The organism is Anaerococcus sp. Marseille-Q7828, from assembly GCF_949769285.1.
GTDB lineage: Bacteria > Bacillota > Clostridia > Tissierellales > Peptoniphilaceae > Anaerococcus.
In genome coordinates, this window is the sequence record NZ_OX458331.1 from 230,685 (window position 1) to 288,355 (window position 57,671).

The following is a 57,671-nucleotide window of genomic DNA, read 5'->3' on the forward strand; positions in this document are numbered from 1 at the left end:
ACCTGATACTGGTGATACCCAGCTGTCTGGCAATTTATCAAATGGTGTTCCAGGTTCGATACCTTGTGTTGGATCGCCAACTTCTGGGTCATATTCATAACCTGAACCTAAGTCAACATAAACATCTTCTTTTGGAGCCATCTTACGTGGTTTGCTTCTTTTTACTTTCTTCATTGGTGGAGCTGGTTTCTTTTCTTCACCATTGTCAAGTTCTGCTATTAGTAGTGGTAATACTTCTTTGAAGTCTCCTACTATACCGTAGTCAGCGTTTGCAAAGATTGGAGCGTTTTTGCTGTTGTTGATTGCAACTATTGTAGATGCATCACGGATTCCTTTTAAGTGTTGGCCAGCTCCAGATACTCCAACTCCGATGTAGAGGTTGTTTTTGAAGTTTTGTCCACTCATACCTACGTATCTATCAAGTGGAACGTATTTTAATGTTTCTGCTACTGGTCTAGAAGATGATATAGCTGCTCCTGCTTGGTAAGCTAAATCTTCTATTAGTTTCATATTTTCTTTTTCGCCAATACCACGGCCAGCTACTACTATTCTTTCAGCTTCTGTTACTGGTGTCCATGGATCGATTCCTACTGTGAAGTCATATCCGTCTTTTTTAAGGGCTGCTACTAGATTTTTAACCGCCTCTTTAGGATCTCCCTCAAAGATTTCGCCCTTTCTAACTCCTGCGATTGGACCTTGTTTAGATTTTCTTCCAACTGCTTGGACTCTGGGAGCACGACCTACTGTGCTTGCTCCAACTACTACTCTCATGATTTCGTTAGTACCTTCATAGATTTGAGTGATTTTTGCGTCTCTGAAGAATCTTTCAACGTCAACACCCTTGATAAATCCTGAACCACCGTAAAGTTGGATAGCTTCAGTTGTTATTTGCATTGCAAGATCTGATGCAACTTGTTTTGCCATAGCAGCTTCAGCAGAATATCTTTCGTGGTGAGTCTTAAGGTCTGCTGCATGATAAATCATAAGTCTAGCGCCGTGTAGATATGTTGCCATATCAGCAAGTTTAAATGTATTTCTTTGTAGGTGAGCTATAGGAATACCAAATTGTTCACGTTCTTTTGCATAAGCTAGAGCTGATTCATAAGCACCTTGTCCAATACCTAGAGCTTGAGATGCTATACCAATTCTACCTCCGTCAAGTGTAGCCATGGCAATCTTAAATCCTTGACCTTCTTTTCCAAGTAAGTTTTCTTTTGGAACTTTAACATTGTCAAAGTGAAGCTCTGCTGTAGATGAAGATCTGATACCTAGTTTGTCATAGTGATCAGAGAAGGTAAATCCTTCAAATTCTTTTTCTACTATGAAAGCTGAAATACCATGTGTTCCAATACCTGGTGTTGTTACTGCAAATACAACATATGTGTCAGCTTTTGGAGCATTTGTTATAAATATTTTTTTACCGTTTAATATGTAATGATCTCCGTCAAGTTCTGCTGTGGTTTCTGTACCGCCTGCATCTGAACCGGCGTTTTCTTCTGTAAGACCAAATCCACCTAGTTTTTCTCCCTTAGCAAGTGGAACTAAGTATTTTTGTTTTTGTTCTTCTGTACCAAAGGCAAATATTGGCCAGCTTCCTAGTGAGGTATGTGCTGAACAAATTACACCAACACCGCCGTCAACTCTTGATAATTCTTCTACTGTTATAGCATAAGAAATTGCATCAAGGCCTTGGCCACCGTATTCTTTTGGATATGGGATTCCCATAAATCCTAGTTCGCCCATTTCTTTTACAATGTCATCAGGAAATTCGTTGTTTTGATCTAGATCAAAGGCAATTGGTTTTACTTTTTCTTCAGCAAAAGCTCTGACTTTTTTACGTAAAGCTTCATGCTCGTCTGTTGTTCTAAATAGCATTGAGACCTCCTTTATTTATCACTACTATTTTACTATAGTATAAACCGTAGAAAACGTTTTGTCAATAGATGTTTGTATTTTATTTTTATCTTGATAATATTACTTAAATTATATTATTAAAGAAAAAAAAGACTGACAAAAATAAATCTATTTTCATCAGTCATTAATCTTATAATTTTTCTATTTCGATTTTAATCTTCTTATCATTTAGGTCTATTTCCTCTGCTGATAAGTCTTTGTTACTTAGACTATCTGCTAGGGTTTCTTTCTTGATTTCATCGGCAAATTTTTCCAATGATTTGCTTAGCTCTTCTTCTGCTCCATAAGAGATATTGATCCTATCAGTCACTTCGAAGCCAGAGTCTTTTCTCAAGTTTTGAATTTTTGAGATAAACTCACGAGCATAACCTTCATCTTTGAGATCTTCTGTGATTTCAGTGTCTAAAACAACAAATACATTGCCGTTCATTTCCACATCAAAACCTTCTTTGGCAGAGATTCTTACATCTAAGTAGTCGCTTGTAACTTGGTATTTGTCACCGTCAAGATCAATCTCAACAGGTCCCTCGTTAGTTTGATTTACAAAGTCCTTGGCATCAACACTTGCCAAATATTTTGCAAAATCATTTACCTTTGATTGGAATATGCGACCTACCACTCTAAAGTCTGGTTTTAGTGAAAAATTCATAAATTCAGAAAGGTCATTTGCAAATTCTACTTCTTTTATATTTAGCTCTTCTTTGATTAGAGGAATTAGGTCAGAAATCCTATCTTGGTAGGAACCATCAACTATAATTTTGGCTAATGGTTGGCGCACTTTGATCGATTCTTTCTCACGGCTTGCACGGCCAAGGTTTACAATTTTTCTTACTAAGTCCATATCAGCCTCTAGGCTCTCATCTATGAGATTATTATTTGCTTCTGGCATGATTTGAGTATGAACTGTCTTTTCATCTGTTAGATTTCTATAAACCTCTTCTGCTATATGAGGTGTTATTGGCGCAATTAGTTTTGCAATAGTTATTAGGGCATCATAAGTTGTTTTATAGACTGCCTTTTTGGAATCTGTAAGTTCACTCATCCAAAATCTCTTTCTATTGCGGCGGATGTACCAATTTGATAAGTCTTCTACTACAAAGTCTGAAATCAAGTGAACAACCTTGTTGTAATCAAATACTTCCATTTGTTCACTGTATTCTTTTATAAGTGTGTTTAGTCTAGAGTATAACCACTTGTCAATTTTTTCTAATTTTACTTCCCCAATATTTTTAAGGTCTTCTATACCGAGATTGTCAGTATTTGCATATAGGCTAAAGAAGTTGTAGACATTTTCGTAGGTTCTAAAGAAGTTGTTTCTTACTTCAACCAAACCAGCTTCATCAAATTTTGTTTGCATCCATGGTGGTGATACATATAGGGAATAGAATCTAACTGCATCTGCCCCGTACTTGTCAAATAGAGCAAATGGATCTAGGGTATTGCCCTTTGACTTAGACATTTTTTGGCCGTTTTTGTCAACTACTAGATCATTTACCAATACATTTTTGTATGGTGCCTTGCCTGTTGTTATAGTTGATATAGCCATAAGTGAGTAGAACCATCCACGAGTTTGGTCTATACCCTCACAGATAAAGTCTGCTGGATAATAATTTTCAAATAGGTCTTTATTTTCAAATGGGTAGTGTAATTGGGCAAATGGCATTGCTCCTGAGTCAAACCAAACGTCAATTACATCTGGCACACGGTGCATAGTTCCATGGCAGTGGTCACACTTGATAGAAACTTCGTCTACATATGGTCTGTGAAGTTCTATATTTTCATCTATATCTTCTATGGCAAGCTCTGCCAGTTCTTTTCTTGATCCTACTGTTCTTGTATGGCCACAATCATCACAGCGCCAGATATTAAGTGGTGTACCCCAATAACGGCTTCTAGATATAGCCCAGTCTTTTACATTTTCTATCCAGTTTCCAAAACGCTTTTCACCTATAGTTGGTGGATACCAATTTACAGACTTGTTGTTTTCAACTAATTTATCTGAAAACTTGCTCATCTCTATATACCAAGATGGTGTTGCATAGTAAACTAGTGGTGTGTGGCATCTCCAGCAGTGTGGATAGTTATGTTCTACAGTTTGTTTTTTAAATACTTTGCCTTCATTTACAAGGTGGTGCCAGATATCTTCATTGGTATCAAAGATGAATTGGCTCTTCCAAGGAGTATCTGTAAACTTACCTTCTTTATCAACAGGTTGAACGAAATCTAGGCCATACTTTCTACCAATTTGATAGTCGTCCTCACCAAAGGCAGGTGCAGAGTGAACTATACCTGTACCATCTTCTGCAGAAACATAGTCTGCAAGTGTTACTATAAAGGCCTTTTCTTCATTGACATCTACATATGGAAGTAGTTGCTCATATTTCATATATTCCATATCAGAACCCTTGAGAGTTTCTACCACTTCGTATTCATGGTCAGTCATCAGACTTTCACACAAGGATTTTGCCATATAATAATAAGCATTGTCAGTTTTATCAAATACTTTTACATAGTCAAGGTCTGGATTTACTGATAGGGCAACGTTAGATGGAAGTGTCCATGGTGTTGTTGTCCACGCTAGGAAATATTCATTTTCTGTGTCTTTTTTCTTAAACTTGACTGTAAGGGTGATGGTTTTATCCATTTGGTAACCTTGAGCTACCTCGTGGCTTGCAAGACCTGTACCACATCTTGGGCAGTATGGCATAACTTTTGCCCCTTCGTAGATGTAGCCATTTTTGAAGGCCTTATCTAATAGATACCATTCTGTTTCTATATAGTCGTTGTCCATGGTTACATAAGGGTGATCCATATCATATAGAAATCCCATGCGATCAGACATATCACGCCACATATCAGAATAGGTCCATACTGATTCTTTACAAAGCTTGTTGAACTTTTCTATACCATAGCCTTCGATGTCGTTTTTGTCGTGGAAACCTAGTTTTTTCTCAACTTCGATTTCTACTGGCAGACCGTGGGTATCCCAGCCTGCTTTTTTTAGGACCTTGTAGCCTTTCATATTCTTGTAACGGCTAGTCATATCTTTTAGTGTTCTTGCTATAACGTGGTGGATACCTGGCTTACCATTTGCTGTTGGTGGTCCATCATAGATTATGTATTCTTCTGCATCCTCACGTGTTTTGAAAGTTTCTTCTAATAGGTCGATTTCTCTCCAATATTCTTCTATACTTGCTTCACGATTTTTTGTATCGCCTGTATTTAGAGATTTGAATTTACTCATTTTTACCTCCTTAATAAAAAAGAACCGTCCATACAGACGGTCCACTTATTGATAGTTTTGCTCTTAACGATTGGCTTTCGTGCAAGGCTAATAATTTCACCTTGCAAACTAAAAGATGATATTCGCTTATCCTTCCCTTAGCGCTTTTCACCAGCCAGCGCCTCTCTATAAGTTATTGATAAGTTACTGTTCTCTATAACGTTGATATTCTACATAGATAATACTAATCTCGCCCTACTTGTCAAGGGCAAAAGCTTTAGATATGTTTTACTACCTTGAATTTATATAAGGAAAATACATCTTGACTATCTACATTTGCCTTATCTAGGGCATCTTCAAACATTTGATAGTCAGACTCATAGTCATTTCTAAACACCATAGTGTCTTCGTTGTTGTATTTGACAACTAGGCCATGGTACATACCAAATTCTTCCATATATTGGATTTGTTGGACCTTAACTACTTCATAAACCATGATGTACAAATCATCTATGCCATAGTTTACCAAATCAATGGCATTGTTAAATATAGTAGCGTTGACAGATTCATAGATCACATCAAGGCCTATATCAGAACGAGTTGGGTAGATAGAACCACTTGTTTCAATCCTATCTTCCTGGCTAACAACAATGATTGCTCCATTGTTGTTTTTCTTAAATTCCTCGTCGTAATCCTTTAAATAGGTCTTGTTTTCCTCGTAGTATTTAATTGAATCTTTTGCTAATTGTACTAGTTTGTCCATATCATTCTTCCAATAATTTTTCTATATCTTTAGCGATATTTTCTGGCTTTTTTTGAGAAGCGTAGCGATTTACTACATTTCCATTTTTATCTACAAGAAATTTGGTAAAGTTCCACTTGATTTTATCTCCGAAAATACCTCCTTGGGCATTTTTTAGGAACTTATAAAGCTCTGCTTCATTTTCTCCATTTACATCAATTTTGGCAAATCTATCAAAAGTTGTTCCAAAGTTTGATGTGCAAAAATTAGCTATCTCTTGGTCAGTTCCTGGAGCTTGTCCACCAAATTGATTGCATGGGAAGTCTAATATTTCAAATCCTCGGTCTTTGTATTTTTCATATAAGTTTTGAAGAGCATCGTATTGAGGAGTAAATCCACATTCTGTTGCAGTATTTACTATCAATAGCACCTTGCCCCTATATTTTTCAAGGGATATATCATTGTCCTCATTATCTTTGACAATTATGTCATAAATCTCTGTCATAGTAACTCCTTAAGTTTACGATGCTATTACTATACGTGATTTTTATAACATTTAAAGATTTTACCAAACTGGGATTGATGAGCCCTTTGTTGTTTCATCAACTATTTTCTTGGTTTCATCTGTGTGATAGTAGTTGTCAATCAAGTCTTTTAGGGTTGGACTGTCCTTTTTATCTTGTGTTGTTGCTATGATGTTTACATAAATATCTTTACCTGGTTCATTGTGGTCTTCTAGGTAAATGGCATCTTCTGTTGGTATGAAACCTGCATCTACTGCCATTCCAGAGTTTACACAAGCTATGTCCACATCGTCAAGAGATCTTGCTGTTTGGGAAGCTGATAGCTCTACTATTTCAAAGTTTCTTGGATTTGATGTGATTTCATTAAGAGTGATGGAATCTCCATCCTCGCCTTCTACTTCTATAAGTCCTGCTGATTGAAGTAAAAATAGTGATCTTGATCCATTAGTTGGGTCATCTGGTATTGCAATTCTTGCCCCATCTTCTAGGTCAGCTAAGTCCTTTATTTTTGATGAGTATATACCAAGTGGAGCAATTGATGTATCTGCGATTGATACTATATCTGATCCACTAACTTCGTTAAAGTCTTGGAGGAACTTTTTGTGTTGGAAGGCATTGATATCAATATCTCCTGATAAAAGTGCCTCATTTGGTTCCCTATATTCGCTAAATGTGACTATTTCTATAGTTTTGCCTGTACCTTCTTTGTATCTTTTTGCTACATCTTCCCAAGCTTCGTTGTTTTCTCCAACTACACCAAGTTTTATAACATCTTTATCTTTTAATGGATCTGTATCGCTTTTAGCTTCTGTTGTTGTTTCTGCTTCTGGTTCTTTTGCACTTTCGTTATTTTTTGCCCCACAAGCACTAAGTCCTAAGATTAGTGCAAGGCCTAGGCCGATTTTACTGATATTTTTCATTATTATTCTCCTTAAAATTTTCTTACCAAGATGCTATCCAAGCACCATTTGTATATGTGTCGTAGTCTTTCTTTGTTTCGTCTGTTTGATAGTATTTTACAAGTTCTTTGTAGGCTTCATTGTCCTTATCTTCTGCCCTTGCTGCTATTACATTTACATATATTTTAGCGTCTGGATTTTCTGGGTCTTCTAGAAATATTGCATCTTCGTTTGGACTTAGTCCAGAGTCTAGGGCATAGTTGTCATTTACTGCAGCCACTTTTACATCATCTAGTGCCCTTGCAGTTTGAGCTGCATCCATTTCTATAAATTCGAGATTTTTTGGATTTTCTGTTACATCATCTATGGTGATAGCTTGGCCAGGATCACCATTTACTTTTATAAGTCCAGCTGCTTGAAGTAAGAATAAGGCTCTTGGTCCATTTGATGGGTCATTTGGTATAGCAACCTTATCTCCATCTTCTAGCTCATCTAGGCTTTTTATTTGATTTGAATAATAACCTAATGGGGCAAGCATGGTGTCAGCTATGGCTACAAGTTTTTCTTCTCCTTGGGCATCGTTATATTCATCTAAAAACTTGTAGTGTTGGAAGCTATTTACATCTATATCCCCACTAGCCAAGGCTTCATTTGGTTGGGTATAGTCAGAAAACTTTACTAGCTCAGCTTTTTTGCCTGTGCCTTCTTCGTATCTTTTGATAACTTCTTCCCATACTTCGTTTTTCTCACCTACAACACCAATTTTGATTGTATCTGCTACTTCTGTTGGAGCTTTTTCTCCAGTGTTTGCTTCTTTGTTCTCTCCATTTGATCCACATGAGCTAAGGCCTAAAACTAGGGCCAATCCTAAAGTTAATTTTCCTAAATTTTTCATATTAAAGTCCTCCTTAATGACTTGTTTTTCTTATTAAATGATTTGCTATAGCCTGGATTAAAAATACGACTATTAGTATCAAAACAACACTTACTATTACTACATCATCTTTGTAGCGTTGGTAGCCGACTGCTATGGCCAAGTCTCCTATACCGCCTCCACCTACAAGTCCAGCCATGGCTGTTAGGCCAAGTAGGGATATTAGAGTTATTGAGCCTGCACGCAAGAGTGATGGTAGGCCTTCTCTAAGATAGACCCTTGTTATTATTTCAAAAGGTGACGCTCCCATGGCTTCTGCCGCTTCAATCTTTCCTGGTTCAACACTTGCTAGGGCTTGTTCTACTTGTCTAGCAAAAAATGGCACACAAGAAAATACTAGAGGAACTATAGCTGCATTGGGGCCTATTCTTGTTTTTACAATCTCTTTTGTAATTGGCGCTATAAGGGCAACCAAGATTACAAAAGGTATGGACCTAAATATATTTGTTAACTTATCCAAAATACTATAAATAACCTTGTTTTCTAAAATCCTTCCGTGGTCTGTGACAACCATTATTATGCCAATTATAAGTCCAAATATTCCAGCAAATATTGCTGAGATAAACAACATATACAAGGTCGTCTTAAAGTCTTCGATTATCCTATCTCTTATGGACCATGAGTACTCAAAAAATCCCATCTTTACCTCCCAATACTTCTGCACTAACTTCTCTTTCTTCTAGGTAATTTCCAAGTTTACTTAGTGAATCCGGATCACCAGAAATACTTACAATTAGATTGCCGACAGGAACCCCTGTGATAAACTCAATATTTCCTGCAAGTATATTTGTTTTAATGCCAAACTTTTGGTAAATATCATTTATAAGTGGTTCTGTTGTAGATTCTCCTACATAGTTTAGCTTAACCAAGAGTTCATTTTCCTTTAAGATTCCTATATTTTGTTTAACTTCTTCTATGGTATCTGAAATATTTGTTGAAGTTTCAACGAATTCTTTGGTTAGCTTATCTCTTGGATTAGCAAATATAGAAAGAGTTGAACCAGATTCTACGATTTTACCATCTTGCATAACTGCACACTTGTTGCAAAGGTCCTTTACCACCTCCATTTGATGGGTGATAATTACAATTGTAAGTCCCAAAGATTCATTAAGCTCCTTAAGTAGTTTTAATATTTGCTTGGTTGTCTTTGGGTCTAGGGCACTTGTAGCCTCATCGCAAAGAAGTATCTCTGGATCTGATGCTAGGGCTCTAGCTATAGCACATCTTTGTTGCTGACCACCAGAAAGTTCCCTAGGGTAATTGCTAGCCTTATCAGCAATACCAACTAATTCTAGTAACTTTCTTGCCTTTGCTTCTTTCTCTTCTTTCGGTATTTTTAGTTTCCTTATAGGAAATATTACATTGTCCAATATGGTGATGTTATTGAGCAAATTAAAATGTTGGAAGATCATTCCGATATTTTTTCTCTTTGCTCTCAAATCCTTGTTGGAAAGGTCTAAAAGATTTTCGCCATTTATCAAAACCTGTCCACTTGTAGGTCTTTGGAGAAGATTTATGGTCCTTACCAAGGTCGATTTACCAGCTCCAGAAAATCCGACAATTCCATATATATCATTTTTTTCCACCCTAAGGTTTACATTATCGACAGCCTTAAATCCGTCAAAGTCAACTGTTATATTTTTTAAATCAATCATCAAAAACTCCATTTAAGAAATCACTGGCAAATTTTACTTGTAGGCCAACTGCATATTTGATACCTTCTGGGTCTAGGTCAAATTCTGGCGTGTGAGCACCTGCACTGATTCCTTTTTCTTTATTTCCAACACCAAATCTAGTATAGACTGAAGGGCAAAGTCTAGAATATCCAAAAAATGATTCTGAACCATAGCTTGTTTCTGCTTCTTTTAAGGCATTTGGATAAATATCTTTTAGAGATTTTCTAACATCTTCTGCTAGGTCTGGATCGTTTATGGTTGGATAGGCTACTATTCTAGTATAGTCTGTAAATTCTATATCGCACTTATGGGCCTTGGCAGTTTGCCTTGTTACTTCTTTTAATACTTCTAGGGCATCTTCTCCAGTCTTATCATCAAAAAATCTCAAGGTCCCTTTTACATTGCATATGTCAGGTATTACATTTGAGGCTGATCCACCGTTTATAGCTCCCAGACCAAATGTTACAGTTTTACTTATGTCAAGCTGGTTGACCCATGCTGTTGTAAGGGCTGTAACTATATTAGCTGTTGCTGTAAGGGGATTTATGCACTTATCGGGGCGAGATCCATGACCACCCTTACCTATAACATTAAATTCTACACCAGCACATCCTGCATGAGATGGGCCCTTGATTACAGAAATCTTTCCAATTTCCATAAATGGCGATTGGTGGTTGCCATAACAAGCATCTAGATTTTTGTCTCTAAGGTGGTCTACCATTGCTTCAATCCCACCGCCTGTCTCCTCGCCTTCTTCAAATATAAAATAAATTTTGCCCTTAAGTTCATCTTTTAAATCAAGAAGGATTTTTGCTGTTGTAAGAAGTGTTGCCATGTGTGAGTCGTGCCCACAAGCGTGGCTTACTCCATCAATTTTTGATACAACTGTCTTTTTGTTTTTTAGATTGTATTGACTTTCTCCTATTGGGAGTGCATCAATATCTGTTCTTATCCCAATTGTTTTGCCTGGCTTTCCAGTATCAAGCAAGGCCGTAAAGCCAGTTGTATTTGCAGCATCTTCTACTATAAGTCCAAGTTTCTCACACTCAGCTTTAAGGCATTTTGCTGTTTGGTATTCCTTATCACTTACTTCTGGGTTTTCGTGTAGGTAAGTTCTCCAGGATATGGTATCAGTAAAATACTGGTCTATTTTTTTCTTTATCACTTCATTGCTGGTCATTTTTTCACCTTTCTAATTCGCATAAAAAAATCGTCCCTAAATCCTAATAATAGAATCTAAGGACGACATTAATCGCGTTACCACCTTAATTTATGCATACTCACGCATACATACTCTCATCAAGTACAAACATACTCTACTTCTATAACGGGAAGTCCCGTGTGAATCTAACTATCGACTCACCCCAATCCAAGGCCATCTTCATCTAAACTTATATCCACCCATCTCACCAATACTGGGCTCTCTGTAGAATATCCATCTAGACTACTCTTCTTATCATTTGGTTTTGTAAAATCTATTTGATGGGATTATAATACCACCAGTAAAAAACTATGTCAAATTTATTTAATAAATTATTTTACATTTTTATCAATATTTTTTCTTTTGTATCATCGAATTTTACAAGCAAAAACGCCCATATTAATGAGCGTTTGCAAATACTATACTATTTTTTGAGGGTCATTGCGTTGATTTGATATTGAGCTGGCCATTCTGGTGTATTTAGATCGAAGCCTTCTACCCTGTTTGTATATCCTGTGTGGTATTGGTTAGAATATAGTGGGATTTCTGGCAAGTAATCATTGTACCATAATTGGAAGTCAACCCATTTATCCAAGTATCCTTCTTTATCTTTTGGATCTGTCTTTCTCAAAGCTTCTGTTACTTCATCAGCCTTTGGATCATTTGTCTTTGTATGGTTGTCAAAACCTTTTGAGTTGTATTGATAGTATGGGTCAAATGGTGGTTCAAAAGATTGGCCCATGTTGAATGCTGTGTATTCAGCATTTTCTTTTGGAGAATAGTAGTAGTCTAGCAAGGTTGCAAAGTTTCCTGCTGTTACGTTGTATTCCATACCTACTTGCTTAGCGTTGTTTGGAACTTGGTTAGAGATTAATGTTGTAATTGGAGATTCATCAGAACCAAATTGGTTTACAACTAGTCTATTACCATTTTCATCATATCTGTAGTAGTCATAGCCATCAGGATCATTTTTAAACGCTTCTTCAGCCTTTGCTATATCCCAAGCTGTCTTACCATCTTCTTCAAATGTATATGGAGTCTTATCTAGCAATGCATTTGCTTCATCAAGGTTTAGTTGATAGTTTGTAAGCTCTGGGTTGCTTTCTAGGTCTGGTCCTTTTTCCTTATACATCCATTGGCTTGCACCATATAGACCATTGGTTACAACTCCGTATCCACCTGCAAATTGTTGAACGAAAGTATTTCTGTCCATTAGGTGAGCTATGGCTTGTCTTACTTCTTTATATTGAGTAGATCCACGATCTGTCAAGAATGTTACGTTACCATAACCGTTTCTGTCAAATGAATTGTACTTGATTTTACCTGCATCAGCGGCAGCTCTGATTTGGTCGATCTTACCACCTTCAGTTTCATCTTGCCATATATCTATATCTCCATTTTCAAGAAGGTCTACAGCTATATTAGCATTTACTATTTGTACTATAACATTTGGAATAGTAGCTTTTTCTCCCTTGAAGTTGCCCTTGTAGTTAGGGTTTAGGGAAAGTTTTACCATGTTATTTGAATAGCTATCAAATACATATGGTCCACATACTACTGATGGTGCCAATCTGTATTCATTAGCAATCTTAAGCATAGCTTGTTCTTTCAATTGTTCAGTAGGGTCTACATCGCCCTCTAATCTACTTTCAAGGTCTGCTATAGCGTCATCGTGAGCTTTTTGTGTTTCTTCGTCGACTTCTGCACCTTCATTATCTTCTTCAAATTGTTTGTTCAAGTTGTCAATTTGAGTTTTGATAGAGTCTTGATATGCTTTTTTATCTTCTTCTGTTACTTCATAGCCTTCTTTTGCAACAAGTTTCTTACCATTTTCACTTATAGCTAAGTTGTCAGTAACTGCATGCATTGGGAATGGTGATTGTTGGGAAAGATATGATTCTTCATAATATGGCAAGAATGATGAATCGATTGTTACAGAGAAAGTATAATCATCAATCTTTTCCAATCCTTCAAACTCATCCACATCACTTTCAGGATCGTGGAAAGCTTCATAGCCTTTTAGGGCATCTTTACCAACTGTTGTAGCCCCAGATACCTTACTATAATTCGCATCAGAGAATAGTAGTGAATAGAATAGATAGTCATCTGCTGTTACAGGTTCGCCATCAGACCATTTTAAGTCTTCGTTTAGCTTATATGTAATAGTCTTTGATCCATCTTCATTTTCTACTTCTTTTGGCTCTTCAGCAAGAACTGTCATATTGTCTTGCCATTGACCAGCATCATCAACTACAGCTGTGTTATAAGCATTTGTTCCTTGAGTACCTAGAAGTTGTCTAACTATAACGTCATAAGCGTTGTTAGCCCAGCCCTCAAAGAAGTCACCATTCATTGGGCTTGTACCGATAACTAGGGTATCATCAGCTGTTACATTGTCGAAATCAGCTAGTTCTTTTTGGTCGTCATCAGACATTCCCTCTTCGTCTTTGTTTTCATCATCACTGTTTTCATCTGTATCTGTAGATTCATCAGTAGATTCAGAATTATCTGTTTCTTCATTAGTAGTTTCTTCGCTACTTTGACTTTCTTCTTTTTTTACATCTTCTTGTTTTTCAGTATTATCTCCACCACCACAAGCTGCAAGGCTAGTTGCTAAACCTAAAGCCATTAGTGAGGAGAATATTCTTTTCATTTTCATTTTGTGTCCTCCTAATATATATTCTATATATTGCTGTTATTCTATTACTTAAAATTCCTTTTGTCAATAGCTTTAATGGTTTTTTATTAACACTAGTGAATTATTATCCATAGTGTTGTTGGTATTGCTATATCATTGCTAATAGATTGCAATTTCTTCCATATTTCTTTAATACTTTATCTAATTATATAACTAAATCAAATTTACTTTCTTAGCTAGTTTCTTAAAAATCCAGCCTAAATTTGCACAAAAAAAAGAGGAGGTAAAAACCTCCCCAATATGGTAAAATAAATTCATTTATAATATACGTTAATATAAGACTTTTGCAATGGTAATTCCTATTTTCTATAAAGATTATAAGGAAATTTGTACCACCTTTCCCTAGGCATATATTTTTCTATTGGCTTTGTTAATTTTTTTTGAAAATATTCCTCAAGCTCATAAAGTCTTTTTTTCCTATCTTCAAAATATGGGTTAGATCCATGCTTTTCCAAAACTCCCTTGGCTCTTTTTTCTATACCAAGGTATTCTGTCTTTATCAGACCATCTAGAAGTTGAATCAATAAATCATAATCATTGTAATCATTATAGGCTAGAAAATCTCTTACAAAATCTTTTTCTTCATCACTTACATTCCAATCTCCCACATAAGCATCTACATTTTTTATCTGAAAACTATGGCTTAGGGCGATTCTTGCTGGAAAAAAGTAGGAATCAGATCTTAAAATCTTATATCCTCTTATGAAATGTGCCGCATTATCAAAAGCTTCTGATTTTCCCAAATCATGTAAGGCTCCACAAGCAAAGGCAATGTCTGGATCCAGTTCTAAGTCCTTTGCCATATTTTTGGCAGTTTGGCCGATAATCCAAGAGTGCAAAACCCAATTACCAGGATTATTATTATATCCTTCTTCAAGATATGATATTATTTTGTCTCTATTTGCTATATTTCCATATCCTTCTTTATACATTTTTTCTAATCTTTCCGTATGTGTAAATTGTATTATCTCCCGTTGATTTTAATCTAAAATCTATAATTCCATCACTTTCAACAAATTCTCCTAAAACAGCATCCTTATTTCGGATTTCATTTTTATAAACTATATTAAAAAATGCCAAATCTTTTGTATCTAGCTTGCACAAGTCACATATATAATCAAAATATACTGCGTTGTTGACGTGAAGATTTTTATCTATGTCCGTATATCTTACCATAATTTCCTTTGATTTATCAAAATCATTCCTATATTCTAAATGATTTTTATCATAAATCATATCATCAACTTTGTAGGCAGCTATTAGGTCTTTGCTCATTTTTATAGGACGCATCCTATCTATATCCACTAGCATAAAGACCCCATAGGCCTTTGCTATCATATTTCCATCTCTTTTGATATAGGCATTACGATAAGCATAAAACTTATTCATACCCAAAACTAAGCTAGTAACTTCTATCTGATCATTTGCTTTAATTTTTTCTTCTAATTCAATATCCCAAGAATATACTATCCACCTAAGTCTAGTCATATCTATGTCTTTTTCTAGGATGTATGAATGGCAAATGAGGACTTCTCCCATCAAACTAACTAGGTTTCTTATTGATAGATTCCCGTATTTATCGCACATTACTTCTGGTATTTTGTATACTTCGCTATAAGCCATAAATCCCTTCTTTCTACATATACTATATTTTAAAGCTTTTGTTATGGCAAATATTGTTCTCAAGACAAACATTAAAAAAGAACCAGCAAATGTGGTTCTTCTCGTACTTATACTTATTATAGACCGCTTATCAACATCTTTGCTATTGAAAAATAAACAATTAATGATAAGGAGTCTACTATAGTAGATATTAGTGGGCTTGCCATTATTGCAGGGTCTCCTCCAAATTTCTCTGCTATGATTGGAAGTAGGGATCCTACAGTCTTAGCCATTACCACTATTCCAACTATGGTAATGCCTACTATTATAGAAACTTGCACGCCTACCTTGTCAAAGAAAAAGCATTTTAAAAATGCTACTATGCCTAGGGCTAGTCCACATATTAGGCCTACTAAAATTTCTTTAAGAACTACCTTAGCCCAATCGCTTGGCTCAATATCATGGGTTGCCATAGCACGGATAATTAGGGTTGATGATTGGCTTCCAGCATTTCCCCCTGAGTCTGTAAGCATTGGTATAAACATATTTAACGCTATCACTGCTTGGAGGACATATTCATAACCTCTTAGTATGGTTGATGTAAATGTAGCAGATATCATCAAAAACATTAGCCAAGGTATCCTATTTTTGGCAAGATCCCAAGGGCTTGTCTTTGAGTAGTCTTCCTCATCTGGTCTGGTACCAGCCATAAGTTGGAAGTCCTCTGTCGCCTCTTGTTCGATGATCCACATGATATCATCTACTGTGATTATACCAACTAACCTAGATGTATTGTCTACTACAGGTAGGGCAGTAAATCCATATTTTTGGAATTTGCGTGCTACATCTTCTTGGTCATCTGTAGTCTGAACTGTGATTACATCCTCATACATTAAGTCTTCAATAATAGTATCTGGTGGACTTGTTACAATTAACCTTAGTGATACATAACCCAAGAGTTGTTTTGTAGGGCTTGTGACATAGCAAGTATATACTGTTACACTATCGTTGCCAACTTTTTTGATATGAGCTAAGGCTTCTCTTACTGTCATATAGGCTTTGATTTCCACAAATTCTGTGGTCATCAAGCTACCAGCTGAATCCTCTGGAAACTTGAGATATTCATTTACTAGCTTTCTAGTTTCTGCATCAGAAGACCTTAGTATTCTTTGAACCAATGCAGCTGGCATTTCTTCTAAGGTATCGATCATATCATCGAAATTTAGTTCTCTTAGTAAGGCCTTAAATTCATTTTCATTTAGGGCTTTTTGTAAATTTTCCTTTTGATCTGAATCCAGTTCAGCAAATACTTCAACTGCGTCATCTTTTTTCAAAAGCCTAAATACGACCAAGGCCTCTTCGGCAGTCAAGCTTTCCAAAAATTCTACTATGTCTACTGGATTTGTTCTTCTTAGAAGCTCGGATAGTTCATTAGATCTTTTCTTTTCTAGAAGATAGGAAAGTTCTCTTATTCTATCTTCTGTTGATTTGTACTTATACATCCTATCCTCCTTCTAGACACCTAGGCCTGGTAAAATCATTTGAGCTATATTAAAGTAAACGATTAGTCCCAGTGAGTCTACAATTGTCGTAATAAGTGGACTTGCCATAATTGCTGGATCTGCTCCCAATTTTTCTGCTATGATTGGTAGCAAGGATCCTATTGCCTTTGCAATTACTACAATCGAAAGAATGGTTAGAGCTACTACAAAAGCAACATTTATAGCAACCTTATCAAAGAAATAGCACTTTAGGAACGCTGCCAAGGCTAAGATTGCTCCACATATCAAACCTACCGATATTTCCTTTAGAACAACTTTTGCCCAATCACTTGGCTCTATGTCATGGGTTGCCATGGCACGGATGACAAGGGTTGATGCTTGGCTTCCGGCATTACCACCAGAACCTGTAAGCATTGGTATAAACATATTTAAAGCTATTACAGTTTGGATTACATCCTCGTATCTTTTTAGGATTGTAGATGTAAAAGCTCCTGATATCATCAAAAACATCAGCCAAGGTATCCTATTTTTTGCCAAATCCCAAGGACTCATCTTTGAGTAATCTTCTTCTTCTGGTGAAGTACCTGCCAAAAGCTGGAAGTCTTCTGTATCCTCTTGTTCTATAATCCACATGATATCATCGACTGTGATTATACCGACAAGTTTATTGGTTAAGTCTACTACTGGCAAAGCAGTAAAACCATACTTTTGGAATTTGTGAGCTACATCTTCCTGGTCTTCTGTGGTTTGAACAGTAATAACGTCCTCATACATCAATTCTTTTATTTTCACATCCAAATCACTTGTGACGATCATCCTTAGTGATACATAGCCCAAAAGTTCCTTTGTAGGACTTGTTACATAGCAAGTGTAGACGGTTACCTTATCTTTTCCAACTTCCTCTATATATGCTAGAGTTTCGCCAACAGTTGTCTCTGGGCTTACTTCTACAAACTCGGTTGTCATTAGGCTTGCCGCAGAATCTTCTGGGAATTGTAAGTACTCGTTTACAAGCTCCCTTGTTTCATCATCTGATGCCTTTAAGATATTATCGACAACTGCCGCTGGCATTTCTTCTAGGGTATCAATCATATCGTCAAAGTTTAAGTCATCTAGAAGTTCCTTAAACTCTGTATCATTAAGGCCTGCCTGTAGTTTTTCCTTATCCTCGCTATCAAGCTCAGCAAATACTTCTCTAGAGTCTTCTTTTTTTAAAAGCCTAAATACTATGAGTGCTTCTTCCGCTGGTAACTCTTCTATAAAATCAACTATATCTATTGGGTTAGTTCTACGAAGGAGGTCTGATAGTTCATTTACTTTCTTTTCATCTAGCAAATTTTTAAGGTCGTTAAGCCTTTTTTCTGTATCGGTATAGGAAAACATATCTACACCTATTTAATTTCTTCTAGAAGCTCATTGAGTGCGTATATAAACTGCTTATCATTTGCTAAGTCTTTTTTGCTTATATCAAAGTCTTCGTCTGCTTCAACCTCAATATCCGGAGTAACACCAACCTTATTAATTTGAGTTCCATTTGGTGTGAAATATTCACTTATAGTGATTTTTGCACCAGCACCATTTTGAAGATTGAAGATTTTTTGAACAACTCCCTTTCCAAAAGATTGGGTGCCGACTACCTTAGCTCTTCCTCGATCTTTTAGAGCTCCAGCAAGGATTTCACTAGCTGATGCTGAGTTTTCATTTTGGATGATGGTTAGTGGTATATCATCAAAGTCAGCGTTGCTCTTTTCAACAGTTTCACTGCCATCTTTTTCCTTTGTAGTTACAATTGTTCCTTCGTCTAGGAAATTATCAGCTATGTTAATTACTACATCCAAAGCGCCACCAGGGTTGTTCCTAACATCTAGGATAAGTCCATCAATATCTTGGCTCTTAAGTCTATTAAAGCTTTCAGAAAAGTCATTCCAAGTCACATCGTCAAATGCCATTATGTGAATATAGCCAATTTTCTTTCCATCGATTTCTACAATATCATCATCAATAGTATCTACATTTACATCAGCCCTATCAACCTCGACATCAAACTCCTTAGAATTTGTAGAATTTTCCTCCACTCTTAAGATAGTCAAATTAACACTAGTACCTGGTTCGCCTTTGATTTCTGCAACAGCTTCTTCTAGCTGATCTGCACCAAAAGCAGTTCCATTGACCTTTGTTATATAATCACCAGGCATAATACCAGCTTCCTTGGCAGGGGAATTATCAAAAACAGAAATAGCTTTTATATATCCTTCCTTGCTAGCTTGGACAGAAACACCAATACCTTGGTATCTACCGTTTAATGTTTCCATAAGCTTTGAAAACTCATCTGGTGAATAATAAGAAGTATAAGGATCACCTAGGTTTGCAAACATCCCTTTTAATGAACCTTCATATATTTGATCATCTGTAAAATCATATAAATAATTTTGTTTTAATAATGCCTTTAGTCCTTGCATATCGGCTATGTGTTCACTATCCCTATTATCTGCAGTAGAAACACCACCCATATTGCCACCTATTGTATAGCCTGTGTATCCGACACCAGCTACAATAAGTAAGGCTAAGATAAATTTGCCAAATTTTTTCATAAAACCTCCAATCTATTACTCAAATAAAGTAGTAATTTTTAAAGAATATAATAATATAACTATACAATTTTTCAGCTATTTTTAAACAGCTACTTATTAATATTAGCTATATAGACACCCACCATGATTACAATTGCTCCAAGAACTTGATAAAGCTCAAATCCCTCATTTAATATCAAAATTCCCGCAAGAATGGAAACTGCTGTAGAAACGCCTATAAAAGAGGATGTTCTATTAACACCAATCCTTGCAATAGCCATATTGGATAAGAAAAAGGCCAAAATAGAACAGCCTATAGCTTGGTATAAAATAGCAATCAAAAAGTTCCTGTCATTAAATGGAAGACTTATGAGAGTTTGGAAACTTCCATTAGACAAAGCCTCTATTATTGCAAGAATGGTAAAAAATAAGCCTCCACAAATAAGCATCATATATGTGACCTCAGACTCTGTGTAAGTTTTAACCTTGCTAACAAAAACGCTATATAAGGCATAGGAGATAACAGCAATAAGCAAAAACAAATATCCGATTACAGAAAAACTTGACGATAATCCAAGAGATAAAACAGTAATCAAGACTCCAATTAGAGTTACAATTATACCAGTAACTTGTCTTTTGCTAGGCTTTTCATTTAAAAGTAAACTTGATGCAATAAGAGAAGCTATAGGAATAGAGGCCAGAAAAATACCACTTTCAGAAGCCGTCGTGTGATCAATACCAATAGTCTCAGCTATGTAATAAATACAAGGAGAAAATAAAGCAACAGGCAGAAGTTCCTTTATAGACTTACCCCTAAAATCAACCTTAATAACTTTAAACAAAACAAATAAAGTCATCACAATAGCCCCAAGCAAAAATCTCCAGCCCAAAAGAGCAAAAGTAGTAGCTGATTGAGTAGCCTTTTTAGTAAAAATATAAGATAAACCGTAGAGAGTTTCGCAGAAAAAAGCCGACAAAATCCCAATAGTTTCATTCTTTTTATTAATATCTGTCATAAGCATCTCCAAAAAAAATCAATTACCTACTAATCATTATAACAAATAAAATAGAAATATAGAAAAGTAAGAAGAGCTAACAATAAACTAATGTTTAGGTTTAAAAGCAAAATCTTAAGAAGCGAAACAGAGTAGATTTATAATAAACACTTAGAAGAGAGTTATGAATATAAAAAAAATAAAAAAAATTTATAAATAGCATTATAATCCAGGCCATGTTAATATTCATAGCATTAGCTAAAAATCCTCTGATAAATTATTCCTTATAAGATCCCTCGGTCGCTACCACTCCCTCGAGGATGACAAGCTTATGGCTAAAAGAATTTTTATCTTATACTCAAATGTCTTATATAATGACCTAAGCTTATTCTTTATAACAAATGTATACATAGTCAAAATATGATTGCAATAAAATAAAGTTTTTTGTATGATTCTGCCTAATCCAGGTAAATATAACTTTTGCAAATACTTAGACAGAAAACTTAGCAAGAAAGTGCAGAAGAGTTCGAAAGAAGCGTGTATAAGTAAAACTCATAACCGTTAGCTGAAATGAAAGCTATTTTTGGATAATATAAAATCATCCCAATGGTGTGCTAGTCTGCTTGACTCACACAAATACGATTACTACGCACAGGTCCTCCCTTAGCCGGACAGGCTTACCTCTTCGCTACGCTCCTGCGGGTGCTCCACACGGGTCCTCTATCAGCCGGACGGGCTTTGTACTTCGTGCAACCATTCCATGGAGGGTCCTCTATCAGCCGGACAGGCTAGTTATAAACTCGAACCCTAGACGCAGTCCACTGAGGGATGGAAAGTCTGAAAGACTTTACATTTTCGTGGTGAACAAAGTGAGCCCGAAAAACTGTTAGGAGCCGAAAGGCTCATAAACGGTACGTCAAACGAAGCCAATATGTAGATAATAAGAAAGGCACCCTACAAAGGGTGCCAAACTTGGTGGGCTTCTCACAAGTTCGACCACTCCGTGGAGGGTCCTCTATCAGCCGGACGGGCTAGTTATGAACTCGAACCCTGGACGCAGTCTGCAGTGCAGTTTCAGATGCTTGCATCTGAAATCTTTGAGGTGAACGTAGTGAGTCCAGAGAACTGTTATGAGCTTGCTCATAACCAGTACCTCAAACGAAGTATAAACGTATATAAAAAGAAAAGCATCATCAATTGATGGTGCTTTTCTGGTGGGCCTCCAGGGACTCGAAACCTGGACGCAGTCCCGGAAGGGTTTTAAATGCTTGCATTTAAAATTTCTGAGACGAATGAAATGAGTCCAGAAAACTGTTAGGAGCCGAAAGGCTCATAACCGGTACGTTAAACGAAGTTATATCTTTATAATAAGAAAGGCACCCTACAAGGGTGCCAAACTTGGTGGGCCTCCAGGGACTCGAACCCTGGACCTACCGGTTATGAGCCGGGCGCTCTAACCGACTGAGCTAGAGGCCCACAAATAAAATGTGGTATTAAATTTACAAATAAATTAATTATGGTGGACCTGAGTAGACTCGAACTACCGACCTCACGCTTATCAGGCGTGCGCTCTAACCACCTGAGCTACAGGTCCATATGGCAGGGGAGACAGGACTTGAACCCGCGACATCCGGTTTTGGAGACCGACGTTCTACCAACTGAACTACTCCCCTAGATGGTAAAAACTAATTATGTAATTTTGGGCGGTTTATCCTTTATATACAAATAATAATAATTAATCAAATAAGAATTAATGTTCGACAACTTTGACAAAATATTTTATGGTCCTCGTCGCTTTGCTCCTGCGGTAATTCCGTGCCTATTGGGCACAGGCCCTCTCAGGACACCGGGCAGGCGTGTTTCGTGCTTCGCACGACCATTCCATGGAGGATGCTCCTTTAGCCGCACGGGCATATTTATGGTGCCCAGAGGCGGAATCGAACCACCGACACGAGGATTTTCAGTCCTCTGCTCTACCGACTGAGCTATCTGGGCATAAATAAAAAAATGGCGGAGAAGGAGGGATTTGAACCCTCGCATCCCTATTGAAAGGATCTACTCCCTTAGCAGGGGAGCCTCTTCAGCCACTTGAGTACTTCTCCATTAAATAAAAATGACCATTTGGCTTATATTGGAATACTTCGTTACAATGGTCTGAAGAAGTCTCCTCGCCATCTATTTTCAAATTTTTGTTTATAAAATAATTGGCGGAGAGGAAGGGATTCGAACCCTTGTGAGCCAAAGACTCTAACGGTTTTCAAGACCGCCCCGTTATGACCGCTTCGGTACCTCTCCATTGATAAATTATTGCTATAAAATTATATTAGATTAGCCTATCTCATAAGAAATAGGCTTATCTTTTTTGGTGACCCATCGGAGATTCGAACTCCGGACACCCTGATTAAAAGTCAGGTGCTCTACCGGCTGAGCTAATGGATCATATGGCTGGGATAGCAGGACTCGAACCTACGCATACCAGAGTCAAAGTCTGGTGCCTTACCGACTTGGCTATATCCCAAAATACAGTATGCAGATTATATATAAAAGGTAGTGTTGGCGCGCCTGGGAGGAATCGAACCCCCGACACACGGATTAGAAGTCCGTTGCTCTATCCAGCTGAGCTACAGGCGCAAATTTTTGTGGAGCGGGTGAAGGGAATCGAACCCTCGCAACCAGCTTGGAAGGCTGGGGCTCTACCACTGAGCTACACCCGCATATCCGGCACAATTTGAAAATTTAGCTTGTGCCTCTTTCGCACTACGTGCGACCATTCCATGGAGGGTGCTCCAAGAGCCGCACAGGCTTGTCTTTGGTGGGGATGAGCGGATTCGAACCACTGAAAGCAAAGCTAACGGATTTACAGTCCGTCCCATTTGGCCAACTCTGGAACATCCCCAAATATATGTATTTATATAATTTATTTTGCACCATAAAAGGTTTATATTGGAGCTGATGATAGGACTTGAACCTACAACCTATTGATTACAAATCAATTGCTCTGCCAATTGAGCTACATCAGCGCATTGGATTACTATTGCAATCCAAATGGCGACCTGGATGAGATTCGAACTCACGACCTCCGCCGTGACAGGGCGGCATTCTAACCAGCTGAACTACCAGGCCATAAATTAATAACGTTTGTAATATATCTTTTTATAATTCCCTAGCCGCACAGGCTAGTTTTATGGTGGAAGTAACAGGGCTCGAACCTGTGACCCCCTGCTTGTAAGGCAGATGCTCTCCCAACTGAGCTATACTTCCAAATCGTATGTATAAAGAGTGTTTCTCATATTACATACTAACTGTCGGCTTGTTGACAAAGTTGCAAGCAACTTTGAAACACCGCGACATCTGACCTTCAATCCATTTACTTTGTAAATGGTGATAGGTCATTATGGTGACCCTACCGAGATTCGAACTCGGGATACCACCGTGAAAGGGTGGTGTCTTAACCGCTTGACCATAGGGCCTTGTGAAACGACTTTATTATTATAACATAAAGTTTATCATAACGCAAATATTTTTTTAATAAAAACATATTGGTTGCGGGAGCTGGATTTGAACCAACGACCTCCGGGTTATGAGCCCGACGAGCTACCAGACTGCTCTATCCCGCGGCATATATTTCCGTGCTTAATGCAAGTCCTCCAAGGACCATACCACTAGTTTAATGGTGCCGAGGACCGGAATCGAACCGGTACGATGTTTGACCATCGCAGGATTTTAAGTCCTGTGCGTCTGCCTGTTCCGCCACCCCGGCAAATACTATGTTTTACTAGGTATCAGTCTTTGAGCAAATACTTAAAAACCAATTTTGGCGCTCAGGGTGGGACTCGAACCCACAACCTACCGGTTAACAGCCGGGTGCTCCACCATTGAGCTACCTAAGCATATTTATACTTGATATTATTTCATCTATTACTAGTCTAGCCTCTATAGGCTAGCTTATATTCTCGGGCTAACGCCCTGCGACCATTTCATGGAGCCCCAATATGACGGGGATAATCTCCTCCATGAGCCGGCCGGGCTTAGTTTGTTTAGCAACTTCCTACTCTACCGGGAGGTCACCCTCCGAGTACCATCGGCGTAGTTGGGCTTAACTTCTGTGTTCGGTATGGATACAGGTGTATCCCCAACGCTATCGTCACTATATATATTTTTGAACCTTTCTAAATAGCTAGTCGAGTTAAAGGACTTAGCTTAAGCTTTTGTTATACTTACGACTTGTCCGTAAGTGTCTTGCCAAGCTACAGCTCTTCGAGCTCTACCGTTGGGACACTCTCGACTAGGACCTATCATACATTTGCTCTGCAAATGTGATTAGGTCCGTAACAATATTTCCAGTCAAGATTTAATGTTTAGTATCCTTTAGCTTAATACATTACTGTACTTACACCTTGGACCTATCTAAGGTATTTTCTTTACCTTCTTTTAGAAATCTTATCTTGAGGGTTGCTTCGTACTTAGATGCTTTCAGTACTTATCAATGCCATACTTAGCTACCCAGCTATGCTTCTGGCGAAACAACTGGTACACCAGTGGTATGTCCATCCCGGTCCTCTCGTACTAGGGACAGCTCCTCGCAAATTTCTTACGCCCACGCTGGATAGGGACCGAACTGTCTCACGACGTTCTGAACCCAGCTCGCGTGCCTCTTTAATGGGCGAACAGCCCAACCCTTGGGACCTACTTCAGCCCCAGGATGAGACGAGCCGACATCGAGGTGCCAAACCTCCCCGTCGATGTGGACTCTTGGGGGAGATAAGCCTGTTATCCCCGGGGTAGCTTTTATCCGTTGAGCGATGGCCCTTCCATGCGGTGCCACCGGATCACTAAGTCCGTATTTCTACTCTGCTTGAGCTGTGTCTCTCGCAGTTAAGCTCGCTTGTGCCTTTGTACTCTGCGAATGGTTTCCGTCCATTCTGAGCGAACCTTTGAACGCCTCCGTTACTTTTTGGGAGGCGACCGCCCCAGTCAAACTGCCAAACTGACAATGTCCATTGCCCAGGTTCATGGGTCAATGTTAGAATTTTGATATTAGAGGGTTGGTATCCCAAGGGTGACTCTGTGTATACTGGCGTACACACTTCTTTGTCTCCCAACTATCCTGTACGTCTAATCTCAAAATCCAATATCAGCCTACAGTAAAGCTCCACGGGGTCTTTCCGTCCTAGCGTGGGTAAGTCGCATCTTCACGACTACTACAATTTCACCGGATCCTTTGTTGAGACAGTGCCCAAATCGTTGCACCTTTCGTGCGGGTCGGAACTTACCCGACAAGGAATTTCGCTACCTTAGGACCGTTATAGTTACGGCCGCCGTTTACTGGGGCTTAAGTTCTAGCCTTCGATTGCTCTAAGCCTTCCCCTTAACCTTCCAGCACCGGGCAGGTGTCAGCTCCTATACGTCATCTTTCGATTTTGCAGAAACTTGTGTTTTTGGTAAACAGTCGCTTGGGCCTGGTTTCTGTGGCCTGATCGCTCAGGCTCCCCTTCTCGCTAACTTACGGGGACATTTTGCCGAGTTCCTTAACAAAGGTTCTTCCGCGCGTCTTGGTATTCTCTACCTCCCTACCTGTGTCGGTTTTGGTACGGGCGCTTTGGTCTTGATAGTGACTTTTCTTGGCAATTTGAAGTCGGCTATTTCTCTACTTATGTTTTCGATGCCTATTACACATTAGCTTTTATGATTAGCGGATTTGCCTACTAATCAGCCTTTGTGCTTAGACTGCCATCCATCGGGCAGCTAGCTTATCCTCTTGCGTCATCACGTCTCTTTAGCGACTTTAAGCGGTACAGGAATCTAAACCTGTTGTCCATCGGCTACGCCTTTCGGCCTGGCCTTAGGTCCCGACTTTCCCTGAGGGGACGAGCCTTGCTCAGGAGTCCTTAGGGTTTCGACGGGAGAGATTCTCACTCTCCTTCTCGCTACTCATGCCAGCATTCTCTCTTGTATTAAGTCCACGCTTGCTTTCGCTTAGGCTTCAGCCCTAATACAATGCTCCTCTACCACTGATAGAGAGTTTAAATCTATACATAAGTAACCACTTTTTTGGTTTTTGAATACGCTTAACCAGGGTCATACTTTTTTGTATGTCTGTTTTCGGTGATAATTGAGTTCTTTTTTACAACTTACCTTTTTTTGTTTGCGTAATTAATTTTGGTTATTGTTTTAGCTGACTCGTTCGTACCTTTGACGCCACTCCGTGGTCGCATGATGCGGCGACGTTAATGGTCCTCTCTTGGCCGGACGAGCCTGCTTGATAACTCGTTTTATCTTGATTGTGTTTTAATATTTCCTAGTTAAGTTTTTTCGCTTACCTTTTTTATGGTTTCCTTTTATGTGAATAGATTTAAATTCTCTATCAATCCGAAGCTTCGGTACTGGATTTTAGCCCCGTTTATTTTCGGCGCAAACCCACTTGACCAGTGAGCTATTACGCATTCTTTGAATGTATGGCTGCTTCTAAGCCAACGTCCTGGTTGTCTTGGTAGGTTCACATCCTTTTCCACTTAATCCAGATTTTGGGACCTTAGCTGTCGGTCTGGGCTGTTTCCCTTTCGACTTAGGAGCTTATCCCTCTAAGTCTGACTCCATGACCTGATTTTTTGGCATTCGGAGTTTGATAGGCTTTGGTACGGTATGCCGCCCTAGGCCATTCAGTGCTCTACCTCCTTAAATCTTTGGTCATAGGCTAGCCCTAAAGCTATTTCGAGGAGAACCAGCTATCTCCGGGTTCGTTTGGTTTTTCGCCCCTATCCACAGTTCATCCGATGCGTTTTAAACCGCACCCGGTTCGAGCCTCCAGTGAATTTTACTTCACCTTCACTCTGACCATGGATAGATCACCCGGTTTCGGGTCTATCATATCTAACTTTCGCCCTGTTAAGACTCGCTTTCGCTTTGACTTCGCATCTTAAATGCTTAATCTTGCTTTATATGATAACTCGCTGGCCCATTCTACAAAAGGTACGAGATCACACTATTGTGCTCTCTCTGCTTGTAGGCACTAGGTTTCAGGTTCTTTTTCACTCCCCTTGCGGGGTTCTTTTCACCTTTCCCTCACGGTACTTGTTCGCTATCGGTCACATGTTAGTATTTAGCCTTAGGGGATGGGCCCCCTGTCTTCACAGCAAATTCCTCGTGTTCACTGCTACTTGCTCCCAAAAATATTTTGGCTTTTGTCTACAAGACTTTCACTTTCTTTGGTTCATTTTCCCAAATGATTCGACTTGCCTTGATATTTCTTATTGGGTTGGGCTGTTTTCTTTTCGCTCGCCGCTACTTGGAAAATCGAGTTTTCTTTCTTTTCCTCCTGCTACTTAGATGTTTCAGTTCGCAGGGTCTTACTTCATTAAGTTATGTATTCGCTTAATGATGACTGTGTCTTCCACAGCCGGGTTTCCCCATTCGGAGTCCTAGGGGTCATGGCTTTTTGTGAGCTTGCCCTAGTTTTCGTTCACTTACGTCCTTCGTCGTCTTCATGTGCCAAGGCATCCACCTGGCGCCCTTTCTTTCTTGACTGGAAATATTGTTTGCTATTTAGTTTTATGCTTAAGCTGAGGGAGTTGCAAATCTATGATTTGCAATCATTTTAGAATTTGTACCTTTGGTGCAAATGATAAAATGACGTTAGTACTTGTTGGTACTGTGTTCTTCAGTTTAAGTGGTTCATATTTTTTCAATTTTGCTTTGGCAAAATTGCTGGTGGAGGTAAAGAGATTCGAACTCTTGACCCCCTGCGTGCAAGGCAGGTGCTCTCCCAGCTGAGCTATACCCCCATATATTTAATATCAATGAATACGTAGTTCTTTTCTCGGTGAGGAGCCAACGTGTCGGCTCCTCGCTCTTAGAAAGGAGGTGATCCAGCCGCACCTTCCGATACGGCTACCTTGTTACGACTTCACCCCAGTTACTGACCCTACCTTCGACTGCTGCGTCCTAAAAGGTTCGCTCACAGGCTTCGGGTATTGCCAACTTCCATGGTGTGACGGGCGGTGTGTACAAGACCCGGGAACGCATTCACCGCAGCATTCTGATCTGCGATTACTAGCAACTCCAACTTCATGCACTCGAGTTGCAGAGTGCAATCCGAACTGGGACAGGCTTTTTGAGGTTCGCTTGACGTCACCGTCTCGCCGCCCTCTGTACCTGCCATTGTAGCACGTGTGTAGCCCAAGTCATATAGGGCATGATGATTTGACGTCATCCCCACCTTCCTCCGGTTTGTCACCGGCAGTATTGCTAGAGTCCCCAACTTAATGATGGTAACTAGCCATAGGGGTTGCGCTCGTTATGGGACTTAACCCAACATCTCACGACACGAGCTGACGACAACCATGCACCACCTGTATTACAGTTATCCGAAGATATAGTGTCTTATCTCTAAAACACGCCGTAATATGTCAAGACTTGGTAAGGTTCTTCGCGTTGCTTCGAATTAAACCACATGCTCCGCTGCTTGTGCGGGTCCCCGTCAATTCCTTTGAGTTTCACACTTGCGTGCGTACTCCCCAGGCGGAGTGTTTATTGCGTTAGCTGCGGCACCCAGATTTACTCCAGACACCTAACACTCATCGTTTACGGCGTGGACTACCAGGGTATCTAATCCTGTTTGCTACCCACGCTTTCGTACCTCAGCGTCAGATAATGGCCAGAAAGTCGCCTTCGCCACCGGTATTCCTCCTAATATCTGCGCATTTCACCGCTACACTAGGAATTCCACTTTCCCTTCCATCTCTCAAGTTAAACAGTTTTAAAAGCTTACTATAGTTGAGCTATAGCCTTTCACTTCTAACTTTTCTAACCGCCTACGTACCCTTTACGCCCAATGATTCCGGACAACGCTCGGTCCTTACGTATTACCGCGGCTGCTGGCACGTAATTAGCCGGACCTTATTCGTATAGTACTGTCATTTTCTTCCTATACAAAAGATTTTTACAACCCGAAGGCCTTCTAAATCACGCGGCGTCGCTGCATCAGGGTTGCCCCCATTGTGCAAAATTCCCCACTGCTGCCTCCCGTAGGAGTCTGGGCCGTGTCTCAGTCCCAATGTGGCCGTACACTCTCTCAAGCCGGCTACTGATCGTTGCCTTGGTGGGCTGTTATCTCACCAACTAGCTAATCAGACGCAAGTCCATCTTACACCGCTAAACACTTTGACTATCTATTCATGCGATAAGATAGTTTCATAGGGTATTATTCTCCGTTTCCAGAGGCTATCCCCTTGTGTAAGGCAGGTTACTCACGCGTTACTCACCCGTTCGCCACTAATCCATTCATTGTCATTCCGAAGAAATCTAATGAGTTTCATCGTTCGACTTGCATGTGTTATGCACGCCGCCAGCGTTAATCCTGAGCCAGGATCAAACTCTCATGAAAAATATGTTTACTACTTATATTGTAGTTTTAAGTTTATTTCATAAGAACTTTTTTGATTCAAGCTCTTTTTCATTTACACTGATTATTAATCAATGCGTGATTTATTTTTTAATCATCCGTTCAAAGAATCAACTTGGATAAGTTGTCAATAACTTATTTAAAGTTTTTTTGATAGGTTGATTATGTTTTGTTTTTACATAATCATTGATATTAAATTTCATTGTAGATGTTTTTTAAAACATCTGGTTCAGCGCGATTCTTATTGAATCGACTTTTATAGTCTACCATTTAATTTTTATCTTGTCAAATCTTTTTGTAAGTTTTTTACAATAAATTTACTTGACCTTTACAAATTAAGTGTATCGACTTTTTATAGTCTATCACCTTTTGCCTACTTTGTCAAGAGTTTTTTTACTTGTTTTTAAAATTCTTGACCAGCCTTTTTGGTGTCGACTTGTACTATTATACACAGGTCATTTTTTTATGTCAAGTCTTTTTTTATTTATTCTGCTTGATAGTTTACTATTGATACCATTTTGCCGTCTTTGTCTTGGATTTTCCTTATCTTTTTGTCAAAATCTATCCTGGTTAACCATATATTTTTTTCACATCCAAGACATTTTAATTTAATATCAGCTCCTGTGCGTTCAATCTTCCATTTATTCTCTCCACATGGATGGCCTTTTTTTAGGCTTACTATGTCTCCTATTTTATATTTCTTCATTTACATCCTTTCCTTTTGCTACTGCTACTACTTGCGTACTAGGATTTAGATTTCTTTGGTATATTTCCTCTATTATAATCTTTCTTTCTTCTCTAGCTAGGGCCCATTGATATCCAGGCATAGCTATACCAGTTGTTTTTGCCACATATGATTTTTCATTCATTTCCATTATGCCAAATAGGCTAACGTCTTTTAATATATATTTAGCCAGATCTTTGTTTGCCTTTAATTTTTCTCCTACATTTTTTACAATCTCTTCTAGTTCTTGGTAAGAAACTTCGTAGGATAGATAAATATTGCATTCAAATTTGATTGACCCACTGTTCAAATTCTGTACATTTGTTATTTGTGAATTTGGTATGGTATGCAAGGATCCATCATAGTCTCTAATCTTGGTGTGGCGCATTCCAAGGGTTTCTACTGTACCTTCAACTCCTGCTGCCTTTATCCAATCTCCTACTCTAAAGGTATCATCTACGATTATTATCGTGCCAGTTACTATATCTTTGACTAGAGTTTGGGCACCAAATGCTATGGCAACCCCACCAATTCCTGCTGTAGCTATGATTGATCGAGTGTTTACCCCAATCATATCTAGGATTATCATTACTATTATAAAGCCAAGTATAAATTTAACTACCGAATAGAGATTCTTACTTAGTGTTTCTATTCTTACTTTCCTGTAGCCATCTTGGTCCATTTTGTCATCAAAGGCCTTCTTTATAATTCTAGATATGGCTTCTAATAACAATTTGCCAAGGACTATTACTATGACTACTAATATAAGATCTTTTATAACGCCTGCTTTAGTTATTTTTTCTATGTTGTTCATATAGACTCCCTTCTTATAGTATATAATATATTATAGACTTAATAATTAGCAAAATAAAAGCAGCTTAAAGCTGCTAAATATTTTCTATTCTTTTTATTATCTCATTGGCCAATCTTTTATGAAAGTCTTCTCTCATATGAAGACCATCTATAAAGTATGCCGGCGGTATTTTTCTTGCATCAATCGTAGGATAAGGCAACTTCGCTAATATTTCCCCATAGGTGTCTATGGTATTGTTGATAAGCTCGTATATAGGGTAGGCTTCTTCCTCTTCTATATAGGGAGGAATTATAATAAGATTTTTATCTGCCTTTGACATTTTTAATATTTCTTTGATATTTGCAAAGGCAATTTCTGCTGATACTCCTTGGTATAGATCATTAGTCCCTGCAAATACTATTAACAAATCGCACTTATTAGCCTTAAATCTTCTAAGCAATTCAGAAGTCATATCCCCGTTTCTGCCTAAGTTTATGGTTTCATAGCCTGCTTCTTTGAGGTAATCTACGTATGATTTTTCTACTAGATATCCTTCAGTGAAGGAATCTCCTAGGCAAATAATTTTCATTTATTGTATTTTTCCAAAGCCAAAGCTGTTCTTGATGGTATATATATTTTGATTCCATCATAGTCAGTTCCAGCTAGCCTTTCTGTCTTGTAGACATAGTCATGGGAAATTCTTCCTAGCCCACCAAATCTTATCTCATCAGTATCCAAAACCGTCCTAAATTCTCCAACATCGTGTATTGGCAAAGCAAATGATTCATAGGAATTTGTAGGATGGAAGTTAAATACGTAAACTACATCCTTATTTCTAAAGGCAATAATCTTTCTGTCATTGTCAAGCCACAATCTAAATGTAGTGTTGCCCAATTGCTTGTACTTTTTGATGTGTTCAATCATAGCCTTGTCAAAATCACCTAGATAATGATATTTAAGATAGTCTGCTTCAAGAATAGACCACTTTCTTGTGGCGTGTGAAAATGAGTAACCATTACCTTCTCTTGGGAAATCAATCCATTCTGGGTGACCAGATTCATTGCCCATAAAGTTAAGATAAGCGTCCGCTCCCATAGAAATGGTAATCCATCTAATCATCTTATGAAGGGCTATGGCTCTGTCAATTTTATAATTTGTGCTATCTTTATCCATTGACCAATACATTTCCTTATCGGCCAAGGTAAATATTGTCGTCTTTGAACCAACCAAAGCCTGGTCGTGACTTTCCACGTAGGATATGCGTTTTTCTTCTGGCCTGTGGGTTGAAAGTTCGTACCACATATTGGATAGATCCCAATTTTCATCTTGCTTTTCTAGGGTTTTCTCCCAAAAATCAGGCATACCCATAGCAAGCCTATAGTCAAAGCCTATGCCAGCCTTGGATATTGCTAGGCACATACCAGGCATACCCGACATGTCTTCAGCTATGGTGATAGCATCAGGCTTTACTTCCCCAGCCAATTCATTGGCCAATTGCAAGTAATTGATAGCTGAAACGTCTGTGTTCATAGAAAAATATTTGCTGTAATTGTCAAAGTTTTCTCCACGACCATGGTTTTTATAAATCATAGATGTGACACCGTCAAACCTAAAACCATCAAAATGGAATTCTTCTAGCCAGTATTTGACATTAGATAACAAAAAGTGAAGTACTCCTGGTTTTGAGTAATCAAATAATTTACTATCCCAATCTGGGTGATTACCTTCAACTCCTGTATGGAAGAACTGGTAGTCAGTTCCATCAAACTCGTTGATGCCCTCTATAGTATTTTTGATAGCATGGGAATGAACCAAATCCATAATCACATTTATCCCCATATTATGGGCTGCGTTAATCAAAGATTTGAGGTCATTGATTGGTCCATACCAAGAACTTGGAGCATAAAAGTTGCTGACTTGATAGCCAAAAGAACCATAATATGGGTGCTCAGCTATAGCCATCAGTTGGACAGTATTGTAACCGTCTTTCTTAATTCTAGGCAAGATGTTTTTTTCAAATTCCTTATAAGTCGAAACTTTTTCTTCCTCGCCAGCCATTCCTATGTGGGCTTCATATATCAACAAGTCATTTTTATTAATTTTGAAATCTTGATCAGTCCACTTAAATTTGGAACGTGGGTTTTGCAATATAGCCGCAAAGTCATTATTTTCATCTCTTTCTACTCTTCTAGCGTAGAGAGGAATCCTATCTTTGATAGCTCCATTGGCATCTACTAAGACCTTTATCCTAGACCCATGTGGGATCGTCCTGATTCCCTTGATGAAGATTTCCCAATCCTCATCATTTATTTTAGTAAGTGGGTGGGCATGCCTATCCCAATTGTTAAAATCACCTATTAGATATAGGCCATCGGCCTTAGGAGCCCATTCCCTGTATATCCAACCATTTTTGACTTTGTGAAATCCATAATAGTGGTGAGCATTGGCAAAGTCTTTTAAAGATTCCTTATCTTGTAAGATTCTTTCTTTTTGCTTTTCGTATTCATTCATTCTCAGATTTATGTCGTTTTCGTAATCTTTTATCCAAGGATCAATTTCTAATATCTCCCACTTTGCCATTGCTACCTCCTGATATTATTCTGCTCTATCTGCTATTACCTTTTGAGTGATTTCTTTTGGTACTTCTTCATATCTATCAAATTCCATTGAGAAAGAGCCACGTGCTGATGTTTGGCTTCTTAGGTCGATAGCATAGCTTAATACCTCTGCTAGTGGAGCTTCTGCCAAGATGATTTGGCTACCATCTTCTTGTGGTTCCATGCCAAGTATTTTACCACGTCTCTTGTTCATATCGCCCATAACATCACCCATGTTGTCTTCTGGAACTTTGATTTCTAGTTTCATAACTGGTTCAAGTAATATTGGGTTCGCTTCTTCTATACCCTTTTTGAAGGCTATCTTTGCAGCAGTTTTGAAAGCTTGTTCGTTAGAATCTACTGGGTGATAAGATCCATCGTACAATGTTGCACGAATTCCAGTTACTTTATAGCCTGCTAGTGGTCCTTCAGCAAGAGATTCTTCTAGTCCTTTTTCTACTGCTGGGAAATAGTTCTTTGGAACCGCTCCACCAAATACTTCTTCGTCAAATACAAATTCTTCTTCAGTTGGTTCAAATCTGATAAATACATCTCCGTATTGGCCAGCACCACCAGATTGTTTCTTGTGTTTGCCTTGTACGTCAGATTTGCCCTTGATAGTTTCTCTATATGGAATCTTGTAGTCTACAACTTCTGTATTTACACCGTAGTTGTCACGTAATTTATCCATGATAACTTCAAGTTGCATATTGCCAAGACCAGATAAGATTTGTTGGTGAGTTTCTATGTTTCTATCATCAACAAATGTTGGGTCTTCTTCGATAAGTTTTTGTAATGCTTCAGAAATCTTATCCTCGTCGTTTTTACTTACTGCTTTGATAGCGTAGAATAAAACTGGTTTTGGATATTTGATTTTTTTGTATTCGATCTTATTGTCAACTGTAGCAAGGCTATCACCTGTTGATAGGTCGTCAAGTTTTGTAAAGGCGCCAATGTCACCTGCTATTACCTTGTCAGCTTTGATTTGTTCCTTACCTTTTAGGTAAAATAGATTAGATACCTTTAATTCCTTGCCCTTTGTCACGTCATAAATCTTGTCATCTTTGGAAACTGATCCAGATAAAACTTTAAATATTGAGACTTTACCTACAAATGGGTCTGCAAGAGTTTTGAAAACTACAGCAGAGAATGGTGCTTCTTCGTTTGCTTCAAAAGCTTGGTAACCTTCTTTTACCCTAAATCCAATATTTGCAGCTTCATCATTGATAGATGGCATATATTTTGTAATTACTTCAAGAAGTTGAGTTAATCCTATTTCTTTTTCACTTGATCCTGCAATAAGTGGAACAACTGTTCCTTCAAGTATAGCTTCAGAAAGTCCATTTCTAAATTCACTTTCTGAGAACTCTTCGCCTTCAAAGAATTTTTCCATCAATGAATCGTCAGTTTCTGCAACTGCTTCTATAATCTCTTCGTAAACAGCGTCAACTTCTGCTAGACGAATCTCTGGTATTTCTACTTCCTTTTTCTCGCCATTTTCGTAAGTGTATGCTTTCTTGTCTAGAACGTCTATGACTCCTTCAAACTTATCGCCTTGGCCTAGCATTAGGGTTAGTGGAATAACTTTCTTGCCAAAGTTAATGTGAAGGTCTGATACTACCTTGTTGAAGTTTGCATTTTCTTTGTCTAATTTGTTTACAAATATTATTGATGGTAGGTTAATTTCTTGGGTATATTTCCAATATTTTTCTGTACCAACTTCGATTCCGCTTTCTCCATCTATAACAAAAAGTGCGGCTTCGCTTGCTCTTAGAGCTTGCAATACTTCACCTTCAAAATCAAAAAATCCAGGAGAATCTATAAAGTTAATCTTAAAATCTTCGTATTCGACTGGAATGATTGAAGTTTGGATAGAAATTCCTCTTTTTTTCTCTTGAGCTTCATAATCTGAAACTGTATTTTTATCTTCAACTCTTCCTTTTTTATCGATTGCACCTGTCTTATATAATAAAGCTTCTGCAAGTGATGTCTTACCACTTGCAGAGTGGCCGACTAAAGCTAAGTTTCTAATTTTAGATGTACTATAATTTTTCATAATTTCTCCTTTGTGAAAACATTTATAAGTAATGTTTGATTTTTAATATATAAGTTAATTATATAGCAATTTGAAATATTTTTCCATATTTTAGAAAATGTTTTCATTTTTTCACATAAAAATAGAGCGCTAGCTAGGGCCCTATTTCTTGAATATTCGCTTTATATAGTCCTTTATGCCAAGAGACTTCCTAAGTTTATCACTTGGAATATACTTATTTATAGCTCGTAGAGTCTTCTTGTTATCAACCGTCGTGAATATAAAATCCCCATTTTGCTTAGTGTGAATGGCAAATCTTGGGATTTTCTTTTTGAAAACCACCTCTGCCGTGATTAGGTCTACTTCCTTCCAAGGAATTTGTATATAGTCATTAGGATTTCTCCTATTGTAATATTCAAAAGCCTTATCCCCAACCATAACCGATCCAGAGCTTGTAAAACCCTGGAGGTGGTTGGCCTTTATGGTAAGATCAACAGTTTTATTTTGAGATTCTACCATAGTCTACATTATATGGAAATATCTTGCTATAATTCCTATGGCAAATAAAGCAAGGATAATTGTAATTGGTGAAACGTCTTTTTTGAGAAGTTTTGATACACCAAGAGTTAGTAATAGTGGCAATAATCCTGGTATAAGCATATCTAAGTTATCCTGTAGGGTTGTTACTTTTTCTGGGCTAAAGGCAGTCGCACCGTAGGTATTATATGTTTCTAGGGCTTGTTTGATTCCTTCTGCTCCAGCTGGAAGTTTTTCCCAATGAATATAGGTTTGAGCATCTTGGGCAACTCTTGTAATTTCTACAGGAATATTGACATTTACCCAACGTTGAACAAGAGCTCCTATGACAAACATACCTAGTATAGATGCCATTAGGGTGACTTTACCAAGTAGACCACCAGAAAGGTCCTTTGTAATTTCATTTCCTGCCTTGTAGCCTGCTTCTTGGGTTTTCCATAGGAAAATGTATCTGATTAAGTTCCAAAATACGAAAAATATTAGTGGACCTAGTATATTTCCAGTTAGGGCAAGAGATGCACCAAGAGCTCCTAAAATAGGTCTAATTGTAAACCAGAATACTGGGTCGCCTACACCTGCAAGTGGTCCCATCATACCAACTTTTACACCGTTTATTGCAGCATCATCAATAGCTGTCCCATTGGCTCTTTCTTCTTCCATAGCTAGGGTCACGCCCATTACTGGTGCAGATACATATGGGTGGGTGTTGTAAAATTCCAAGTGGCGCTTTAGTGCCGCTGCTTGGCTAGCTTTGTCGTTGTATAAGGCTTTGATGGCTGGAATAATGGCATATGCCCAACCACCATTTTGCATTCTCTCAAAGTTCCAAGTACCTTGCAAGAATTGGTGTCTGTTGCAGACTTTCTTTCTGACAGATTCACTTAGTTCAACTCTACCATTTTCACCTGTGATGACTTCAGCTTGTTCTTTTTTAATAGTTTCTTTGTTTTCAGTCATTAGATCCCTCCTTAATAGTCGTTGATTATATCGCCAAGGGGATCGCCAGAGTTTGAAGATGATCCTCCGCTATTTTGAGCAAGGCCTTTAAGTTTCATATAGATTAGGGCAAGAGATACAGCTATGACACCAAGTCCTATCAATGTGATTTGTGGGATTGCTGCAAGGACAAAACCAAGGGCAAAAAATGGCCAGGTTTCTTTGGTACTCATCATATTTAATACCATGGCATAACCAACAGCCGCAACCATGCCACCACCTATTTGCATACCTTCTTTAAGCCAAACAGGCATAGAGTTTAGGGCATCTGTTACAACCTTAGCAGGGATAAAGCAAAGGATTACTGCAGGGATTGCAATACGAAGTCCTTGCATGGCTATACCTGCCCATTGAAGTCTTTCTATTTTTGCAAAGTTTGCATCTTCTGCTGCGCTATCCATGGCATGAACCATTGGAATAGCAAGGGTTCTTGCAAACATTGTTAAAAACAATCCAGCTACTGAAAGTGGGATTGCAAGGGTTATTGATGTTGATATAGCTTCTGTAGCATTGGCATCTCCTCCGTTTAAGGCCAAAGCCATTATGATTGCTGATGCAACTGAAGCTAGGGCTGCATCTGGAGCTATAGCCGCTCCTACATTTGACCAGCCTAAGGCTAGCATTTGTAGCGAACCACCTAGCATGACGCCTTCTTTGAGGTGACCTGTCACAAGACCTATGAGGGTACAAGCAACTACTGGTTGGTGAAATTGAAATTGGTCTAGGACCCCTTCACAACCTGCTAGGAAAGCTACCACAAAGATTAAAATAATATTAATTGCAGACATTTTTCTCTCCTAATTCATTTTTAGTTCAGATTTTGCTTTTTTGAGCATATTATCTAAGTTGTCAGATTTGTCAGACGGAACTTTTCTCACATCGAAACTTATGCCTAGGTCTTTTAGCTTTTCTATGGTTTTTACATCATCTTTGTTCATAGCTACTGCTGTGTTTAAGTTGACTTTACCTTCTGAATAAGCCATAGATCCTATGTTTACTTTGTCAAGCTTGCCACCTAGTTCCATAAGTTCTAGAACATCTTGTGGTTTTTCAAACAAAAGCATAGCACGAGTTGCCCCAAATCTTGGGTCATCTATGATTTCTTTCATCTTCCAAACTGGAACTACGTGAGCCTTAACTCCTGGTGGCTCCGCCTCCATTACCATCGACTTACGAAGTGCATCCTTGCTTACTGCATCTGAAACAACTATTATACGGTCTGGCTTGGTAGCCTTGGTCCAGCTAGTTGCAACTTGTCCGTGCAAGAGCCTTGTGTCTATACGGGCTAGGGCAATATCAATCTTGCCATCGCCGATAACAGTTCCTGGAGGAATTGATCCATCTGCCTTTGTCTTGGCATCTACTTCCTCCTGACCCTTGTCAACTTCTTTGGCTTCTGCCTTTGCTTGTGTTTCGTTTAGATCTTCCGGTTTGATCTTTACTCCCTCTCTTGCAGAAGCAATTATTGCCTTTGCAATGCTGTGAGAAGATTCATTTGTAAATCTTTCTGATAGGGCTTCTATGACCATTGGAAGATTCATTCCAGCAACAATGGCCCACTTATCTTCGTGGCCATCTAGCAAGTTTGACGTTTGGTTAAATGGAGTGCCTCCCCATAGGTCAACTAGAAATAAAATTTGATCGCTATCAACTTTTTCTATGCAAGCTTCAAGCTCATTTCTCAAGTCATCTGGTCCCATGGATGGCAAAAGAATTGCTGATTCAAACTTTTCTTGGTCGCCAAAAATCATTTGTGCAGATTCTTTGATGCCCTCGGCAAAGTGTCCGTGACTTGCAAGTATTATTCCTACCATCTTCTCTCCTTTCCTTAAAATAAATTTTATATAAATTCATAAATTATATAACTTTATTATAGCACAGTTTTAATTAATTGTATCAGCTGGATAATAAATATTCGCATCAAATCTAGCACGAGTTAGGACATCCATGTAATTTTGTGTTAGTTTTAATAGCTCGCCTACTCTATCTAGGTCCTTTGTTCTCATAATCTCTTCGATTTCTACAAATTCATAATATAGTCTGGATTTATTTTCAAGGTTATAGTCGAAGCTTTCCACACCACTTGCATGGGTTTTTGTAAGATTAAACTTATCAAAACTATTTAAGGCATCTGGGATTTCTATTGTTCCCTCACTTGCTTGAATGGTGTTGATGATAGGAGCAGCAGAATCCTTTGATCCAATACATGAAACCTTGTAGTCCTCATAATCAAGGATAACTATGCCAGAGGTATCTATGTCTTTTTCTATATTTGCAAAGTACTTAACATCCTTTGGAAGGCCAAAAGTATCGACAGCAAAGGCAACATTATATAAGTTTAGGTCAATCAAGGCTCCACCGGAGTTCTCTAATCTAAAGACCGGCTCAATGATTCCTTCTTTGAACTTATCATATCTTGATGAATATTGGGAATAGTTAAAGGAAACAATCTTTATCTCTCCCAAGTCCCCTATAAGTTTTTTAACTTCATTTGCATTAGGGATAAATCTGTGGCTAATGGCTTCTACGACCATGACCCCCGCTTTTTTAGCCTTTGCTATAATTTTATCTGTTTCGTAAGCATTGGATGTGAAGGGTTTTTCACTGATTATATTTTTGCCATAATCTATGGCCTTATCCATAGCTTCGTAGTGTAGGTTATTTGGCAAAGCTACATAAACTGTGTCTATCTCATCATCGGCCAAGAGATCATCTATGCCTATATAGTATTTTCCTATATTAAATTCTTCTACTAAATCTTTTAACTTTTGCTCATTGCGAGCTGCTATGGCCACCGGCTCTATATTTTCTACATCTTCTAAAACTGGCAAAACTTCATTGACAATTTTGCCAGAACCTAGTATTCCTAATTTCATTATTACCTCATTTCTCGATTTGTTTTTAGCTGTGAATTTTTAAAATCCTTTTCCAGTAGTGACCTTTTTTCCAAAAGTTTTATAAAATACCTTGATGATACAAGGCTTATTATATAAATCAAAATGGAAACTCCCAGGGTTGGCCAAAAGGCTTGTTGGGTAAATTTTGAGTCTGGGACAAAATTTATGACCACAAAATAGGAAGTCCATATTTGAAAGAAGCTATTTAAAGGCACTGTTAGATAGATATCTCTATAGGACTTATAAGACTTTATAAAGATAAAGCTTAGAATATCTGCCAAAAATGCACTAGCCCAAATAGCTATGACTCCAAAGATTGAAAATTTGAGTAAGAAAAATCCAAATACAAAGGAGACTAGGGAGATAATTCCCATTCTCTTTGTCCTAAGGATTAAGGCTGTAAAGATAAAGCTATAAGCTGGTGCCATGGCCAAAAGCCTGCCTCCAGGTATGGGTAGGACCCTGCCTACAAAGTATAAGATAGTACCTAGAATAACCATAAGGGCTACAGATATGGCCATAAGAGTTAACTCTTTGGTTTTAATTTTTTTCATCTTCCCTCCTTAATTGGTCTTAATAAGAATTTTACCCAATATCAGTAAAACTTTCTTGGAGTATAGTTAAACAAACGGAGGAAATATGACTTACACATTAAAAGATAAAAAAACTTACGAAAAAATGGGCGTGGAAGTATTTTTGTACGTCCACGATAAAACTAAAGCCCAAGTTGTTTATGTAAAAACATCTGACAAAAACAAGACCTTTGGCATAGGATTTAAGACCCCACCGACAAATTCCAAGGGTATGGCCCATATTATGGAACATTCTGTATTAAATGGTTCCAAGAAATACACAACTAGCGAACCTTTTATGGATATGGCTAGCTCATCATTGCAAACTTTCCTAAACGCAATGACCTATCCAGACAAAACTGTCTACCCAGTTTCTAGTGAAAATGACAAGGACTTTTTTAACCTTACAGATGTTTACCTAGATGCTGTTTTTAATCCAGCTGTAGTAAACAAAAAAGAAATCCTTGACCAAGAGGGCTGGCACTATGAGATGGATGGAGATGAGATCACTGGTATATCTGGCGTTGTATATAACGAGATGAAGGGTGCGCTTACAGATCCTGATGAGCTTGTATATAACGATATAATCTCACATTTATATAAAAATAGCCCTTACCAATACGAATCTGGTGGAGATCCAGCAGAAATATATAAACTTTCTTATGATGAATTTGTAGATTTTTATAAAATCCACTACCACCCATCAAATGCCTACATTTATTTTTATGGAGACTTGGACATAGATTTTTACCTAGACCATTTGGATAAGGAATATTTGTCAAACTATGACTACAAGGATTTTGATTATGATATCAAAGTTCCTGATAATTACTTTGATAGCGTGATTGAATCTACTTATCCAGCAAGCAATGCTAGTGAAAATTCTGATTACTTGGCCTATGGATTTCTAACAAAGGCAAATCCAGACACAAAATACACTTTGACCCTTGCAATTTTGGTAAGTGCCCTCTTCCACATGGATTCATCTATTATCAAAAAACAAATCAACGAGGAAATTGACCCAGAGTCATTTTATGCAAGAGTCGGCTATGGAGTAAGAAGCTCATTAGTGCTACTAGCTCAAAAGACAGATGGTAAAAAACTTGATAGATTTGTAGAGATCATAGAAGAAGGTTTAAAAGAAGCAAGCCTTGGCCTTAACAAAGAAAGTCTAAAATCAGCATTTTCAATCTTTCAATATGGACAAAGAGACCAATTAAATTCAGTAAGCAGAGGATTAAACTACTTTTTGATGTGGTCTTTTAACAAGTCAATCTTTGAAAGTTTTGAAATTGTCAACTACTTAAACGAACTAGGAGAGCTTGTAGAAACTGATTATTATGAAAACTTCATCAAAGAAAACTTTATAGATAATCCAACAAGACTAATCTACATTGCAAAACCAAGTAGCACTTATAACAAGCAAAAGCAAGAAGACCTAGAATCTTATATTGATAATCTAAATAAAAATATTAGCCAGGAAGAATTACAAATAATCAAAAAAGACCTAGAAAAACTAGAAATCCACCAAAATACAACTGACACCGAGGAACAAAAGGCAAGTATTCCAGTTTTAAATATTGACGATGTCCCTACAAAAGTTGACCAAACACCAAGGGATTTGATAGATGATAAGTTTATCTACCACGATATGGATACAGCTGGCCTCATCTACACTTCCCTATACTTTAATATCGACCACTTAGATTTAAGAGAATTACAATACCTATCTCTAATAAACGACTTTATGGGATCTGTCGATACAAGTAATATGGCCTACACACAAATTGATGATGTCTTGTTCCAACACTTGGCAAGTCCAAACTTTTCAAATTCATTTATAAATGTTAATGAATGTGACCTTGCAAGGCTAGAAAAAGTTTCCTTTATTAGTACATCCAAGTCTTTTGCAAAAGCTTTGGAACTTATGAAAGAATTCATGTTAAATTCTAAATTTGACAACCAAAAGAGAATTCTTGAAATACTTAGGATGAAAAAGGCATATTTTGCATCAGGAATGTACGATCAAGGCCACATACTTGCCATAAACAGAGCAAATGCCCACATTGATATGGCTACTATGTTAAGAGATGAGCTATCTGGCATAGGTTCTTACCTATTCTTGGAAGAAGTAATTGACCAAGCAAAAAATAATTTTGATGACTTTCACGATAAGATTATGGAAATTTATGCTAAATTATTTTCAAATGATTTTGAAATAAATATAACTTGTTCAAAAGATGAATTCAGCAAAGTTAAAGAAATAATAAATACAAGTTTTGCAGACCTTGAGGATAAAAAAGATAAGGTTGAAATTGAATTTTCTCCAAAATCTTACAAAGAAGCTATCATGTCAGATGCCAATGTCAATTATGTAGGTCAAAGTGCTGATATCAAAAAATACGGTCATAACTTTGAAGGTAAGTTAGTTTTAGCAAGTTCTATACTATCAAACCCATACCTATATGAGCTAATCCGTGCCAAGGCAGGCGCATACGGTGGTGGTCTTACTATAAATAAGGCAGGACTTTTGTCAGCATATTCCTATAGAGACCCACACATATTAAAAACCTTGGAAACTTATAGACAAATTCCATCCCTAACAGAAAACATAGCACTTAGCCATAGAGACTTTGAAAACCAACAAATCTCTTCAATGGGTACATTTTTAAGACCGAAATCACCACAAGCTTTGGCCGACGAGGATTATGCTAGATACAAAAAAGAAAATCCTGTAGACCATGAAAAAATCCTTGCTGATATCAAATACGCAAAGCTTGATGAAATCAAAGAATATAAGAAGCTCTTCAAAGCTGCTATTGACGAAGAGAATATATGTGTCTTTGGCAATAGAGAAAGTATATTAGAAGTAAAAGATAAATTTGATAAGATTATAGATTTGAATAATTAATTTTAAAATAATTAACTTTTATTTAAATATATCAAGCTTTAAGGTATAATTATGGTAAGTTTCTAAGGAGAGTGTATGAGTGATAACAAGAACAATTTTAAAATAAATGACATACTATCTGACATCGATTTTGATGAGATTGGAAATACAATAAAAGATTCTGTAAATGCAACTATTAGAAGCTTTACAAAATCAAAGAATAATAATGAAAACCTGCCGCAAACAAAAAATAAAGAAGTTTGTGCCCAAAAGCCTCCAGAACTTAATAAAGCTAAAAGCTGGCAAGCCGTATCCATTGTGACAGCTATTGGATTTATAATGCTAACAATTGTTGCCCTTGATGGCTTTATTGATTGGAGAGGTTTCGGATACTTCTTATTTTTAGTTCTTTCGCTTCTGGGTACTTTTGCAGTCCCTTATCTATCTTGGAGAGTCTCCAAGGAATACTTCAGACTAACCAATAACTACGTAAGATTTCTAAGGGAGCTTGGCAACAACACAGTTATTTCTATTAGAGATTTGGCAAGTTCAGTTACCCAAAGCGAAGAAAAAACTGTCTCTGACCTTATCAAAATGATGAAAAGAGGCTACTTTTATCAAGCCCGTATAGTAGAAGACGACTCCCTATTTATCCTAGATATTCCTACCTTTAGGCTTTACAAAGAAAAGAGTAAGGAGCTTCCTCAAGCTAGGACAAGTAATAAAGAAGAAGACGATGAAGTCTTGGTAGAAGATCTATCCTTTGAAAGAGCAAAGGAAATCATAAACCAGGGTAAGAATTCTATTGATAGGATAAAACTAAGTCAAGCTAGGATTAACGATGCTAATTTCAGAATCAATGTAGATAAACTTATCAAAAATTCAGTGGATATATTAAATATAGTAGAAAAGTATCCAGACAAGTCCTATGCCCTAAACAAGTTTTCTGACTACTACTTGCCTACAGCTGCAAAACTTGTCGAAACTTACAATGATTTTGAGATGATGCGCACAAATGATAAGAAAATTGTAAATTCAATGAAACAAATCAACGAGTCAATAATGACAATAGCAGAAGCCTTTGACAAAATAAAAGTGGAACTATTAGCTGATAGAGCCATGGATGTAAAGACTGATATAGACACAATAAACTTACTTCTAAATCAAGAAGGCTATGCAGAAGATGATTGGGAGAGCTAATTAATTTAACTTGGGAAAATTATGAAAAAACGCAGATATAGTATTAGACTTGTTGAGGAGTCTAAAGAAGAAGACAATAAAATAGAAGAAAAACTCTTTAGACTTCCTGCAAAGGAAATCAATAGAGCTAATGGAATGCTAGCCCTTGGCATTATCTTTTCTGTTGTTAGTTTCGTGATTATTCTATTAATGTTTATAGCTTGGATATTTGGTGACCTATCATCTTGGCTTATGATTTTTATAATTTCTCTTTTTATTTCTATAGTTTTTATGCTTACAGGATATAGAGGAAAATTGGAATACGAAAGACTTGAGAAAAACTATAGGAGATATATTAGAGAGCTTAATGGGAATAAAGTCATTTCCATAAATGATTTGGCAAACTCAGTAGACCAAGACATTGAAGAAACATATAGCGACTTAAGACATATGATAAAAGAAGACTATTTCCCTGAGGCTAGAATAGTTGAAAATAATTCTATTTTTATCCTAGATATTCCAACCTATAGCTTGTACAAAGAACGAAAAAACGAGATTTTATCTGAAGCTTCGGATATCAGGCAAATTTCAAATGAACAAAACTTAGAAGAAATTAACCTAGTGCGTTCTAAGGAAATAATTGATTCTGCAAAAAAAGATTTAGTTGCCATAAACTTGGTTAAAAATAAAATTGAAAATAAAAACTTTATCGACCACATAGAAGATTTGGAAAATTCAAGCAAAGATATCCTTAAAGTAATTGAAAACCATCCTGAAAGTTCTCATGGATTAAATAAATTTTCTGAATATTATTTACCAACAAGCGTAAAACTTATAAATGCATATTACGAGTTTGAGCAAATAACATCAAAGAACTCAAAAATAATAAAATCAATGGAACAAATAGATGAAACAATAGTTGATCTGACTAACGCTTTTGAAAGATTACAATTAGATTTTCTAAGCGATAGCACTATGGAAATTAAGGCCGATATCGACACAATAAACCTACTTTTAAATCAAGAAGGACTTAAATACAATGATTGGAGGAGTAAATGAGTGATATAAAACTAACCCTTGATGGCGATAATGAAAATGACAATAAGCTTGAAAGCATAACCAATGAAGGACCAGATCTAGTAGAAAACAATATTAAGTTTTCACCTGAAGAAGAAAAAATGATTGATGATTTCTCCAAGAAAATTGACTTGGATAATACAAATATCATCCTTCAATACGGATCTGGAGCACAAAAGAAGATTTCAAACTTCTCCGAAAAAACTCTAGATACTGTAAGAAACAAGGACTTGGGAGAAATCGGAGACTTGCTCGATTCTGTTGTAATGGATATCAAATCAATGGATAGAGAAGAAACTAGTGGGCCACTAGGATTTTTGAAAAAACAAGTCAATAAGATTGAGGACATGAAATACCGCTACCAATCAGCAGAAAAAAACATTGACGAAGTAGCAAAAACTTTAGAAAACCATCAAATAACTTTGATGAAAGATATTTCTATGCTAGATCAAATGTATGATCTAAACGAAGAATACTACAAAGAAATCACCATGTACATCGAAGCTGGGAATAGAAAACTAAAGGAAACTTACGCTAGTGAAATTCCAGCCCTTGAATCCAAGGCCAATGAATCAAACTTGCCTTTGGATGCACAGAAAGTAAACGACCTCAAGGCTCAAGCCAATAGATTCGAGAAAAAACTTCACGACCTTGATTTGACCCGTATGGTTTCTATACAAATGGCTCCTCAAATCAGGATGGTTCAATCATCAAATTCGATTATGGCAGAAAAAATCCAAACCACAATTGTAAATACCATCCCACTTTGGAAAAACCAAATGGTCTTGGCCCTTGGCATGAACCACACCAACCAAGCCATCAGAAGCCAACAAAGGGTAACTGACCTTACAAACGAATTATTAAGAAAAAATGCTGATACTCTAAAACAAAATACTATAGAAACAGCAAAGGCAACTGAACGTGGTATAATTGACCTTGATACGATTAAGCACACCAACGATCAATTGATTTCAACTATAGAAGAATTTAGAAATATACAAATTGAGGGTAAGAAAAACAGAAGCCTTGCCCAAGCTGAGATAGCAAGACTAGAAGAAGAACTAAAGAGAAATTTAAAACGAGGAAATAGTAATTAGGAGGAAATATGGTAGATATAGGAGATTTTAAATTTGATACACAAATGCTAATAGCAGGAGAAAACCTAGACGAAGATGAGATTTTTGACCACATCACAGCAAATTTTGAGGGTGATAGCCTTCTTGCTGTAGGTGATGAGGAACTAATCAAAATCCATTTTCACACCAATAGACCTTGGGAAATCCTAGAATATGCAGCAAGCCTTGGCGAAATCCACGACATAGTTGTAGAAAATATGCTAAGACAAGCAGAAGGACTTCAAGGCTAATATTTAAAGTAAAAAACGAATAATATTAAATTGAAAAAGCACAATTTACTACTCCAGAAATCAAGTAATTCCTTGCAATCTGGATACTTACTTTTTTGCCTTTCATTTTAACTATAGTTTGACTAGGGTATTACCCTAGTTTTTTTATTGAAATTTCACCATTTATTAATATAATAATAAGAAGAGATAATATAAGGATAAAAGAGAGTATATTATGAAAATAAATAAATTTTTCGGAGCCCTAGCCTTTAGCTTATGCTTGGCTACAGTAAATAATGTTAGTGCTCAAGAATTAGATGAAAATATAATAATCAGTGAAATTGATAATAAGCTGGAAGCTTTGCCAAACTTTGATAAGGCTTCTGCTAAGGAAATCAAAGAATATGAGGCAAACAAGAACCTTATTAATTTCGGCCAAGATTATGAAGATAGGCTTAAATTAGCAGAAAATATTGAATTATTAAAAAAGGCTAATGATTCTTCTAATGAGAAATTAATCGAAGAATCCACCCATATCTTAAATGCTGATGATATGGAAAGGATTAAAACACAAAGCGACAAGCTTTCTGAAATCATAAGTCTATATAATATAAAAGAAAAGTTATCATTGACCGATAGCGAAAAAGAAGATATAGACAAGCAATTGATGGCTTACCTTGATAAGGGCCAACTATTTGAATCCAATGCAAAAGATTTGGATTTGTTCCAAAAAGCTATTCTTAATTCAAAGTCTTATGAACTTGCTGATGAGAAAACAAAGGATAAATATAAGGAAGTAATTTACGATGTCAAAGACAAAGATCTTGACCAAGAATCTTCCTACAAGATTTTACAAGATTTCTTGCAAGCAGATGATAAGCTAAGCTTCGATGAACACTTGATTTTGACTGAAGAAATTACCCAAAATCAAAAATTCAATTCTTCAAATGATACAAGTATAACACAAGTAAATGAGAACGAAGTTATTGAAACTACAAGCATTGATAGCGATAATATGGAGTCTGAAAATTCCGAAAGTGAATCTGCCTTTTTAACAAATGAAAAGACAAAAAATAAGTACAGCGAACTTACAGATGACCAAAAAAAAGAATTGGACCTAATTGATACAGACAAGGATGGACAAATTTCTGAAAGCGAACTTGAAAGTTCAGAAAACTTTACTCCAAATCTAGACAAATCTTCATGGCTATATCCATTTACAGAAAAAGCTCTAAACGAGGCTAGCCAAGATGGTGAAAGTTCTAGTCAAACCAGTAGTTCTAGCAGTGATGAAACAAGCTCTGAAGAAATAGAAACGCCAAAAACTGTTACAATTGATAACAAGTCTACAAAATCACCACAACTTGCTACTGAGGCAAATAAGGATGATAAGGAAGAGAAAAAAGAAGAGTTCAAAGAATCTGAAGCTCAGCCAGAAAAGACAAATACAAATGCTGGATCAGTTGTAAAAACAGGAATCAAAGGTCTAGGAACTGTTGCAGTAATTCTCGTAGTTGCAATTATTGCTTACTACTTTATGAAGAAAAATTCAAAAGATATGAGAAAATAAAAATGAAAGAGGATTGAATCAATCACAATCTTGATTGACAATCCTCTTTTTCTTTGCCTAAAAATTCCCATTTTCTATTTCTATTATTGTGTCTATAGTGTCCTTGTATGAGCTAGATTTTATATCTGGTTTTGTTTTTTCTTCTGCATTAATTGTCCCATCTGGAGCATAGCCTAGGGTGTTGGTGTAGGTAAATACTAGACCAGAGTTTGGCATAACATCGTTTATCACTCCAAGTGTTAGCCCATCTCCTCCACTTTCTTCGCCTATGAGGGTTGCCGCATCTGAGAATTTCATAAAACTTGCCATACCCTCTGCCGCAGAAAATACTGCCTTATCTACTAGCAAATATATATTACCATCAAATCCATAGTCTTTTTCACTTTCGTCTGGACTGATGCTTATGGTATCTCTTATATAATAATCAAAATCTTTGATATCATTGGCATGGTCCAATTTTATTGCAGATATATCCACGTTTTTTATGGATTCTACATTTAAAGTATCGTCAGCCAATATCAGCTTTGCCCTTGGAGAATCTTTAAAAAACAAATGATTTGTTACAGATTTTTGGCTAGGTAAAATCTTTGGCAATAAGAATTTTTGCCAATATTCTGCATTACCGCCATAGTTTTGGCGGATATCAATAACTAGAGCCTTGTAAAGATGTTTATCTTTTAAGAATTTATCCAAAACAGCTTCATCTTCTTTGACACTTTGAGGATCGACCATTTGTTTTATTTTTAGTATGGCTATCCCCTCGTTTGTTGTATCCAAGGTCATATTGGCAGATTTGTCTTGATTTAATATAGACCCAGAAACTCTATTACTTATGCTTGTTTCACTAGCTGTCTGCTCACCCTTTAGTCCATATCTATTTCTGACAACTTGCTTGTTTAGCTTCAAAAACTCGTAATAAATTGATGGGCTGTTCCAGTTTTTGGCATAATATTTGACAGTCTTATCTACATAATTTTGATCGGCAATTCTAGCATGGTGATTGTTTAGCTCACCCATAATGCCAGTCATTTCATCTATGAATTCCTGGTCATTTTTGGCCTCTTTGATTCTCTTTAGGTATTTATCATAGTCTCCGATAAAGTCTATATTTTTCTCTCTTTTTAGGGCCTCAAAGAAAGGATAATTTTCTTTTAGTTCCTTAAAAACATAGTTAAAATCATCGACCATTTCTTTGTTTGTCATCGGCTTTGGATTCTTACTAGGCTCTAGGTCCAACTTTGGTGGATTTTCCAAATTCTTATACCAAATGAGGTAAGAATCAACATCAAACTTGTCTATGTCATCAGGTTTGAAGTTATCAGAAGAAGTTTTTACCTTGTTAGTAGAAACCCCTTTTCTACTAGCTTCTAATTGCTCATATCTTCTTTTGACACAGCCTGTAGCCACAAGCATAAAAACAAGGATTAGACAAAAAATTTTAAAGTGTTTTTTCATCAAATCCTCCATTTATCACATAATCTCTCTTAAACAAGTCGTAGATTGCGGCTATATTGGCCAAGGGATTGACCAAGGAATATATTACTATGCAAAGAGCCAGAAAGCTCAGCTTGTTTTTTTCTATCCTATATACAGCTGTAAGGCTTGTAATTTTCGTTCTGTGATTATAAATGCCATAAATCACGCCAGCTATACCAAAGATAATTTCAAAAATTTCCCTAAAGTATATGCCAAAAGCCAAGACGCCAAGACCTGTCAAAATCCATAAAATCGTAGAGATTTTTTTCATGCTATTATATTTTTTTAATGAATTATCGCCATCGCGTTTTTTTCTTCTCATAAATCATATTTCCAAATTAGGATAAACTTTCATAAATTTATCACTAACTTCTCCTGCTTGATAGTGCAAATATCCTGTCATAGCAATCATTGCAGCATTGTCTGTACAAAGTTCTATATGTGGGTAATAAAATTTAATGTCATTTTCTCTGCATGCTTCTTCTAGTCTTCCTCTAAGTCTAGAGTTTGCAGCCACTCCCCCACTTAAGGCAAGTTTGTCGTATCCACTTTCTTTTATAAGCCTCATTGATTTGTCTACCAAAACATCAACTACTGCATCTTGAAAACTTGCTGCAATATCTGCCTTATTAAAATCTATATTTTTTTGCTCCATTTGGTGGATGTAGTTGATTACAGCTGTCTTTAGGCCAGAAAAAGAAAAATCATAGGAATCCTTTTCTAACATAACCCTTGGGAAATCAACCGACTTTGGATTGCCCTCTTTGGCAAGCTTATCAATTTTTGGTCCACCAGGATAGCCTAAACCCATCTTTCTTGCAACCTTGTCATAGGATTCACCAGCTGCATCATCACGGGTTTTGCCGATAACTTCATAGTCTGTGTAAGATTTGACCTTGACCAGATATGTATGGCCACCACTTACAACCAAGGTTACAAAGGGTGGTTCCAAGTCCTTGTGGGCAAGGTAGTTGGCACAAATATGGCCCTCCATGTGGTTGGCCCCAATCATTGGCTTATTTGCTGCAAGGGATAGGGCCTTTCCAGCAGATATTCCTACTAACAAAGATCCCATAAGTCCAGGTCCTTTGGTGACAGAGACTAAATCAATATCGCTATAGCTAAGTTTAGCATCTGTAAGAGCCTTTTCTATAAGGGGATTTATAGCTTCAAGGTGCTTTCTACTTGCTATTTCTGGCACCACTCCCCCAAATAGAGTGTGGATATCTATTTGAGATGATATTAAATTTACTATAAGATCTCTCTCGTTTTTTAAAATTGCAACACAGCTGTCGTCACAACTTGTTTCAATTCCAATAGTATAAAAATCGCTCATTGTATTTCCTTCATCATATTGTAGGCATCTTCGCCGAGTTTTTGATAATAATTTTTCCTAAGTCCCATGACCTTGAAATCAAACTTTTGGTAAAGCTTTATTGCAGCTTGGTTTTTTGTAGAAACTTCCAGCCAAATTTTTTTGACTGATTCATCCTTTGACCAAGCCACCAAGTGGTCCAAAAGTTTTGAGCCTATGCCAAGATTTTGATATGCTTTGTCAACAGCAATGGTAAAAATTTCAACCTCGTCTAGGACCTGGCTTGCTATGTAAAATCCAAGAATCTTTCCATCTTCTTCGTATACAAAGTGTTCTAAGAATGTGTTTGTTTCAAGGTCTTTGATGAGGTTTTTCTTAGACCATGGTTCAAAAAATGCCTTGTTTTCAATTTCGTAGACTCTGTCGATATCATTAGTTTGCATTTTCCTAATCATAAGCTTATGCCTTGTTCTTTTTTTCGTATTCTCTTTCAGCTTGAGATTTTCTTAGGTAATTTGGCCTTATTTCAAAAAGCTTGTAGTCTTCGTTTATATTTATAAGTCCAAGTCTTATTAGGGACTTGCCTATGCAATTGTTGAAGTTTATTGGAAGCGTTGTGGCATTTTTAAATCTATCACAATATTTGCCACTAATCTCCCCAATTAGTTCTACTTCTTCTCCTAAAGCATCGACAAGTTCTACAAAATTTTCTATCTCGTATAGGTTCTCTTTGATAATCTCCTTGTCATCTTTGTCATAAACTGCAGCATAGACTCTATTTCCCCTAGCATCTAGCATAGGAGCTTTTAAAGACTTGCTTGATGAGTTGTTAGCTAGGGCAAGGAGGGTAGATACAGGGATAAGTTTTTTGCCATTAACTTGGGCTAGGGTTTTGGCAACAGTCATGCCAATCCTAAGGCCTGTAAAAGATCCTGGGCCTTGTGAAATCACAAAGGCGTCTATATCATCTATAGTCATTCCAAGTAGGTCCAATAAACTTTCAATCATAGGCACCAAGGACTCGCTGTGAGTTTTTTGTTGGTTTACGTTAAAATCACCAATGATTTCATTATCACTTGCAATAGTCACAGTAGAAATCATAGTTGAAGTATCAATTGCCAAGATATTCATTTATTTCACGCCCCCTTATAGAATCATTTGTTATGCTAACTTCTCTCTTATCACCATCAAGCTTCTTGATTTCTATATTTATCATCTCATCCGGCAAGAAGTCGCCAGCGTTTTCCGCCCATTCTATGATAGTAATGGCATCTTGTGGATAAAAATAAGTTTCATAATCAATATCCAAAAGCTCATCTGGATCATCCAAACGATACAAATCCAAGTGGTAAATCAAAATATCACCCTCATAGATATTAACAAGGGCAAAGGTTGGAGATGATGAATCGTAGATGGCAAAATTTTCACAAAGAAAACCAGTTAAGGTCGTTTTGCCAGCACCCATATCGCCTATTAAATTTATAAAATCATTTTTCTTAAGAGATGAAGCAAATTTTTTAGCAAAATCTCTCATCTCATCCAAATTATTTATTATCATAAAACCTCTTTATCCATCTATTATACTATTAATGAGTAGATTTATAAACAAAAAAGGCCCCTAGCTTTATGAACTAACCCCTTAAAGTTGCTTAGTCCAACTTCAAGGGGTCATATTACTAGGGATCTAATTTAGTATGATTTGATTATCGGTGATATTCTCTTATATATTAGCTCAGTTACAATGGCTTCCACTGTTCCTTTTATTATATTAAATGGTGCTATAGAAAATACCATAAGTGTGAAATAGTTATTTACTAGGCCATTGCCTCCAACCATGCCAGCAAAAGCTTCAAGGTCCATATGCATTACTTTTCCATAAACTGGGAAAACTACAAAGGCATTAGATAGGGTTGCAAGTGCTGTCATTGCAAGTACACCAAAGGCTAAAGCTATGATAGAAGTTTTTTTAGTCTTCTTGTTTTTATAGATATATGCTGATACCAATACATAAGTTGAGCCAACGATGAAGTTTGATAGTTCTCCAACTCCGCCAGTCATAGTTTTTGATAGGTTAAGTACGTTTTTGATAAGTTGGATCAAAACTCCATACCAAGGACCCATGGCAAAGCCACCTATAAGGGCTGGCACATCAGCTAGGTCAAGTTTCATAAAAGGTGGTGCTATTGGAATTGGCATTTGCACAAACATCAAAACATAGGCAAGTGCTGCCAAAATGCCCACTTTTACTAAACGGTCTAAAGAAAATGATTTGCTAGAACTTCTACTTTGATTCATAAATACCTCCTAATTTGGGGCATAAAAATAACCCCGATTTCTCAGGGTAATATCCAAATTACTAGATTAAGTCTTTAGACTCAAAAAAATAATAAAGTATTATAAAGTATACTTCTCTCATCCAGACTATACTGTCGGTTTTGGAATTGCACCAAATCAACCATAAAGGCTCGCAGACTATAACTGCCGGTTTAGGAATTTCACCTTACCCCGAATCACGCCCATAAACTTATAAGCGCTAATTTATTAAGTTCTTAACATTATTATATCACAAGGAAAATGTTTTGCAAGTTTCATTTAACAAAGCCTTATGGCTCGCACTTATCTAACACCCACCTGTAACCTTTTCGATTAACAGTTTCTATAGGATTGAGATTTGCCTTATCAAATTCGAGCCTTATCTTTCTGATATGTTCTCTAACAGATCTTTCTGTCGTTTTAAGGCCCTTTTCTTCCATAAGATTTACTATTTCTTCTTTGGATAAGGTCCTACCCATATTTGAAATTAGACATGCACAGATAGCTATTTCAAACTTAGTCAAATCAAGGATATCATTGCCAATCCTAAATATACCATTGTCTTCTTCCATAGTACAAAATCCTAGATTGATAATGCTCGTGTCATTAATTTCTTGGACTTTTCTAAAGACACTATCGATAAATTCTTCCCTAGTATTTGAATGGATAACAAATTCTTTATCGTCAATTTTCTGCTCATAGGGATTGTTGCTACGTCTATCAGTTAGGTATATTACTGGTATATTGGTGGTTTGTTTTATATAGTGAATAACTTGTAAACATTTGTTGTGGCTCATATCAACCAAGATAAGATCGTAGTCCGTTAGGTCCCTGTCGACCAAATCTTCTAATTTATCAAACTTATCAACAAGTACTTGATTCTTGTCGTAATGAGAATTCAAAATTTGTGATACACCGTTTTCATATTCAACAGATGCTATTTTCATACATACTCCTTTTTCTTATATAATATTATAGGTTTTTAAGGAGATTTTGTAAAGATATCTTTATATAAATTTATTGTGCTAGCCAATATCATTTAAATATCCTTGTATATCCCTACACAAAAAAAGACCTGCCTAAGCAAGTCTAATAATTTTTATAGATAATATTTATTTATCATTTTTAGGTCATCATCTAGTTCGTATACTAGTGGTTGGCCTGTTGGGATTTCTAGGTCCATGATGTCTTCATCTGAGATTGACTCGATATGCTTTGCCAAGGCTCTTAGAGAGTTTCCGTGAGCTGCTACTAGGATTGTTTCATCTTTTAGTAGTTGTGGAGCTATGTGGTCAAAGAAATATGGTAGAGCTCTATCTAGTGTTACTTTTAGGTTTTCAGCTGTTGGAATTACATCTTTTGGAAGATTTTTGAACTGTCTCATATTTAATTGTTTTTCTTGGTCTTCTTCAGATAGTTCTGGTGGTAGTGTATCGTAAGATCTTCTCCAAATGTGAACTTGTTCATCACCGTATTTTTCAGCTGTTTCTGCTTTGTTTAGTCCTTGAAGGGCACCATAGTGACGTTCGTTTAGTCTCCATGATTTTTCTACTGGCACAAATAATTGTTCACTGTATTCTAGGACATAGTTACAAGTTTTGATGGCTCTTTTAAGTATAGATGTGTGAGCGTGGTCAAATACTATGCCTGCTTCTTTGATTTTTTTACCAGCTTCTATAGCTTCTTTTGTTCCTTGTTCTGATAGATCAACGTCTACCCAACCTGTAAATTTGTTTGCAAGGTTCCATTCACTTTGGCCATGTCTTACCATTACTAATTTTTTTGTCATCATCTTCTCCTTAGTTTTTCCTTATCTTCAAGTTCTTTTTGCTTAGCTTTTCTACCATCATCAAGTCCCTTGTCTACTTCATCAAGCCATCCTAGGGCCTTGCCAGTTCCATTTATGACGCATTTGGCCGTATCTTCTGCTATTATGACATCAACTTGGAACTTTTCGCTTAGCCTATCCTTAAGTCCAAGAGTATAGGCTCCTCCTCCAGTTAGTATTATGTGTTTTTCGTAAATATCACTTGCTAACTCAGGAGGTGTTAGCTCTAGTACACTTTTTACCCCATCTACGATCAAATCCACAGAAGCCTTTAGGGCTGCATGAATTTCGCCAAGAGTTATAATAATTTTGTTTGGTAGTCCATCGTTAATTTGTCTGCCAGATACTTCTATAGTTTGATTATCTTCAAGGCTATTTGCCTTTATCTTAATCTCTTCTGCCTTGTTATCTCCAATTAATAGGCCATATCTTTTTCTGATGAAATCTTTTATGGCATCATCAAAGGTGATTCCTGCTACTGGTATAGACTTACTTACTATGATTTCTCCAGCAGATATTACTGCTATGTCAGTAGTTCCTCCACCAATATCTATTACCAAGTCTCCACTGGCTTCTGTTATGTCGACTCCAGCCCCAATGGCTGCAGCAAGTGGTTCTTCTATGAGGTATGTCCTGTGAGCTCCGGAATTTTCGCTTGCTTGAAGGACTGCTCTTCTTTCCACTTGGGTTGACCTTGATGGCACGCAGATTAGGACATCTGGTTTTATGAGGGCCTTGCTAATGGTCTTATCTAGAAAATATTTTAGCATTTTCTCAGTTGATGGAAAGTCTGCTATGACCCCATCTTTCATAGGCTTTATTGCTTTTATATTGCCAGGAGTTCTGCCTACTAATTTTTTAGCTTCTTCTCCTACTGCAAGTATCTCATCTGTTAGTACATCAATGGCAATAACTGACGGTTCTTCTAGGACTATGCCCTTGTTGTTCAGATAAACCAATACTTCTGAGCTACCCAGGTCTATAGCCACACTTCTTCTAAATCTTGCCATTATCTCTCCTAGTAATTTTTAAGTTTTTCTACTTTATCCAATTTTTCCCATGTGAAATCTTCATTATCTCTGCCAAAGTGACCATAAGATGATGTTTGTTTGTAAATTGGTCTTTGTAGGTCTAGGTAATCAATTATAGCTTGCGGTCTAAAGTCAAAGTTTTCTTTTACTATTTCAAGTAGTTTTTCATCATCGTATTTGCCTGTGCCAAAGCTATCTACATATATTGATAGTGGGTGAGCAACACCTATAGCATAGGAAATGCCTATTTCAAGCTTATCTGCAAGACCTGCTGCGACCATATTTTTTGCAGCATATCTAGCCATATAGGCAGCTGATCTGTCTACCTTTGTTGGGTCTTTTCCAGAGAATGCTCCACCACCAGATTTAGAATATCCACCATATGCATCTACGATAATCTTTCTACCTGTAAGACCACTGTCTCCTTTTGGTCCACCTATGACAAATTTTCCTGTTGGATTTACATAAATTTTGGTATTTTCATCGATTAAACTCTCATCAATTACTTTTTTGATGACTTCATTTATGATATCTTCACGGATTTTTTCAAGGCTAACATCTTCTGTATGTTGGGCTGATATTACAATGTTATCAATTCTTACCAACTTGTCATCAT

At 37.2% G+C, this 57,671-nt stretch carries 44 protein-coding genes, 19 tRNA genes, 3 rRNA genes, 1 riboswitch and 1 other annotated feature (2 of these 68 cut by a window edge); of the genes, 6 read left to right on the forward strand and 60 right to left on the reverse strand.

The window, feature by feature from the left end; genetic code table 11:
• The 49 genes from QNH69_RS01115 to QNH69_RS01355 form a co-directional block, all read right to left on the reverse strand.
• Positions 1-1,875, reverse strand: partial view of an acyl-CoA dehydrogenase family protein gene (locus QNH69_RS01115; protein ID WP_282928805.1) — the 5' portion only. The gene continues 51 nt to the left of window position 1, outside the view; the window shows 1,875 of its 1,926 coding nt (coding positions 1-1,875); it begins with the start codon at positions 1,873-1,875; its stop codon lies off the left edge, out of view.
• Positions 1,876-2,044: 169 nt separating this feature from the next.
• A complete protein-coding gene (gene ileS, locus QNH69_RS01120) occupies positions 2,045-5,158 on the reverse strand; it encodes an isoleucine--tRNA ligase (protein WP_282928806.1) in 3,114 nt (1,037 codons plus the stop codon).
• A 256-nt stretch (positions 5,159-5,414) separates the two neighbouring features.
• On the reverse strand, positions 5,415-5,900 hold the full coding sequence (locus QNH69_RS01125) for a hypothetical protein (protein WP_282928807.1): 486 nt from the start codon (positions 5,898-5,900) through the stop codon (positions 5,415-5,417).
• A gap of 1 nt (position 5,901) precedes the next feature.
• Entirely contained in the window at positions 5,902-6,384 is a 483-nt protein-coding gene (locus QNH69_RS01130; RefSeq protein ID WP_282928808.1) for a glutathione peroxidase, read from the reverse strand.
• A 60-nt stretch (positions 6,385-6,444) separates the two neighbouring features.
• Positions 6,445-7,323: a MetQ/NlpA family ABC transporter substrate-binding protein gene (locus QNH69_RS01135; protein ID WP_282928809.1), complete on the reverse strand. Its 879-nt coding sequence runs from the start codon at positions 7,321-7,323 to the stop codon at positions 6,445-6,447.
• Positions 7,324-7,345: 22 nt separating this feature from the next.
• On the reverse strand, positions 7,346-8,197 hold the full coding sequence (locus QNH69_RS01140; protein ID WP_282928810.1) for a MetQ/NlpA family ABC transporter substrate-binding protein: 852 nt from the start codon (positions 8,195-8,197) through the stop codon (positions 7,346-7,348).
• Positions 8,198-8,210: 13 nt separating this feature from the next.
• A complete protein-coding gene (locus QNH69_RS01145) occupies positions 8,211-8,876 on the reverse strand; it encodes a methionine ABC transporter permease (protein WP_282928811.1) in 666 nt (221 codons plus the stop codon).
• Positions 8,863-9,891 carry a methionine ABC transporter ATP-binding protein gene (locus tag QNH69_RS01150; RefSeq protein ID WP_282928812.1) on the reverse strand — a complete coding sequence of 343 codons (1,029 nt, stop codon included), beginning with the start codon at positions 9,889-9,891 and terminating at the stop codon, positions 8,863-8,865. Before QNH69_RS01150 ends, QNH69_RS01145 begins: the two co-directional genes overlap by 14 nt.
• Positions 9,884-11,092: an amidohydrolase gene (locus tag QNH69_RS01155; protein WP_282928813.1), complete on the reverse strand. Its 1,209-nt coding sequence runs from the start codon at positions 11,090-11,092 to the stop codon at positions 9,884-9,886. The genes QNH69_RS01150 and QNH69_RS01155 overlap by 8 nt, the downstream gene beginning before the upstream one ends.
• A gap of 55 nt (positions 11,093-11,147) precedes the next feature.
• Positions 11,148-11,381: a binding site (T-box leader), on the reverse strand.
• Between the two features lie 156 nt (positions 11,382-11,537).
• Positions 11,538-13,772, reverse strand: a complete 2,235-nt coding sequence (locus tag QNH69_RS01160; protein WP_282928814.1) for an ABC transporter substrate-binding protein — start codon at positions 13,770-13,772, stop codon at positions 11,538-11,540.
• A 338-nt stretch (positions 13,773-14,110) separates the two neighbouring features.
• Entirely contained in the window at positions 14,111-14,743 is a 633-nt protein-coding gene (locus tag QNH69_RS01165) for an HD domain-containing protein (RefSeq protein WP_282928815.1), read from the reverse strand.
• A complete protein-coding gene (locus QNH69_RS01170; RefSeq protein WP_282928816.1) occupies positions 14,736-15,434 on the reverse strand; it encodes an acyl-ACP thioesterase domain-containing protein in 699 nt (232 codons plus the stop codon). Before QNH69_RS01170 ends, QNH69_RS01165 begins: the two co-directional genes overlap by 8 nt.
• 116 nt (positions 15,435-15,550) lie before the next feature.
• Entirely contained in the window at positions 15,551-16,915 is a 1,365-nt protein-coding gene (mgtE, locus tag QNH69_RS01175) for a magnesium transporter (RefSeq protein WP_282928817.1), read from the reverse strand.
• Positions 16,916-16,927: 12 nt separating this feature from the next.
• Positions 16,928-18,298 carry a magnesium transporter gene (gene mgtE / locus QNH69_RS01180; protein ID WP_282928818.1) on the reverse strand — a complete coding sequence of 457 codons (1,371 nt, stop codon included), beginning with the start codon at positions 18,296-18,298 and terminating at the stop codon, positions 16,928-16,930.
• 8 nt (positions 18,299-18,306) lie between these two features.
• The gene (locus tag QNH69_RS01185; RefSeq protein ID WP_282928819.1) at positions 18,307-19,506 is read right to left on the reverse strand and encodes a S41 family peptidase; all 1,200 of its coding nucleotides are present in this window, start codon (positions 19,504-19,506) and stop codon (positions 18,307-18,309) included.
• Between the two features lie 89 nt (positions 19,507-19,595).
• Positions 19,596-20,501, reverse strand: coding sequence for a DMT family transporter (locus tag QNH69_RS01190; RefSeq protein WP_282928820.1), 906 nt, complete (start codon positions 20,499-20,501; stop codon positions 19,596-19,598).
• 1,378 nt (positions 20,502-21,879) lie between these two features.
• Positions 21,880-21,956: transfer RNA gene (locus QNH69_RS01195), tRNA-Ile, on the reverse strand.
• A 41-nt stretch (positions 21,957-21,997) separates the two neighbouring features.
• Positions 21,998-22,074 (reverse strand) — tRNA-Ile (locus QNH69_RS01200).
• Between the two features lie 3 nt (positions 22,075-22,077).
• Positions 22,078-22,153: transfer RNA gene (locus QNH69_RS01205), tRNA-Trp, on the reverse strand.
• 246 nt (positions 22,154-22,399) lie between these two features.
• Positions 22,400-22,475 (reverse strand) — tRNA-Phe (locus QNH69_RS01210).
• 13 nt (positions 22,476-22,488) lie between these two features.
• A tRNA-Ser gene (locus tag QNH69_RS01215) sits at positions 22,489-22,582 on the reverse strand.
• A 103-nt stretch (positions 22,583-22,685) separates the two neighbouring features.
• A tRNA-Ser gene (locus tag QNH69_RS01220) sits at positions 22,686-22,775 on the reverse strand.
• A gap of 68 nt (positions 22,776-22,843) precedes the next feature.
• A tRNA-Lys gene (locus tag QNH69_RS01225) sits at positions 22,844-22,919 on the reverse strand.
• Between the two features lie 3 nt (positions 22,920-22,922).
• Positions 22,923-22,998 (reverse strand) — tRNA-Gln (locus QNH69_RS01230).
• Between the two features lie 36 nt (positions 22,999-23,034).
• Positions 23,035-23,111 (reverse strand) — tRNA-Arg (locus QNH69_RS01235).
• 9 nt (positions 23,112-23,120) lie between these two features.
• Positions 23,121-23,194 (reverse strand) — tRNA-Gly (locus QNH69_RS01240).
• A 96-nt stretch (positions 23,195-23,290) separates the two neighbouring features.
• Positions 23,291-23,376: transfer RNA gene (locus tag QNH69_RS01245), tRNA-Tyr, on the reverse strand.
• Positions 23,377-23,424: 48 nt separating this feature from the next.
• Positions 23,425-23,500 (reverse strand) — tRNA-Thr (locus QNH69_RS01250).
• A gap of 26 nt (positions 23,501-23,526) precedes the next feature.
• Positions 23,527-23,603: transfer RNA gene (locus QNH69_RS01255), tRNA-Asp, on the reverse strand.
• A 62-nt stretch (positions 23,604-23,665) separates the two neighbouring features.
• Positions 23,666-23,741, reverse strand: a tRNA-Val gene (locus tag QNH69_RS01260).
• A gap of 134 nt (positions 23,742-23,875) precedes the next feature.
• A tRNA-Glu gene (locus QNH69_RS01265) sits at positions 23,876-23,950 on the reverse strand.
• A 70-nt stretch (positions 23,951-24,020) separates the two neighbouring features.
• A tRNA-Met gene (locus QNH69_RS01270) sits at positions 24,021-24,097 on the reverse strand.
• Positions 24,098-24,151: 54 nt separating this feature from the next.
• Positions 24,152-24,240 (reverse strand) — tRNA-Leu (locus QNH69_RS01275).
• 55 nt (positions 24,241-24,295) lie between these two features.
• Positions 24,296-24,370: transfer RNA gene (locus QNH69_RS01280), tRNA-Asn, on the reverse strand.
• 145 nt (positions 24,371-24,515) lie between these two features.
• Positions 24,516-24,632: ribosomal RNA gene (gene rrf, locus QNH69_RS01285) — 5S ribosomal RNA — on the reverse strand.
• A 188-nt stretch (positions 24,633-24,820) separates the two neighbouring features.
• Positions 24,821-28,004 (reverse strand): 23S ribosomal RNA (locus tag QNH69_RS01290).
• 181 nt (positions 28,005-28,185) lie between these two features.
• Positions 28,186-28,261: transfer RNA gene (locus QNH69_RS01295), tRNA-Ala, on the reverse strand.
• A gap of 72 nt (positions 28,262-28,333) precedes the next feature.
• Positions 28,334-29,862 (reverse strand): 16S ribosomal RNA (locus tag QNH69_RS01300).
• The 16S, 23S and 5S rRNA genes sit together here with 19 tRNA genes alongside, the layout of an rRNA operon.
• A 502-nt stretch (positions 29,863-30,364) precedes the next feature.
• Positions 30,365-30,586, reverse strand: coding sequence for a DUF951 domain-containing protein (locus QNH69_RS01305; RefSeq protein ID WP_282928821.1), 222 nt, complete (start codon positions 30,584-30,586; stop codon positions 30,365-30,367).
• Positions 30,573-31,418 (reverse strand): mechanosensitive ion channel family protein, encoded by an 846-nt coding sequence (locus QNH69_RS01310; RefSeq protein ID WP_282928822.1) that lies wholly within the window; start codon positions 31,416-31,418, stop codon positions 30,573-30,575. The genes QNH69_RS01305 and QNH69_RS01310 overlap by 14 nt, the downstream gene beginning before the upstream one ends.
• A 73-nt stretch (positions 31,419-31,491) precedes the next feature.
• Entirely contained in the window at positions 31,492-31,986 is a 495-nt protein-coding gene (locus tag QNH69_RS01315; protein WP_282928823.1) for a GDSL-type esterase/lipase family protein, read from the reverse strand.
• On the reverse strand, positions 31,983-33,977 hold the full coding sequence (locus tag QNH69_RS01320; RefSeq protein ID WP_282928824.1) for an alpha-amylase family glycosyl hydrolase: 1,995 nt from the start codon (positions 33,975-33,977) through the stop codon (positions 31,983-31,985). Before QNH69_RS01320 ends, QNH69_RS01315 begins: the two co-directional genes overlap by 4 nt.
• Positions 33,978-33,992: 15 nt before the next feature.
• The gene (gene fusA / locus QNH69_RS01325; protein ID WP_282928825.1) at positions 33,993-36,050 is read right to left on the reverse strand and encodes an elongation factor G; all 2,058 of its coding nucleotides are present in this window, start codon (positions 36,048-36,050) and stop codon (positions 33,993-33,995) included.
• Between the two features lie 141 nt (positions 36,051-36,191).
• Positions 36,192-36,548 (reverse strand): DUF956 family protein, encoded by a 357-nt coding sequence (locus tag QNH69_RS01330; protein ID WP_282928826.1) that lies wholly within the window; start codon positions 36,546-36,548, stop codon positions 36,192-36,194.
• Positions 36,549-36,551: 3 nt separating this feature from the next.
• Entirely contained in the window at positions 36,552-37,523 is a 972-nt protein-coding gene (locus QNH69_RS01335) for a PTS system mannose/fructose/sorbose family transporter subunit IID (RefSeq protein ID WP_282928827.1), read from the reverse strand.
• Between the two features lie 11 nt (positions 37,524-37,534).
• A complete protein-coding gene (locus QNH69_RS01340; protein WP_282928828.1) occupies positions 37,535-38,350 on the reverse strand; it encodes a PTS mannose/fructose/sorbose transporter subunit IIC in 816 nt (271 codons plus the stop codon).
• Between the two features lie 9 nt (positions 38,351-38,359).
• A complete protein-coding gene (locus QNH69_RS01345; RefSeq protein ID WP_282928829.1) occupies positions 38,360-39,376 on the reverse strand; it encodes a PTS sugar transporter subunit IIB in 1,017 nt (338 codons plus the stop codon).
• A gap of 69 nt (positions 39,377-39,445) precedes the next feature.
• On the reverse strand, positions 39,446-40,438 hold the full coding sequence (locus QNH69_RS01350; RefSeq protein ID WP_282928830.1) for a Gfo/Idh/MocA family oxidoreductase: 993 nt from the start codon (positions 40,436-40,438) through the stop codon (positions 39,446-39,448).
• Positions 40,439-40,440: 2 nt separating this feature from the next.
• Positions 40,441-41,013, reverse strand: coding sequence for a hypothetical protein (locus QNH69_RS01355; RefSeq protein WP_282928831.1), 573 nt, complete (start codon positions 41,011-41,013; stop codon positions 40,441-40,443).
• Between the two features lie 85 nt (positions 41,014-41,098).
• On the opposite strand from QNH69_RS01355, the gene QNH69_RS01360 reads away from it, so the two are divergent.
• From QNH69_RS01360 to QNH69_RS01385, 6 genes are all read left to right on the forward strand, one after another.
• Complete coding sequence (locus QNH69_RS01360) at positions 41,099-43,942, forward strand: insulinase family protein (RefSeq protein WP_282928832.1); 2,844 nt, start codon at positions 41,099-41,101, stop codon at positions 43,940-43,942.
• Positions 43,943-44,017: 75 nt separating this feature from the next.
• A complete protein-coding gene (locus QNH69_RS01365; protein ID WP_282928833.1) occupies positions 44,018-45,121 on the forward strand; it encodes a 5-bromo-4-chloroindolyl phosphate hydrolysis family protein in 1,104 nt (367 codons plus the stop codon).
• 21 nt (positions 45,122-45,142) lie between these two features.
• Positions 45,143-46,159: a 5-bromo-4-chloroindolyl phosphate hydrolysis family protein gene (locus QNH69_RS01370; RefSeq protein WP_282928834.1), complete on the forward strand. Its 1,017-nt coding sequence runs from the start codon at positions 45,143-45,145 to the stop codon at positions 46,157-46,159.
• Positions 46,156-47,274: a toxic anion resistance protein gene (locus QNH69_RS01375; RefSeq protein ID WP_282928835.1), complete on the forward strand. Its 1,119-nt coding sequence runs from the start codon at positions 46,156-46,158 to the stop codon at positions 47,272-47,274. Before QNH69_RS01370 ends, QNH69_RS01375 begins: the two co-directional genes overlap by 4 nt.
• An 8-nt stretch (positions 47,275-47,282) precedes the next feature.
• A complete protein-coding gene (locus QNH69_RS01380; RefSeq protein WP_073997192.1) occupies positions 47,283-47,543 on the forward strand; it encodes a kinase to dihydroxyacetone kinase in 261 nt (86 codons plus the stop codon).
• A 214-nt stretch (positions 47,544-47,757) separates the two neighbouring features.
• A complete protein-coding gene (locus tag QNH69_RS01385; RefSeq protein ID WP_282928836.1) occupies positions 47,758-49,092 on the forward strand; it encodes a hypothetical protein in 1,335 nt (444 codons plus the stop codon).
• A gap of 57 nt (positions 49,093-49,149) precedes the next feature.
• Here the strand turns inward: QNH69_RS01385 and QNH69_RS01390 are convergent, their stop codons facing one another.
• From QNH69_RS01390 to metK, 11 genes are all read right to left on the reverse strand, one after another.
• On the reverse strand, positions 49,150-50,547 hold the full coding sequence (locus tag QNH69_RS01390; RefSeq protein WP_282928837.1) for a S41 family peptidase: 1,398 nt from the start codon (positions 50,545-50,547) through the stop codon (positions 49,150-49,152).
• Positions 50,531-50,890: a hypothetical protein gene (locus tag QNH69_RS01395; protein WP_282928838.1), complete on the reverse strand. Its 360-nt coding sequence runs from the start codon at positions 50,888-50,890 to the stop codon at positions 50,531-50,533. The genes QNH69_RS01390 and QNH69_RS01395 overlap by 17 nt, the downstream gene beginning before the upstream one ends.
• A 3-nt stretch (positions 50,891-50,893) precedes the next feature.
• Entirely contained in the window at positions 50,894-51,904 is a 1,011-nt protein-coding gene (gene tsaD / locus QNH69_RS01400) for a tRNA (adenosine(37)-N6)-threonylcarbamoyltransferase complex transferase subunit TsaD (protein WP_282928839.1), read from the reverse strand.
• Positions 51,901-52,338, reverse strand: coding sequence for a ribosomal protein S18-alanine N-acetyltransferase (rimI, locus tag QNH69_RS01405; protein ID WP_282928840.1), 438 nt, complete (start codon positions 52,336-52,338; stop codon positions 51,901-51,903). Before rimI ends, tsaD begins: the two co-directional genes overlap by 4 nt.
• Before the next feature lie 4 nt (positions 52,339-52,342).
• Positions 52,343-53,014 (reverse strand): tRNA (adenosine(37)-N6)-threonylcarbamoyltransferase complex dimerization subunit type 1 TsaB, encoded by a 672-nt coding sequence (tsaB, locus tag QNH69_RS01410; RefSeq protein ID WP_282928841.1) that lies wholly within the window; start codon positions 53,012-53,014, stop codon positions 52,343-52,345.
• On the reverse strand, positions 52,995-53,441 hold the full coding sequence (gene tsaE / locus QNH69_RS01415; RefSeq protein ID WP_282928842.1) for a tRNA (adenosine(37)-N6)-threonylcarbamoyltransferase complex ATPase subunit type 1 TsaE: 447 nt from the start codon (positions 53,439-53,441) through the stop codon (positions 52,995-52,997). Before tsaE ends, tsaB begins: the two co-directional genes overlap by 20 nt.
• Before the next feature lie 131 nt (positions 53,442-53,572).
• Positions 53,573-54,178, reverse strand: a complete 606-nt coding sequence (locus QNH69_RS01420) for an ECF transporter S component (protein ID WP_282928843.1) — start codon at positions 54,176-54,178, stop codon at positions 53,573-53,575.
• Positions 54,179-54,283: 105 nt separating this feature from the next.
• Positions 54,284-54,400, reverse strand: a riboswitch (FMN riboswitch).
• An 86-nt stretch (positions 54,401-54,486) separates the two neighbouring features.
• Positions 54,487-55,143: a winged helix-turn-helix domain-containing protein gene (locus QNH69_RS01425; protein ID WP_282928844.1), complete on the reverse strand. Its 657-nt coding sequence runs from the start codon at positions 55,141-55,143 to the stop codon at positions 54,487-54,489.
• Positions 55,144-55,295: 152 nt separating this feature from the next.
• Positions 55,296-55,985, reverse strand: a complete 690-nt coding sequence (gpmA, locus tag QNH69_RS01430; protein WP_044565896.1) for a 2,3-diphosphoglycerate-dependent phosphoglycerate mutase — start codon at positions 55,983-55,985, stop codon at positions 55,296-55,298.
• A complete protein-coding gene (locus QNH69_RS01435) occupies positions 55,985-57,034 on the reverse strand; it encodes a rod shape-determining protein (protein WP_282928845.1) in 1,050 nt (349 codons plus the stop codon). The genes gpmA and QNH69_RS01435 overlap by 1 nt, the downstream gene beginning before the upstream one ends.
• A gap of 8 nt (positions 57,035-57,042) precedes the next feature.
• On the reverse strand, positions 57,043-57,671 hold the 3' portion of the coding sequence (gene metK / locus QNH69_RS01440; RefSeq protein ID WP_282928846.1) for a methionine adenosyltransferase. Its footprint extends 541 nt past the window's final position; only the last 629 of its 1,170 coding nucleotides appear in the window; its start codon lies beyond the right edge, outside the window — the gene reads right to left on this strand; it ends in the stop codon at positions 57,043-57,045.

Bases quoted from the DNA above. Each gene is read 5' to 3' on its own strand.
- ileS (WP_282928806.1), bottom strand. From the start codon at position 5,158: ATGAGTAAATTCAAATCTCTAAATACAGGCGATACAAAAAATCGTGAA.
- QNH69_RS01125 (WP_282928807.1), bottom strand. From the start codon at position 5,900: ATGGACAAACTAGTACAATTAGCAAAAGATTCAATTAAATACTACGAG.
- QNH69_RS01130 (WP_282928808.1), bottom strand. From the start codon at position 6,384: ATGACAGAGATTTATGACATAATTGTCAAAGATAATGAGGACAATGAT.
- QNH69_RS01135 (WP_282928809.1), bottom strand. From the start codon at position 7,323: ATGAAAAATATCAGTAAAATCGGCCTAGGCCTTGCACTAATCTTAGGA.
- QNH69_RS01140 (WP_282928810.1), bottom strand. From the start codon at position 8,197: ATGAAAAATTTAGGAAAATTAACTTTAGGATTGGCCCTAGTTTTAGGC.
- QNH69_RS01145 (WP_282928811.1), bottom strand. From the start codon at position 8,876: ATGGGATTTTTTGAGTACTCATGGTCCATAAGAGATAGGATAATCGAA.
- QNH69_RS01150 (WP_282928812.1), bottom strand. From the start codon at position 9,891: ATGATTGATTTAAAAAATATAACAGTTGACTTTGACGGATTTAAGGCT.
- QNH69_RS01155 (WP_282928813.1), bottom strand. From the start codon at position 11,092: ATGACCAGCAATGAAGTGATAAAGAAAAAAATAGACCAGTATTTTACT.
- QNH69_RS01160 (WP_282928814.1), bottom strand. From the start codon at position 13,772: ATGAAAATGAAAAGAATATTCTCCTCACTAATGGCTTTAGGTTTAGCA.
- QNH69_RS01165 (WP_282928815.1), bottom strand. From the start codon at position 14,743: ATGTATAAAGAAGGATATGGAAATATAGCAAATAGAGACAAAATAATA.
- QNH69_RS01170 (WP_282928816.1), bottom strand. From the start codon at position 15,434: ATGGCTTATAGCGAAGTATACAAAATACCAGAAGTAATGTGCGATAAA.
- mgtE (WP_282928817.1), bottom strand. From the start codon at position 16,915: ATGTATAAGTACAAATCAACAGAAGATAGAATAAGAGAACTTTCCTAT.
- mgtE (WP_282928818.1), bottom strand. From the start codon at position 18,298: ATGTTTTCCTATACCGATACAGAAAAAAGGCTTAACGACCTTAAAAAT.
- QNH69_RS01185 (WP_282928819.1), bottom strand. From the start codon at position 19,506: ATGAAAAAATTTGGCAAATTTATCTTAGCCTTACTTATTGTAGCTGGT.
- QNH69_RS01190 (WP_282928820.1), bottom strand. From the start codon at position 20,501: ATGACAGATATTAATAAAAAGAATGAAACTATTGGGATTTTGTCGGCT.
- QNH69_RS01305 (WP_282928821.1), bottom strand. From the start codon at position 30,586: ATGAAGAAATATAAAATAGGAGACATAGTAAGCCTAAAAAAAGGCCAT.
- QNH69_RS01310 (WP_282928822.1), bottom strand. From the start codon at position 31,418: ATGAACAACATAGAAAAAATAACTAAAGCAGGCGTTATAAAAGATCTT.
- QNH69_RS01315 (WP_282928823.1), bottom strand. From the start codon at position 31,986: ATGAAAATTATTTGCCTAGGAGATTCCTTCACTGAAGGATATCTAGTA.
- QNH69_RS01320 (WP_282928824.1), bottom strand. From the start codon at position 33,977: ATGGCAAAGTGGGAGATATTAGAAATTGATCCTTGGATAAAAGATTAC.
- fusA (WP_282928825.1), bottom strand. From the start codon at position 36,050: ATGAAAAATTATAGTACATCTAAAATTAGAAACTTAGCTTTAGTCGGC.
- QNH69_RS01330 (WP_282928826.1), bottom strand. From the start codon at position 36,548: ATGGTAGAATCTCAAAATAAAACTGTTGATCTTACCATAAAGGCCAAC.
- QNH69_RS01335 (WP_282928827.1), bottom strand. From the start codon at position 37,523: ATGACTGAAAACAAAGAAACTATTAAAAAAGAACAAGCTGAAGTCATC.
- QNH69_RS01340 (WP_282928828.1), bottom strand. From the start codon at position 38,350: ATGTCTGCAATTAATATTATTTTAATCTTTGTGGTAGCTTTCCTAGCA.
- QNH69_RS01345 (WP_282928829.1), bottom strand. From the start codon at position 39,376: ATGGTAGGAATAATACTTGCAAGTCACGGACACTTTGCCGAGGGCATC.
- QNH69_RS01350 (WP_282928830.1), bottom strand. From the start codon at position 40,438: ATGAAATTAGGAATACTAGGTTCTGGCAAAATTGTCAATGAAGTTTTG.
- QNH69_RS01355 (WP_282928831.1), bottom strand. From the start codon at position 41,013: ATGAAAAAAATTAAAACCAAAGAGTTAACTCTTATGGCCATATCTGTA.
- QNH69_RS01360 (WP_282928832.1), top strand. From the start codon at position 41,099: ATGACTTACACATTAAAAGATAAAAAAACTTACGAAAAAATGGGCGTG.
- QNH69_RS01365 (WP_282928833.1), top strand. From the start codon at position 44,018: ATGAGTGATAACAAGAACAATTTTAAAATAAATGACATACTATCTGAC.
- QNH69_RS01370 (WP_282928834.1), top strand. From the start codon at position 45,143: ATGAAAAAACGCAGATATAGTATTAGACTTGTTGAGGAGTCTAAAGAA.
- QNH69_RS01375 (WP_282928835.1), top strand. From the start codon at position 46,156: ATGAGTGATATAAAACTAACCCTTGATGGCGATAATGAAAATGACAAT.
- QNH69_RS01380 (WP_073997192.1), top strand. From the start codon at position 47,283: ATGGTAGATATAGGAGATTTTAAATTTGATACACAAATGCTAATAGCA.
- QNH69_RS01385 (WP_282928836.1), top strand. From the start codon at position 47,758: ATGAAAATAAATAAATTTTTCGGAGCCCTAGCCTTTAGCTTATGCTTG.
- QNH69_RS01390 (WP_282928837.1), bottom strand. From the start codon at position 50,547: ATGAAAAAACACTTTAAAATTTTTTGTCTAATCCTTGTTTTTATGCTT.
- QNH69_RS01395 (WP_282928838.1), bottom strand. From the start codon at position 50,890: ATGAGAAGAAAAAAACGCGATGGCGATAATTCATTAAAAAAATATAAT.
- tsaD (WP_282928839.1), bottom strand. From the start codon at position 51,904: ATGAGCGATTTTTATACTATTGGAATTGAAACAAGTTGTGACGACAGC.
- rimI (WP_282928840.1), bottom strand. From the start codon at position 52,338: ATGATTAGGAAAATGCAAACTAATGATATCGACAGAGTCTACGAAATT.
- tsaB (WP_282928841.1), bottom strand. From the start codon at position 53,014: ATGAATATCTTGGCAATTGATACTTCAACTATGATTTCTACTGTGACT.
- tsaE (WP_282928842.1), bottom strand. From the start codon at position 53,441: ATGATAATAAATAATTTGGATGAGATGAGAGATTTTGCTAAAAAATTT.
- QNH69_RS01420 (WP_282928843.1), bottom strand. From the start codon at position 54,178: ATGAATCAAAGTAGAAGTTCTAGCAAATCATTTTCTTTAGACCGTTTA.
- QNH69_RS01425 (WP_282928844.1), bottom strand. From the start codon at position 55,143: ATGAAAATAGCATCTGTTGAATATGAAAACGGTGTATCACAAATTTTG.
- gpmA (WP_044565896.1), bottom strand. From the start codon at position 55,985: ATGACAAAAAAATTAGTAATGGTAAGACATGGCCAAAGTGAATGGAAC.
- QNH69_RS01435 (WP_282928845.1), bottom strand. From the start codon at position 57,034: ATGGCAAGATTTAGAAGAAGTGTGGCTATAGACCTGGGTAGCTCAGAA.